The organism is Roseovarius indicus (genome assembly GCF_008728195.1).
GTDB classification, from domain to species: Bacteria; Pseudomonadota; Alphaproteobacteria; order Rhodobacterales; family Rhodobacteraceae; genus Roseovarius; species Roseovarius indicus.
Genome location: NZ_CP031598.1, coordinates 720,502 through 775,831 on the forward strand (window position 1 = coordinate 720,502; position 55,330 = coordinate 775,831).

Sequence of the window (55,330 nt, forward strand, 5' to 3'; positions counted from 1 at the left end):
CGGACCTGATGAAGCTGGGGCCGATGCTTGAGCGCAAGCCGCTGGAGTTGTCGGGCGGGCAGCAGCAGCGCTGTGCGCTGGCGCGGGCGCTGGTGAAAAACGCGGGGCTGGTGTTGCTGGACGAGCCGTTGGCGAACCTCGACTACAAGCTGCGCGAGGAGTTGCGGCAGGAGATCCCGAAGATCTTCGAGGAGTCGGGGTCGATTTTCGTCTACGCGACGACCGAACCCGAGGAAGCGTTGCTTCTTGGTGGCAACACCGCGACGCTGTGGGAAGGCCGCGTCACGCAATTTGGCCCGACGCCGGATGTATATCGTCAACCCGTCGACAGGGAAACGGCGCGGGTCTTCTCGGATCCGCCGATGAACTTTTTGCAGATATCCAAGACTGGTGGGCGGATCATGTTCGGCGAAGGGCAATCGGCCAGTGCGACCGGAAAGCTGGCTCAACTCGAGGATGGCCGTTACGTGGCCGGGTTCCGCCCGAACCACCTTGAAATCAAGAAACACGCTGCAGAAGCGCTGGAGTTTTCGACGCGGCTTGAGGTGACCGAGATCACCGGGTCGGAGACGTTCATCCATCTCGACCATCATGGCGAGCGGTGGGTCGGGCTGATCCACGGGGTGCATGACATCGCGCCGGGCGAGGGGCTGGCCGTCTATCTCGACCCGCGGCATGTGTACGTGTTCAGCGAGGGCGGCAAGCTTGTCGCGCCCGCGGCCTATGCGCAGGCCGCGTGAGAGGAGAGAGACATGGCAAAGATCACGCTCGACAACCTCGCCCATTCCTACCTGCCCCAGCCGGGCGGGCCGGATGACTATGCGCTGAAGGAGTTGAACCACGACTGGAACGACGGGGAGGCCTATGCGCTTCTTGGCGCGTCGGGGTGCGGGAAGTCGACCCTGCTCAACATCATCTCCGGCCTGCTGGAGCCGAGCCAGGGGCGCATCCTGTTCGACGACAAGGACGTGACCCATGCGCCGACGGCCGAGCGTAACATCGCGCAGGTGTTCCAGTTTCCGGTGGTCTACGACACGATGACGGTGCGCGAGAACCTTGCCTTTCCGCTGAAAAACCGTGGCGCCGAGGCAAGTTACGTGGCCGCCCGCGTGCAGGAAATCGCCGGGATGATCGGCATGGAGGACACGCTTGACCGCAAGGCGCAGGGGCTGACGGCGGATGCCAAGCAGAAGATCAGCCTTGGCCGCGGGATGGTGCGGGAAGACGTAAACGCGCTTCTTTTCGACGAGCCGCTGACCGTGATCGACCCGCATATGAAATGGGAGCTGCGCACGCAGCTCAAGCAGCTTCACCAGCAGTTCGGGCACACGATGATCTACGTGACGCACGACCAGACCGAGGCGCTGACCTTCGCCGACAAGGTGGTGGTGATGCATGACGGAAGGGTGATCCAGATCGGAACGCCCGAGGAATTGTTCGAAACGCCCGAGCACACCTTCGTGGGCTATTTCATCGGCTCGCCGGGGATGAACGTGCTGCCCGCCAAGGTCGAGGGCAACCGGGCCTATATCAACGGCACCGAGATCGAGCTGGCGCGGGCCTATGGCACGCCCGAGGGCGAGGTGGCGCTGGGCGTGCGGCCGGAATACGTGCGCCTGTCCGACAGTGGCGGGCTGCCCGTGAAAATTCGCCGGGTCGAGGATGTGGGCCGGCACAAGATCGTGCGGGCCGAGTGTTTCGGCACGGAGATCAACGTCATCGCCGGGGAAAGCACCGAGATCGGGCCGGACATGACCCGGATCGAGTTCGAGCCGCAGGGCGTGAACGTCTATGCCGACGACTGGCGCGTGAAGCCGCAGGACAGCCAGGGAAGGGCCGCGTGATGCAGGAAAAGACCGTCAACCAGAAGGGGTGGCTGTTCGTTCTGCCGGTGCTGGTGCTGGTTGCGTTTTCGGCCGTCATCCCGCTGATGACCGTGGTGAATTACGCCGTGCAGGACACGTTCGCCGGCGAGTTTTTCCCGCTGGACGACAAGCTGCTGTGGTTCCGCGAGTTGCTCGAAAGCGACCGGATGTGGGATGCGCTTCAACGGCAGCTTGCGTTTTCGGCGATCATCCTTGCCATCGAGGTGCCGCTGGGCATTTTCGTGGCGCTGAACATGCCCAAGAAGGGTGTCTGGGTGTCTGTCTGCCTTGTACTGATGTCGCTGCCGTTGCTCATCCCGTGGAACGTGGTTGGCACGATCTGGCAGATCTTCGGCCGGGTCGATATCGGCCTGCTGGGCCACACGCTCGACCAGCTTGGCATCAACTACAACTATACGCAGGACATTTTCGCGGCCTGGGCCACGGTAATCGTGATGGATGTCTGGCACTGGACGTCGCTGGTGGCGCTTCTGGCCTATGCCGGGTTGGTGTCGATCCCCGATGCCTATTACCAGGCTGCCAAGATCGACCAGGCAAGCCGGTGGAAGGTGTTCCGCTATATCGAGTTGCCGAAGATGCGCGGGGTTCTGACTATCGCGATTCTGTTGCGCTTCATGGACAGCTTCAAGATCTACACCGAGCCTTTCGTGGTCACTGGCGGGGGGCCGGGCAATGCCACCACGTTCCTGTCCATCGACCTCGTGAAGATGGCTCTGGGGCAGTTCGACCTTGGGCCCGCGGCGGCGTTTTCGATCATGTATTTCCTCGTGATCCTGCTGATCAGCTGGGTGTTCTACACGGTCATGACCAATCTCGACAAGGAAGGGCGCTAAGCCATGGCCGATGCAACCGCCAACGCCCCGCAGGCCACAGGCAAAGCCCGCAGCGGCGCCCGCGTGAACGGGTCAGCCGTGGTGATGACGCTTTACCTCGTCTTCCTGCTGCTGCCGATCTACTGGCTCGTTAACATGAGCCTGAAGACCAATACCGAGATCCTCGGGACCTTTTCGCTCTGGCCGCAGAACATCACGTTGGAAAATTACGTGACCATCCTGACCGATGCGTCGTGGTATATGGGCTATGTCAACTCGATGATCTACGTGGTGATGAACACGGTGATCTCGGTCACCGTGGCGCTGCCCGCCGCCTATGCCTTTTCCCGGTACCAGTTCATCGGCGACAAGCACCTGTTCTTCTGGCTTCTGACCAACCGGATGGCGCCGCCGGCGGTCTTTGCGCTGCCGTTCTTCCAGCTTTATTCGAGTGTCGGCCTCTTCGATACGCACATCGCCGTGGCGCTGGCGCATTGCTTGTTCAACGTGCCGCTGGCGGTGTGGATCCTGGAAGGGTTCATGCGCGGGGTGCCGAAGGAGATCGACGAGACGGCCTATATCGACGGCTATTCCTTCCCGCGGTTCTTCGTGAAGATATTCATGCCGCTCATCGCCTCGGGCATCGGGGTGGCGGCGTTCTTCTGCTTCATGTTCTCGTGGGTGGAGCTGCTGTTGTCGCGCACGCTGACCAGCGTCGCGGCCAAGCCCATCGCCGCCACCATGACCCGCACGGTCAGCGCCAGCGGGCTTGACTGGGGCGTGCTGGCCGCCGCGGGGGTGCTGACCATCCTGCCGGGGGCCTTGGTGATCTATTTCGTCCGCAACTACATCGCCAAGGGCTTTGCCCTGGGGAGGGTCTGATGACGCGGAAGACCAATGCCAGTGACGCCGAGAACTTGACCTACCTGTTTTGCGCCCACTGGGGCTTTTGTGACGCAAGGTACGGTGACGTGTCCAGGTTCGAGGGTATCGATCCTCCAACATTCGCCACTCGGCTGTTGGAAGATGAAGGCATGGAAAGCAATCCACTCATCAGTGAATGGCACAAGAAGATCACTGAACGTGTCACCCAATATCTCCAAGACAAGAACGAGGGGGTTTCAGAATGAGCTGGATGGCATGGACATGGCCGACCGCCGCCTTCTTCGGGATCATCGGGCTGCTGCTGGTGGTCTTCACGATCCTCGCGGCGCGCTACCCCGAAACCCCGCGGCGCGGGGTGCTCCGAATCGAGACGACCCGTGGCGACCGGCTTTTCATCACGTTGCTCGGGTCGGCCTTCATCAACATCGCGTGGCTGGGCCTCATCGGCACCAACCAGCCTTACGCGCTCATCATTTGCCTTGCCTATGCCGCGGCGGTCTTCCGCTGGGTGTAGCTATGCGAAACCGGCGGCCCCGCGAGGAGGATGCGGGCCCGCTTCAAGACGACCAAGTTCGACAACATGGGAGGAACACATGAACTTGACCTTACGAACCACAACCGCGCTGGCGACGGCGCTCTGCCTGACGGGCGGGGCGGCCTTGGCCGGCATGGACGAGGCGAAGGAGTTTCTCGATTCCGAGATCGATGGCCTCTCTTCGCTCGATCGCGCGGCGCAGGAGGAGGAGATGCAATGGTTCATCGACGCCGCCGAGCCGTTTCAGGGCATGGACATCAAGGTCGTGTCGGAAACGATCGCCACGCATGAGTATGAATCTAAGGTGCTGGCCCCGGCGTTTACCGCGATCACCGGGATCAATATCACCCACGACCTGATCGGCGAGGGCGACGTGGTCGAGAAGCTGCAGACGCAGATGCAGTCGGGCCAGAACATCTACGACGCCTACATCAACGACAGCGACCTAATCGGCACCCACTGGAGGTATCAGCAGGCGCGCAACCTGACCGACTGGATGGAAGGCGAAGGGGCGGACGTGACCAACCCCGGTCTCGATATCGACGACTTCATCGGTACGTCCTTCACCACCGGCCCGGACGGCAAGCTTTACCAGCTTCCCGACCAGCAGTTCGCCAACCTCTACTGGTTCCGCTACGACTGGTTCCAGGACGAGAAGAACCGCGCCGACTTCAAGGAAGAGTACGGCTACGACCTTGGCGTTCCGGTCAACTGGACGGCCTACGAGGACATCGCCGAGTTCTTCACCGGACGCGACCTCAGCCATATGGGGGTCGACGAGGAAGTCTATGGCAACATGGACTACGGCAAGAAAGACCCCTCGCTTGGCTGGCGCTACACAGATGCGTGGATGTCGATGGCCGGCATGGGCGACAAGGGTGAACCCAACGGCCTTCCGGTCGACGAATGGGGCATCCGGGTGAACGAGAACAGCCAGCCCGTCGGCTCCTGTGTTGCGCGTGGCGGGGCCACCAACAGCCCGGCCGCCGTCTATGCCGTGACCAAGGCCATCGAATGGCTGGAGAAATACTCGCCGCCGGCGGCTGCGGGCATGACCTTCTCCGAAGCCGGGCCTGTGCCGGCGCAGGGGGCAGTGGCTCAGCAGATGTTCTGGTACACCGCCTTCACCGCCGCCATGGTGGGTGACGGGGCCGAGGCCGTGCTGAATGACGACGGCACGCCGAAATGGCGCATGGCCCCCTCGCCGCATGGCGCCTACTGGGAAGACGGCATGAAGGTCGGCTACCAGGATGCGGGGTCGTGGACGCTGATGGAATCCACACCTGTCGACCGCGCCAAGGCGGCGTGGCTCTATGCCCAGTTCGTCACCTCCAAGACGGTGGACGTGAAGAAAAGCCATGTCGGCCTGACCTTCATCCGCGAGTCGACCATCAACGACCAGAGCTTCACCGACCGCGCGCCCAAGCTGGGTGGCCTGGTGGAATTCTACCGGTCGCCGGCCCGCGTGCGCTGGTCGCCCACGGGCACCAACGTGCCTGACTATCCGAAGCTGGCACAGCTCTGGTGGCAGAACATCGGCGACGCCATGTCGGGCGCGAAAACGCCCAAGGAAGCTCTGGATAGCCTCTGCGCCGACCAGGAGCGTGTGCTCGAACGTCTGGAGCGTGCGGGTGTGCAGGGCGACCTCGGTCCGAAGATGAACGAGAAGATGGACCCCGAGCACTGGCTGAGCCAGCCGGGCGCCCCGAAAGCGGCCCTCGAAAACGAGGAAGAAGAACCGCAGACGGTCTCTTATGACGAACTGATCAAGTCCTGGCAGGAATAAGCCGGGCAGCCGGGGCCTTCGGGCCCCGGCGCTTTCCCCAAGGCGGATATTCCGTCACTTGACGACTTTGACAGGCAAAGAGACGCGATGACCCATATCCTCGCCATCGACCAGGGTACCACCTCCAGCCGCGCGATCCTTTTCGACCACGAGATGCGCATTCGCGCCACCGCGCAGGAAGAGTTCAAGCAGCATTTCCCCGCCTCCGGGTGGGTAGAGCATGATCCGGCCGATCTCTGGGCGACGACCGCCGGCACCTGCCGTGAAGTGATCGAGCGGGCTGGTATTCGTACCGCCGATATCGCGGCCATAGGCATCACCAATCAACGCGAGACGACTTTGGTCTGGGACCGGAAGACCGGCGAGCCGGTGCACCGCGCCATCGTCTGGCAGGACCGCCGTACCGCCGAGACGTGTGATCGGCTGCGCGCGGCGGGGCATGAGCCGATGATCACCGAGCGGACAGGACTTTTGCTCGACCCGTATTTTTCGGGCACGAAGCTGGCCTGGATCCTCGACAACGTCGATGGTGCGCGCGCCCGCGCTGAAAAAGGCGAACTGCTTTTCGGCACGGTCGACTCTTACCTGATCTGGAAGCTCACCGGTGGCGCAGTGCACGCGACCGACGCGACCAATGCCGCGCGCACCTTGCTTTATGATATTCGCAAGGGGAGCTGGAGCCAGTCCATCTGCGACCTGCTCGGCGTCCCGGTATCCATGCTGCCCGAGGTGCGCGACTGCGCCGCCGATTTTGGCACGACACGGCCTGACCTGTTCGGTCGCGAAATCCCGATCCTCGGCGTCGCGGGCGACCAGCAGGCTGCGACGGTCGGGCAGGCCTGTTTCTCACCAGGCATGCTGAAATCCACATATGGCACCGGCTGCTTTGCGCTGATGAACACGGGCGACGAGCCGGTAGCCTCGCAGAACCGTCTGCTGACCACGATTGCTTACCAACTGAATGGCAAGCCGACCTATGCCCTGGAGGGGTCGATCTTCATCGCGGGGGCCGTGGTCCAGTGGTTGCGCGACGGGTTGAAGATCATCCGTGAAGCATCCGAGACGCAGCCGCTGGCCGAGCGGTCGGACGAAGGCCAGAATGTCATCCTCGTGCCGGCATTTACGGGTCTTGGCGCGCCATACTGGAAGGCCGATTGCCGCGGCGCGATCTATGGCCTTACCCGCAATTCCGGCCCGGCGGAATTCGCCCGTGCGGCATTGGAAAGCGTGGGCTACCAGACGCGCGACTTGCTCGAAGCGATGGCCGCGGACTGGACGGAAGACCGCGCCGGGGAGGTGCTGCGCGTCGATGGCGGCATGAGCGCGTCTGACTGGGCGATGCAGTTCTTGGCCGACATTCTCGACGCCCCGGTCGATCGCCCGAATGTCCTCGAGACGACGGCCTTGGGCGCGGCCTGGCTGGCGGGCATGCAGGCGGGGCTCTACCCCGATCAGGAAGGCTTCGCTCGAGAATGGGCGCTTGATCGGCGCTTCGAGCCTGACATGCAGCCAGAGACGCGTGCCGCCAAGTACGACAGCTGGAAACGCGCCGTCGCGGCGACGATGACGGTCTGATGCAGCCCTTCGGGTTTGCAACGGCCGGACGCATTGTTTTCGGCCGGGGACAGTTCGTCGAAGCAGCTGAAATGGCGGCGTCTCTGGGGCGCAGGGTGTTCCTCGTGCACGGCGCTTCGGGAAGGCATATCGCGCCATTTCTTGAGGCTGGCAAAGCGCGCGAGCTTGAAGTGACCTGCCATGCCTGTCCAGCCGAACCTGACCTGTCATTGCTGGCGGTGGCGCTGACAGTTGCACGGAATCACGGCACGGAATGTGTCGTGGCCATCGGGGGCGGCGCGGCCCTCGATCTCGGCAAGGCGGTGGCGGCCCTTCTGCCGGCGCCTGGCGATCCGATCGATCACCTCGAGGTGGTCGGAAAAGGGCTGCCGCTGGAGAGACAGCCGCTGCCCTGCCTGGCGGTTCCGACAACAGCCGGAACGGGCGCAGAGGTTACAAGAAACGCGGTGATCGGTGTGCCCGAGCACGGCCGCAAGGTATCGCTGCGTGATGCCCGTCTGATCCCGGACATCGCGCTGGTTGATCCGGCGCTGACCGACGGGGCCTCGCGAGCAGTGACCCTCGGGTCCGGTCTCGACGCAGTCACACAGGTGATCGAGCCTTACCTGTCCACCAGGGCAACGCCGCTCACCGATGCCATCTGCCGGTCCGCGATACCCAAAGGCCTGAAGGCATTGGCACGCCTCATGGCCACAGAAGATCCGGACGCAAGAGATGACCTCGCCTACACAAGCCTTTGCGGCGGGTTGGCTTTGGCAAATGCCGGTCTCGGGGCCGTACACGGCCTGGCCGGGGTGATCGGCGGCGCGGTGCCCACTGCGCCCCACGGGGCGGTTTGCGGTGTGTTGCTGCCACATGTCCTCGCCGCCAATCGGATAGCTTGCAACGATAAGACGCGTTTTGACGAGGTCGATGTGGCGATACGGGCGGCCCTGGGCACGTCCGACCTGGCACGATGGGCAAGCGACCAGGGGTTGCCATCCCTTTCGGCAATGGGTGTTACACCCAAGATGCATGCCGATATCGCCGAGGCCGCGCTGGCGTCGAGTTCGATGAGAGCGAATCCGGCGGAACTGCCTGTGGGACGGTTGCAGGAGATCTTGGCGGCTGCGGGTTGAACGGCGTTCGCGGGCAGCGTGCCGCCGCGCACGAATTGCCCGATGGTCTTGGTCGCCCAGCCTGGAACGCTCGGCACCCGCCCCATCATTGGGCCGAAGCATCTGTTTCAGGTGATGCCAAAAAGACCGGAAGTGATTGCCATGACTGGATTATTTTCAGATCTGCGGCGCCGGCCTATTCCGAGATGAAGCGGTTGCGCATCTCGACTTCCTGGCCGCGCATCAGGGTCCAGGCGGTTTGCATGTGGTCGGTCATGATGGCGCGGGCGCGGTCGGCGTCGCCGTCACGCAGGGCTTTTACGAGATCGATCTGGTGCGCGCGGCCCTGTTTCCAGAGCTCGAGATTGGGCGGCGAATAGAGGCGGCGATAGACGGTCAGGTCGGTCAGCAGGTTGACCATGAAGTCGATCACGAAGCCAAGAAGCGGGTTGCCGGCGTGCTCGGCGAGGATGGCGTGGAATCGGAGAGAAGCAACGTGCTGCTGGCGTTCCTCTTCGAGCGTCGCGGCGGGTTCGGAATACTCGGCGAGGTGGGATTCGAGCTGCTGGAGGACATCCTCGTCGAGCTTTCCGGCGAGCGAGGCCGACAATTCCGGCTCGAGCGCGAGGCGAAGCTGGTAGATGTCGCCGATGGTCAGATCTTTGAAATAAAAGTAATTTCCGAGAAGGGCCTTGGCCCGCTGGCGGCTGACCTCGTGCACGAAGCTGCCGCCGCCGGGGCCGGTGCGGGTCTTGATGAGGCCCTGAGCCTCGAGGATCCGCATGGCTTCGCGGATGGTGCCTTTTGCCATGCAAAAGCGTTCGATCAGCTCGGCCTCGCCCGGCAGGCGGTCGCCGGCCTGCAGCCCCTGGTCGACCACCCAGTCCTTGATCGCCTCGGCAACCTGAACGGGCCGGCTGAGCTTTGGCTCAGCCTTCGCCCGGTTCGATGGGGTGGTGGCAGGCGGCAAGTTGGTCCTCTCCCATGGGTCTCAATTCCGGCTCCTCGGACCGGCACCGGTCGGTTGCGCGGGGGCAGCGGCCGGCGAAGGCGCAGCCCGGTGGCGGGTCGAGCGGGTCGGGCAGTTCGGTGCCTTTCTGCTCGGGCGCGGTGAGGGCGCGGCCGACGACGGGGGCGCTGTCGGCCAGCAATTTTGTATAGGGATGTCGGGGGTTTGCAAAGATTTTTTCGGCCTTGCCCACTTCGACCACCGCGCCGAAGTAGAGCACGATGATGCGGTCGCTGACAGCCTCGACCACGGCGAGGTCGTGGGTGATGAAGAGGTAGGTGAGGCCGAACTCTTCCTTGAGGCGGGCGAGGAGGTTGAGCACCTGCGCCTGTACCGACACGTCGAGGGCCGAGACCGGTTCGTCGAGGATGATGATGCGCGGATTGGCGGCGAGGGCGCGGGCGATGCCGATACGCTGGGCCTGGCCGCCCGAGAACTCGTGCGGGTAGCGTTCGAGGAACTCCTCGCGCAGGTTGACGGAGGCGAAGATCTCGCGGATGCGGCTTTCGCGCTCGGATTTCGGCATATTATACAGGCGCTTGAGCGGCGCCTCCATCACCTGCTTGATGGACTTGCGGGGGTTCAGGCTGCTGTTGGGGTCCTGGAAAACATACTGGATCAGCTTGCCGAATTCGGCGGGATCGGCGTTGTCGAGTGCCTTGCCCTCGATCTCGATCGTGCCTTCCGTGGGCTCCAGAAGCCCCACCAGCATCCGCGCCAGGGTGGACTTTCCGCAGCCGGATTCGCCCACCACGCCAAGGGTTTCGCCGGGTTCGACCGAGAAGCTCATCGGGCGGACAGCGCGGACGCCATCCTTGGCGGAGGAGAAGAGCGAGCCCTTCAGCGGGAAGGTCTTGGTGAGGTTTTCGACTTTCAGGGCGGTCATGCGAAACCCTCCGGAAGGCAGTGAAACCCAACGTCGGTATCACGTCGGTATTTTGTCGGTATTACGTCGGTGCGGTTTCCCGTCATAGCGTTTCCTCGGGGTAGAGGCAGCGCACCGCGCGGGCGCCCGAGCGGTCGAGGGTGATGTCGCCCTGCCGGCACTCCTCGCGGGCCTTTTCGCAGCGCGGCGCGAAGGCGCAGCCGGGCGGCAGGTCGTCGACCACCGGCGGCAGGCCGGGGATGGCGGCCATCTCGCGGCGGCCTTCGCCGAGTTCCGGCACGCAGGCGATCAGGCGCTTGGTGTAGGGGTGGAGCGGGTGCGACAGTACGCTGCCGGTCGGCCCCTCTTCGACGATACGGCCGGCATACATCACCGCCATCCGGTCGCAGAGCTGGGCCACGACGCCGAAATCGTGGGTGATGAAGATGATGGCGAGGCCGCGCTCGCGGCGCAGGTCGTCGAGGAGCGACAGGATCTGGGCCTGCACGGTGACGTCGAGGGCGGTTGTGGGCTCGTCGGCGATGATCACGTCCGGCTCGTTGGCCAGCGACATGGCGATGCCGACGCGCTGGCGCATCCCGCCCGACATTTCGTGCGGGTAGTTGTCGACGCGGCTTTCGGCGTTGGGGATGCGCACGTCTTTCAGAAGCTGGATGGCGCGGGAGCGGGCCTCGGCGTTCGAGACGCGGTGGTGCGACTGGATCGCCTCGGCCAACTGCTGGCCCACCTTGTAGAGCGGGTGCAGGGTCGAGAGCGGGTCCTGGAAGATGTAGGCGACGCGGTCACCGCGTTTCTGCCGCAGCGTCTCGTAGGGCGCACCAACAAGATCTTCGCCCTGGAAGCGCACCGCGCCGCCCGTGATCACCCCGGGAGGAGAGGCGACCAGACCCATGACCGACAGCGCCGTGACCGACTTGCCCGAGCCGGATTCGCCGATGACGCCGAGACATTCGCCCGGTTTCACGGCGAGGGAAACGCCGCCGACGGCCTTGTAGATGCGCTTGCCCACGTGGAACTGGGTTTCGAGCTCCTGGATGGCGAGGAGGTCGTCGGTGGCCGCCGGGATGTTGCCCTTGCGGTTCACGAGCGTCGTGGGCAGCGGGCGCGACAGGGCGCCCGAGCGCAGGCGCGGGTCGAGCGCGTCGCGCACCCCGTCGCCGAGGAGGTTGATGGACATGACGATCAGGAAGATCATGATCCCCGGCACGACCGAGGTGTGCGGGTGGGAGATGAGGGCCGAGCGCGCCTCGCCCAGCATGGAGCCGAGATCGGCCTGCGGCGGCTGCGAGCCGAGGCCAAGGAAGGAGAGGCCGGCGGTTTCAAGGATCATCCAGCCGACGGTGGTGGACATGGCGATGATGATGACCGGCAGGACGTTGGGCAGAAGCTCGGTCAGGATGATGCGGGCGTGACCCATGCCGGCGAGGCGGGCGGCGTCGATGAATTCGCGCCCCGCGAGGCCCACTGTGATGCCGCGGATGTTCCGGGCGAAGAAGGGGACGTTGACGGCGGCCACGGCGATGAGCGCGTTCATCAGGCCGGGGCCGAGGGCCGCGACGATGGCCAGCGCCAGCAGGATGTAGGGAAAGGCCATCAGCATGTCGACGCCGCGCATGAAGATGTTGTCGACCTTGCCGCCGAAATAGCCGGCGGTGATGCCGATGGCCGAGCCGAAGAAGGCCGCCAGCACGGCGGCCGCCACGCCCACGGCGAGGGAAAGCCGGGTGCCCCAGAGCAGGCGGCTGAGGAGGTCGCGGCCGAGGTGATCGGTGCCCAGCAGGTGCCCATCGGTGAAGGGCCGCTTGAAGCGGTCGGCGGTGGCGGTGATGTCGGGGTTCTGCAGCGGCAGGATGGGGGTGAGGATCACCAGCACCACGATGAATGCCAGCACGACCGCCCCCATTGCCGCCAGCTTGTTGCGGAAGAGCAGCTTGAGGAAGGCCATCATGTCTTGATCCTCGGGTCGAGAAGGCTTTGCGCGACATCGACCGCGATGTTGAAGAGCACGTAGCAGGCGGCGACGAAGACGACGCCGCCCTGCACCAGCAGCAGGTCACGGGTGAGGATCGCGTCGACCAGCATCCGGCCGACGCCGGGCCATTGGAAGACGATCTCGATATAGACCGCGCCGGAGAGGACGAAACCGGCCTGGATGCCGAGCACGGGGATGATCGAGACCATGGCTGCGCGCAGGGCGTGGCCCATGATGACCTTGCGCTCGCGCACGCCCTTGGCGCGGGCGGTGCGGATGAAATCCTGCCGCAGCACTTCCAGCATGGCCGAGCGGGAGAGGCGGGCGATGACGCCGGTCGCCACGGCCGAGAGGGCGAGGGCGGGCATGATGAGGTGGCGGATCAGGTCGGGCAGGTCGCCGCCGCCATAGATGGCGTACATGCCCGAAACGGGAAGCCATTTGAGGTTCACCGCGAAGAGGAGGATCATCATCATGCCGAGGAAAAAGGAGGGCACGGAGATGCCGATCAGCACGGTGAAGGTGATGGCCTTGTCGGCGAAGCCATATTGCCGGGCGGCCGAGACGACGCCGGCGAGGATGCCGAGGATCGAGCAGAGCACGAAGCTTGTGCCGGCAAGGACGAGCGTGGCGTTGAAGCGTTCGAGCACCTCGTCGAGCACGGGGCGGTTCAATGAGAAGGAGCGGCCGAAATCGCCCTGCAGCATGTTGCCGAGCCAGATGAAGTATCGCTGCACCATCGGCTTGTCGAGGCCGAGGTCGCGGTTGATCTTTTCCACGTTCTCGGGGGTCGCGTAGGAGCCGAGGATGGCCGTGGCCGGGTCGCCGGGGATCATCGACATGATCAGGAAGACGATGACCGTGATGCCCAGAAGCACCGGGATGGCCGAGACCAGTCGCTTGAGGATGTAGCTCAACATCTTGCGCCTCCGGTTGGGGACGTTTTCTTGAAAAGAAAACGGGCCGGAATTTTTTGAAAATTCCGGCGGGTCCCGGGCGCGGACCGCGCCCGGGAGGCTGGCGTTATTCCTTCGTCACGCTTTGCAAGTGCAGAAGGAAGGAGGGCTGAAGCTGGAAGTCGGCCACGCGGTCGCTGGTCACCGCGTTCTGTTTCCAGTTGGCGATGAAGACCCAGGGCGCCTCGTCCTGCACGATCGACTGCATCTCGCGGTAGAGTTTCGCGCGCTCGTCCTGATCGGTTGCCGTGCGGGCGTTTTCGAGCAGTTCGTCGACCTTCTCGTTGGCGTAGTAGCCCGAGTTGAAGCCGCCTTGGTCGGGCCAGGCCTCTGACCGCAGGGCGAGATAGGGCAGGGTGTCGGGGTCGTTGGTCATCCATGCCATCTCGGCCATGTCGGCCTTGCCCTCGAGGCCCGGGTTCACTTCGCCGAGGAAGGTGTTCCACTCGTAAGTCTCGATGGTGACGTCGAAGCCGACGGCCTCGAGATCGGCCTGGATGGCGGTGCCCATCGGCACCGGGTCGAGCATGCCGGAGCCGCCTTCGGTGACGTAGAAGGTGAGCTCGGCGCCCTCGGCCCCGGCCTCGGCGATGAGCGCCTTGGCGGTTTCGGGGTCGTAGGGGTAGGGGTCGAGTTCGTCGTTATAGGCCCAGGCGAAGGCGGGCGGGGTGGGCCCGGCCGCCACGGTGGCGGTGCCTTCGAGCACGTCGTTGACGATGGCTTCCTTGTTGATCGCGTAGTTGGCGGCCTGGCGGACTTTCTTGTCGGCGAAGGGGCCTTCCTTGGCGTTGAGGATCAGGAACCAGACGTGGGGGCCCGCCTGTTCGTGGACGGTGTAGTCCTCGCCCTCGAACTGGCCCATGGAAGTGGGCGGCACCTCGACCATCATGTCGATGCCGCCGGCGAGCATTTCGGCGACGCGGGTGTTGGCGTCGGTGATCGGGCGGAAGACCACGGCCTGAAGGCCGGCGGTGTCGCCCCAGTAATCCTCGAACCGATCGACCACGACGCGTTCGTTGGAATTCCACTCGACGAACTTGAAGGGGCCGGTGCCCACTGGGTTGCGGCCGAAATCGGCGCCGTCGGCCTTGACCGCCTCGGGCGAGACGATGAGGCCGGTGGGGTAGGCGAGGTTCGACAGGAAGGGCGCGTAGGGCGCGTTGAGGGTGAATCTCACCGTCATGTCGTCGACCACCTCGGTCGTCTCGACCGCGCTGAAGAAGAACGCGAGCGGGAAGGGGCCGGTGTCGTGGTAGGGGTGATTCTCGTCGAGCATCCGGTCGAAGTTGAACTTGACCGCCTCGGCGTTGAAGGGCGTGCCGTCATGGAAGGTGACGCCCTCGCGCAGGGTGAAGGTGTAGACGGTGCCGTCTTCCGAGATTTCCCAGTCGGTCGCGAGCGCCGGTTCGGGCTGCAGCGTGCCGTCCTTGTAGCGGGTCAAACCCTCGTAAAGGTTCACAAGAATGCGGAAGTCGTTGACCGCCGTCACCGCCGCCGGGTCGAGCGATTTGGGCTCGGCAATCTGGCCGACGATGAGCACGTCGGCGGGCGTTTGCGCGGTGGCGGTAAGGGGGGCGGACCCGAGCGCGAGGGTGGCGCCGGCAGCCGCCGCCATGAGGCCCCGCCGGGTCCAGGTTAAGAATGTCATGGTGGTCTCCCTGTTTGGTTTTATAAAGGTAAAATTATCATGATAAATTGCATTGGTCAATTTTTCATGATAAATACAGAAATAATATGACTGGCACTGAACAATGACCTTTTCGATACTTGCGCATGACCCTGACACCGGAACCATCGGCGGGGCGGCCGCGACGGGCAGCCTTTGCGTGGGGGGCTGGGTGCTGCGCGGCAATCTTGCCGCCGGCATGAGCGCGAGCCAAGGCGCATCACCGTCGACCTTGTGGGGCGAGGAGGTGCTGGCCGCGATGCAGGGCGGCGCCGATGCCGCCATGGCCGTGAAGGAGGTGACCGGCGCCGATGCGGGCCAAGGCTATCGGCAGCTTGCGGCGCTTGACCTGCAGGGCCACACGGGCGCCTTTACAGGTGATCTGAACACGCCCGAGATGGGCAGCGCGACGTTTGGCACGGGGGTCGTGTCGGGCAACATGCTGGCCGGGCTCGATGTGCTCGACGGTATGGTGCAGGCTTTCGAGTGCGCCAACGGCGGACTTGATCAGCGGTTGCTGGCGGCCCTGCGCGCGGCCGAAAAGGCCGGGGGCGACAGCCGGGGCCTGTTGTCGGCCGCGCTTCTGGTGCTGCACCCGGATCATGCGCCGCTGACCTTGCGGGTGGATCATCATCCCGACGATCCGATCGGCGCGCTGAGCGACCTGCACAAACGGGCCACGACCGGGGAGTATGCCTATTGGGCCGAGAAGGTGCCCGTGGCGAATGACCGGGAGCGGGGCCTTGACTGACTGGGGCGCCTGCGCGGCGGACCTGCTGGACGATCTGGCGAGCCTGTCGGAGCCCGGTTCGGGCGTGACGCGGCTGCCGTTCACGGCAGAGCATCGGGCGGCGCTGGAATTGCTGGCGGCCCGGATGCGGCAGGCGGGGCTTCGGGTGACGCTGGACGATGCGGGCACGCTGGTCGGGCGGCTGGACGGGCCGAGAGGGCGCGGCGCGCTGCTGATGGGCTCGCACCAGGATTCGGTGCGTCAGGGGGGCGCCTATGACGGGATCATGGGCGTGGTTCTGCCGCTGATCGCGCTGGAGAAATTGCAGGCGGAGGGGCGGGAGCCGCCCTGTGCCGTCGAGGTGCTGGCCTTTGCCGACGAGGAGGGCGTGCGGTTTCCCACGGCGCTGGTTGGCTCGCGCGCGCTGGCCGGAACGGTGGACCCTGCGGTGTTCGATATGGAGGATGCCGATGGCACCTCTCTGCGCGCCGCGATGACGGGGTTCGGCCTGTCGCCCGGTGGGATCGGAGAGCTGAAGCGCGACCCGGGCGACGTGATCGGGTTTGTCGAGACGCATATCGAGCAGGGCCCGGTGCTGGAACGGGCCGGCGAGGCTTTGGGCGTGGTCTCGGCCATTTGCGGGATCGAGCGGCACAGTCTCGGGATCGTGGGCGAGACCGGCCATGCCGGGACCTTGCCGATGGAGGGCCGCAAGGATGCGCTGGTGGCCGGGTCGGCGATCGTGACGGAGGTGAACCGGCTGGCCCGGGAGACGCCGGAGCTGCGCGGCACGGTCGGGTCGTTCGCGATCGGTCCGAACGTGGTGAACGCGGTGCCGCGGGTGGTGCGGATGACGGCGGAGTTCCGGTCGCCGGAGGATGCGGTTCGGCGGGCGGCGGGGGATGCGCTGCATGACTTCGCCGAGCGGGTCTGTGGCGAGATGGGGCTGAGCCTGTCCTGCGAGATGACCTATCAGCAGCCGGCGCAGCCCTGTGCCGCCGGTTTGTCGGACCGGTTGGCAAGGGCCATCAGGGCAGTGGGGGGCAAGGGGCTGGTGCTGCCGTCGGGGGCGACGCATGACGCCTCGGCCATGGCGGATCTGTGCCCGGTGGCCATGCTGTTCGTGCGGTGCCGGGGCGGGGTGAGCCACAGGCCGGAGGAATATGCCGCGCCCGGGGATATGGGGCAGGCGGTGGATGTGCTGGCCGATCTGGTGATGTCGCTGGAGTAGCGGCCTATTCGGCCACTTCCTTGAGGCCGGCGACGAGGTGGTGAAACTTCTCGCCCTGCACGGCCACGTGCTTGCGGATGGCGGCGGCGGCGCGGTCTGCATTGCCGTCGGCCAGGGCGTCGACGACCTCTTCATGTTCCTGCATCGACTGGGCCATGCGCCCGCGCACGCGAAGCTGCGAGCGGCGGAAGGGCTTGAGCCGGCGGTGCAGGCGGAGGCATTCCTGTTCGAGAAATCCGTTGCCGGCCTGCCGGTAGAGGATGTGGTGGAAGGTTTCGTTTTCCTTGTAGTAGGCGACCGGGTCCTTGGCGATGACGGCGGCCTTGCAGCGGGCGTTGGCGGCGCGCATGTCGTCGAGCGCGGCGTCGGACATGCGCATGGCGGCGAGGCGCGCGCAGGAGGCTTCCAGTTCGGCCATCACCTCGAACATCTCGATGAGTTCCACGGGCCCCGGCTGGCGGACGAAGGCGCCGCGGCGGGGGAGCTGTTCGACGAGGCCGGAAAGGGCCAGTTTCTGGCAAGCCTCGCGGATGGGGGTGCGGGAGACGCCGAAGCGGGCGGCAAGCTGGACCTCGTCGAGCCGTTCGCCATTGCCGATGGTGCCGTCGAAGATCATTCCTTCGATTTCCTCGGCAATGATATCGGCGCGTTTTCGTTGCATGGCATATTCTTAGCAGCGTTTGCAAAATGCAGAAAGGGAATTTTTGTATACAAGAATGTTGACTGAATATACAGGGCGATGGCACAAACGCGGGGATCCGGTTTGGAATCGGACACGTTATGGGAGGAAATCATGAACAAGATTCTAGCAACGACAGTTGCTGCCGCAGCCCTCGTGGCCAGCGTGGCAGCCGCCGGGGCGACCGAGCTTCGGTTGTCGCACCAGTGGTCGAACAAGGATGTGCGGCACAAGGTGGCGCAGATCGTGGCCGACGAGGTGAAGGCGGCGGGTGTCGACCTTGATATCAAGATCTTCGGGTCGAAATCGCTGTTCAAGCCGCGCGAGCAGTACAAGCCGCTGAGCCGCGGACAGCTGGACATGTCGGTTCTGCCGCTGAGCTATGCGGGCGGGCAGCAGCCGGCCTATAACCTGACGCTGATGCCGGGGCTGGTGAAGAACCACGACCACGCCGCGCGCCTGTCGGACAGTGACTTCATGGCGGCGCTGGAGGAGAAGATGGCCGCCGATGACGTGATGGTGCTGGTGCATGGCTACCTGGCGGGCGGGTTCGTCGGCAAGGACAAGTGCATCACCGGGCCGGATGATGTCGAGGGCCTGCAGATGCGGGCGGCGGGCAAGTCGTTCGAGCAGATGCTGGCGGGTGCCGGGGCGTCGATCGCCTCGATGGCGTCGTCGGAGATCTACAACGCGATGCAGACCGGCGTTCTGGATGCGGCGAACACCTCGTCGTCGTCCTTCGTGTCGTACCGGATCTACGAGCAGGCGGCGTGCTATACGCCCGCGGGCGACGTGGCTCTGTGGTTCATGTACCAGCCGCTGCTGATGAACAAGACGACCTTCGAGGGTCTGACCGAGGAGCAGCAGCAGGCGTTGCTGGATGCCTCCGAGAAGGCCGAGGCGTTCTATCTCGAAGAGGCCAAGAAGCAGGATGCGGCCTCGGTCGAGGTGTACAAGGAAGCCGGGGTCGAGATTGCCGAGATGACCCAGGAGGAATTCGACGCGTGGCGCGAGCTGGCGAAGGAAACCTCGTACAAGGCGTTCGTCGAAGAAGTGCCGGACGGGCAGGAGCTGCTCGACATGGCGCTGGCCGTCGAGTGACGTGACGGGCGGGGGCGGCCGCGTTGGCGCCGCCCCTTTCCACATCGCCGATTTTACACCCAATGACAGGAGCAGGACATGTCGGGCCAAAGCTCGGCTGCCCCCGCGCATGCCGGTAACAACCCCTTCCTTCGCGCCGTCGCCGCGATTTCGACGCTGGCCGGATGGTGCGCGGCGGCGATGATCGTGGCCGCGGTGGGGATCACCTGCCAGATGATCTTTATCCGGGCCGTTCTGAACGGCTCGACCATCTGGCAGACGGAGGCGGTGATCTATCTCGTGATCGCCGCGACGCTGATCGGGCTGCCATACGTGCAGCGGCTCAGGGGGCATGTGAACGTGGACCTGATCCCCATATCGCTGCCCAAGGGGGCAAGGTTCGCGCTGTGCATGGTGACGCTGGGCCTGTCGATCGTGATTGTCGCGATCATGCTGTGGTATGGCTACGATTACTGGCATTTCGCCTATGAGCGGAACTGGAAGTCGGACACCGTTTGGGGTGTGCGGCTGTGGATACCGTACCTGTCCATTCCCATCGGTTTCGCGCTGCTCTTGTTGCAGCTGATCGCCGATCTCGTCGCCGTGCTTCTGGGCATAGACAAACCTTTCGGGCTGGAGGATCACTGATGGATCCGCTGCTTCTTGGCGCGCTGGTCGCGCTTGCCACCATCCTTGTTCTTTTCTCCGGCGTGTCGGTGGCCATTGGCCTGCTGATCGTGTCGGCGGGGTTCCTGATCGTCTTCGACGGGGTGCGCTCGCTTGAGCTGATGCCGGAGATCTTGTTCGGGAAGCTCAACAACTTCGCGCTTCTGTCGATTCCGATGTTCATCATCATGGGGGCGTCGATTGCCTCGACGAGGGCGGGGGCGGATTTGTACGAGGCGCTGGAGCGCTGGTTGACCCGGGTGCCCGGCGGGCTTGTCGTGTCGAACCTTGGGGCCTGTGCGCTGTTCGCGGCGATGTCGGGGTCGTCGCCCGCGACCTGTGCGGCGATCGGCAAGATGGGCATTCCGGAGATGCGCAAGCGGGGCTACCCGGATGGCGTGGCCGCGGGCTCTATTGCTGCCGGTGGCACGCTGGGCATTCTCATTCCGCCGTCGGTGACGATGATCGTCTACGGCATCGCGACCGAGACCTCGATCGGGCGGCTGTTCCTGGCGGGGGTCTTTCCGGGGCTGCTGTTGGTGGGCCTCTTCATGGCGTGGTCGCTTTACTCGACATGGCGGTCGGGGCAGGCGGGCGTGCTGGGGGCGGGCAGCTATACCTGGCGCGAGAAGTTCGAGATTCTGCCGCGGGTCGTGCCGTTCCTGCTGATCATCCTTGGCGTGCTTTATGCCATGTACGGCGGTATCGCCACGCCGTCGGAGACGGCGGCGGTGGGCGCGCTTCTGTGCCTTGTGATCGCGATGGTGATCTACCGGCTGTGGGACCCGCGCGCGTTGTGGGTGGTGCTGCGGGATTCGACGCGGGAAAGCGTGATGATCCTGTTCATCATCGCCGCGGCGGGGGTGTTCAGCTACATGCTGTCGTCGCTTTTCATCACCCAGTCGATTGCCGAGTGGATCGGCACGCTTGAGGTGAACCGCTGGATCCTGATGGGGGCGATCAACATCTTCCTGCTGATCGCGGGCTTCTTCCTGCCGCCGGTGGCGGTGATCCTGATGGCGGCGCCCATCCTGTTGCCGATCATCGAGACCGCCGGGTTTGACCCGATCTGGTTTGCCGTGGTGCTGACGATCAACATGGAGATCGGGTTGATTTCTCCGCCTGTGGGCCTCAACCTTTATGTGATCAACGGGATCGCGCCGGATATCTCATTGAAGACGATCCTGACCGGCTCGCTGCCTTTCGTGGCGTGCATGGTCATCGCGATCATTCTGCTTTGCCTCTTTCCGGGTCTGGCCACGTGGCTTCCGGATGCTGTCATGGGAACGGGTTTTTGACTTTGCTTGCAGATTTGCTGTCGACCGTCTTTGAAAGGCGGTTCCGGAATGCGCCCGCCGGGGATGACGAGCGCTCTATCGAGGAAATGTCGGCCGCGCTTGTGGGCGCGACCGGCGAGATTTCGGGGCTGACGCTGGCGCGGAACATTCTCGAGCGCTTCCGCCAGTCGGACGAGGAGGCGCGGCTTGAGTTCTTCCGGTTCCTGGCCTCGGGGATGAATATCGACCCCGGCAAGGTGCGCGATGCGCTGGCGGCCTACGAGGCGGAGCCCAGCAAGGCGACCTACAGTGCCTTTCTGGAGGCCGCCGAGCCGCCGCGGCAGGAGCTGATCCGGCGGCTGAACCAGGTGCCGGGGGCGACCGGGCAGCTGGTATCGATGCGGACCGACCTCATTCGGATGGGGAAGGATGACCCGGAGCTCAGGGCGCTGGACCTGGATTTCCGGCACCTGTTTTCGAGCTGGTTCAACCGGGGGTTCCTGGTGCTGAGGCCGATCAACTGGGAGAGCCCGGCGCATATTCTTGAAAAGATCATCGCCTACGAGGCGGTGCATGCCATCGACAGCTGGAGCGATCTGCGGCGGCGGCTGGAGCCGTCGGACCGGCGGTGTTTCGCGTTCTTCCACCCGGCGATGCCGGACGAGCCGCTGATCTTCGTCGAGGTGGCGCTGACGAAGGGTGTGGCAAGCTCGGTACAGGATCTGTTGGCCGAGGAGCGGGAGGTTCTGCCCTCGGAGGAGGCGGATACGGCGGTGTTCTATTCGATTTCGAACTGCCAGGCGGGGCTGGCGAGCATTTCCTTCGGCAATTCGCTGATCAAGCAGGTGGCGGCCGATCTGTCGGCCGAACTGCCGGGGCTGAAGACTTTCGTGACTCTCTCGCCCATTCCGGGGCTGGTGCAATGGCTGGGCGCCAACGACATGCAGCCGCCGCTGGAGGATGACGAGGCGCTGCGGCAACTGGCGGCGTCCTACCTGCTGACCGCCAAGCGGCCCGATGGCTTGCCGCTGGATCCGGTGGCGCGGTTTCACCTTGGCAACGGGGCGGAGGTGCATGCCCTTCACGCCGGGGCCGATACGTCGGAGAAGGGGCTGCGGCAATCTGCCGGGGCGATGGTGAATTACCTTTACGACCTCGAAAAAGTCACCCAGAACCACGAACGGTTCGCCGCCTCGCATGATATCGCAGCCTCGTCCGAGGTCAGCAGCCTGGCGGCCGCCGCCGAGAAATCCGCCGCGTAAGGAGTCACGTGTCATGGCCAACCCATTGTATGATGCGCTTTTCGGGAAGTATGCCGGGGAGGCGTCGCCGTTCCTGTATTTGCCCGATGGCACGGTGATTAGTCATGCCGGGTTCCTCGAGATGGCGGCGCGGATCGCGGGGGTGATTACCGGGGCCGGGCTGAAGCCCGGTGACCGGCTGGCGGCGCAGGTGGAGAAATCGGCGGAGGCGCTGGCGCTTTATGCGGCCTGCGTGCAGGCCGGGGTGATCTTCCTGCCGCTGAACACGGCCTATACGGCGGATGAGCTGACCTATTTCATCGATAACAGCGGTGCGGCGATGATCGTCTGCGATCCGGGGAAGTTGGAGATGCTGGCGCCGATTGCCGAGCGGCTGGGATGCCAGGTGGAGACACTGGGCGCCGATGGTGGCGGGAGCTTGATGGAGAAGGCCGCGGAGATGCCGGGGGAGTTTGCCACGGTGGACCGGGAGGGCGGCGATCTGGCGGCGTTCCTGTATACGTCGGGGACGACGGGGCGGTCGAAGGGGGCGATGCTGACGCAGGACAACCTGTTGTCGAATGCCAGGACCCTGACGGAGTGCTGGCGGTTCTCGGACAAGGACGTGCTGCTTCATGCACTGCCGATCTTTCACACGCACGGGCTATTCGTGGCGACGAACATCGTTCTGTTGTCGGGCGGGGCGATGATCTTCCTGCCGAAGCTGGATATCGACCGGATGGTCGAGTGGATGCCGAAGGCGACGGCGATGATGGGGGTGCCGACCTTCTATACGCGGCTGCTGGATGACGAGCGGTTCACCAGGGAACTGGCCGAGCATATGCGGCTGTTCGTGTCGGGGAGCGCGCCCTTGCTGGCCGAGACGCATGAGCGGTTCGAAAAGCGCACCGGGCACCGGATTCTCGAACGCTACGGGATGACCGAGACGAACATGAACACCTCGAACCCCTATGACGGGGAACGGCGGGCGGGGACGGTGGGGTTCCCGCTGCCGGGGGTGGAGCTGAAGGTGTGCGACCCCGAGAGCGGCGAAGAGGTGCCGCAGGGCGAGGTCGGCATGGTCGAGGTGCGGGGGCCCAATGTCTTCAAGGGTTACTGGCAGATGCCGGAGAAGACGGCGGCGGAATTGCGCGAGGACGGGTTCTTTATCACCGGCGACCTGGGTAAGATCGACGAGGATGGCTATGTGCATATCGTCGGGCGGGACAAGGACCTGATCATCTCGGGCGGGTACAACATTTACCCCAAGGAGATCGAATTGCTGCTGGATGAGCAGCCCGGCGTGCTGGAAAGCGCGGTGATCGGCGTGCCGCATCCGGATTTCGGCGAGACGGTCGTGGGCGTGCTGGTGGCCGAGGCGGGGGAGAGACCGGACCTTGGGGCCATCGAGGCGGCGGCGCAGCAGTCGCTGGCAAGGTTCAAGCATCCGCGCAAGCTGGTGGTGGTGGACAGCCTGCCGCGCAACACCATGGGCAAGGTGCAGAAGAACGTGCTTCGGGAGGAGTACAAGCACCTTTTCGCGTAAGGCGCGGCGGTTGCCCTTGGCGGGCGGTTCGGCGTATCTTTCGGGCGGCGCCCGGATCGGGCGCAGGAGGCCGGAGGGGCTGCGTTGAACAAGGAATTGCAGAATTTCCCGCTGGCCCGGTTCGACCTTGTCACGCTGCGGATCTTCCTGACCGTGATCGATACGGGCAGTATCCGGTCGGCCTCGGAAAGCCTGAACCTGTCGCCCTCGGCGATCAGCCGGCGGCTGGCGGAGCTGGAGGAGAATTTCGGGCAGCCGTTTTTCGCAAGGCATTCGCGGGGCGTGGAGATTTCCGATGCCGGGCACGTGATGGCCGCCAAGGCGCGGGAGATTTTCGCCGCGATCGACAGCGCGCATTCGGAGCTCAGGCGGTTGAGCAGCGGCGAGGCGGGGAGCCTTCTGCTGAGCGCGAACGGCTCGGCCTTCGTCAATGGGCTGGCCGAGGACATGAAGCATTTCGCGGATGCCTTCCCCTATATCGGGATCGAGCTTTTCGAGCAGATCAGCCCGAATGTCGTGGCCTCGGTGGTGAGCGGAAAGACCGAGCTTGGGCTGATTTCGCGCACCTTCCGCCTGCCGCCCGAGATCGTGTGCACGCGGTATTGCACCGACCGCCTGGTGCTGGCCGTGCCGGAAGGGCACGACCTGGCCCAGCTGCCGGCGGTGCGGCTGTCGGATATGTCCTCCTATCACAGCATCGGGGTGATGGAGGGCAGTTCGATGACCCGGCTGATCCGGCGGGTATCTGTTCTGGGCAACAGCGAGTTCAAGTATCGCTATATGGCGAACACCAACGAGGTGGCGCGGACGCTGGTGGCGCAGGGGCATGGCATCGCGATCCTGCCGGAACAATTCGTGCGGCCGCATGAGCAGATCATGCCGATCAAGGCGGTGCCGATCCATGAAAGCTGGGCCGAGCGGGAGATCAGCCTTGTGCAGCACGCCGAGGCCACGCTGTCGAACACGGCGACGATCTTTCGCGATTTCCTTCTGGAACGGGCGCGCTGCCGGGACGTGGCCCGCTAGAACACCGTGTTGCGTTTTGCGTGACGCTGGTGTCCGGATTCAGCACTTGCTGAGGAAATGGGGGGCTTCTACCCTGCCGGTCACGACCGTGACCGTTTCGGCGGCGCGGCCGATGGGAGGAGATTTGCAGGGCGTTCCCGGAACGTCGGCGGCGCGGCGGGAGGCCGGCCGTCGATCTGGCGTTTCGAAAGCCCGATGACCTTCTTCCGCAGAGATGCCGGGCGACGCCTTTCAACGGGGCGGCCCTCCGGCCGACGTTAACGAATGGGAGGAGCCAGATGGCAATTTCGCAAATGGTCCGCAAGGCAACGCTTGCGGTGGCGGCTTCGGTCGGGATCGGGGTTCTGCCCGTGGCGGCCGATACGATCGAGATTCACAACACGATGAGCACCGGCGGCTCGGAAGAAGCCGCCCTGCAGAAGTTCCAGGAGCTGATCGAAGAGAAGCTGGGCGACGATTTCGAGGTGAACATCTACCTCAACAGCCAGCTTGGCAGCGAGGCCGAGGTGCTGGAACTGCTGAACATCGGCCAGACGCAGATGGCGCTGACCGGCGGGGCGTTCATGGGCCAGTACGCGCCCGAGTATAACGCCGTTTCGGTGCCCTTCGTGTTGCCCAGCTGGGGCGCGGTCGAGCATTACATCATGGAAACGGAATCCGGCAAGAAGATGCAGGAGATTGCCCGCGAGAAGGGCAACCTTGTCTATCTCGGGCCGCAGAAGCGGGCCTTCCGGCACATGACGGCGAACAAGCCGATCAACACGCCGGACGACCTCGAGGGGCTGCCGATGCGGATGCCGCAGATCCCGCTGTGGATCGACGTGTGGGAAGAGCTGGGCATCCAGGCGGTGGTGATCCCGTCGTCGGATATCTACCTTGCAATGCGCACCGGCCAGGTCGAGGCGCATGAGAACAGCCTTGCCTCGCCCTATACCCGCCAGATGTGGGAGGTGCAGGATTACATCATCGAGACGTCGCACCTGTCGTTCCCGTGGCACTGGGTGGCCTCGGCCCCGTGGTGGGACGGCCTGACCGACGAGCAGCGCACCGCGATCTCGGAAGCGGCCGAGGAAGCGCGCCAGCACGGCACGCAGGTCGAGAACGAGAAGGACGAGTTCTATCGTGAGGCGCTGATCGAGAAGGGCATGGAGTTCATCCAGGTCGACCAGGCGCCGTTCCGCGAGAAGGCCGCCCCGGCCATCGAGCGCGCGATGGCGGACATGGCCGACACCGTGCAGGCCGATATCGAGGCCAGCATCGAGGCCGCGTCGGAATGACCGACGCCAAACGGCATGAGCGCCCGCCCCTTGTGAAGCTTGGGGCGGGTCTTCTCGAGAGCGTCGCCATGGGTCTCATGGTGGCGCTCGTGCTGTCGATCTTCTATGCGGTCGTGGCGCGGGAGGTGTTCAAGCTTTCGGTGCCGTGGGCCGAGGAAGTGGCCGCCGGGCTGCTGGCGTGGAGTGTCATGCTGGGCGCGGCGAGTGCCTGGGGCCAGCGGCGGCATATCGTGATCGACGTGCTGCTGCGGCGGATCGCGCTGGGCGCGCGGGTCTGGATCTCGGTGCTGATCGAGTGCGGCGCGCTGGTGCTGTTCTACGTGATCGCGCGGGGCGCCTACCTGATGATGTATGCCAGCGCCAACAACACCACGACCGCACTGGGCATCAGCTACTCCTGGCTTTACCTGGCGCTGCTGATCGGGACGGTTGCGATGATCCTGTTCAGCCTCGCCTATCTCGTCAGCCTCATCCGCAACGGAAAGGCCGTGATCGGCCAAACGGAAACGAAGAGCGAATGGACTACCTCCTGATATTTCTCGGTGTGATGATCTTCCTGTTCGCCGTGGGCGTTCCGGTTGCGATCTCCATCGGCCTGACCTGTCTTGTCGTCCTGGTCGTGCAGGGCGGGATCGAGAAGATCCCCGAAGAGCTGTTCGCGATGCAGATGCTGAGCGGGCTGAACAACTTTCCGATCATCGCGGTGCCGTTCTTCATCCTGGCGGCGTCGTTGATGAACACGGGGTCGAGCAACGAACGGATATTCAATTTCGCGACGGCGCTGGTGGGGCCGATCCGCGGCGGGCTGGGGCATGTGAACGTGCTGGCCAGCGTGATCTTTGCCGGCATGTCGGCGACGGCGGTCGCGGACGTGGCCGGGATCGGCCAGCTTGAGCTGAAGGCGATGAAGGAGCGGGGCTATCCGCAAAGGTTCTCGGTGGGGATCACCGGGGCCGCTTCGATCATCAGCCCGGTCATTCCGCCCTCGGTGGCGCTGGTGGTCTATGGCTGGCTGTCGGGCACGTCGATCGCGGCGCTGTTCATGGCGGGGGTGATCCCCGGGATCATCCTTGCGATCGGGCTGTCGACGACGGTTCTGTTGTCGTCCTACTGGCTTGACCTGCCGGGGACGAAGCGGGTGCCGGGGGGCGAGGTGTTCCGGCTGTTCCTGCATGCCATTCCGCCGCTGACCACGCCGATCATCATCATCGGCGGCATCTGGACCGGGATCTTCACGCCGACCGAGGCGGGCGCGGTGGCCTGCATGTACGCGTTCTTCCTTGGCGCGGTGGTCTATCGCGACGTGACCCTGTCGGAATTTCTGGAGGCGTTGAGGCGGACGGTCAGGTTCACCTCGGTGATCATGTTCATCATCGCCATCGCGACCTTCTATGGCTGGCTGCTGGTGCGGGTGCGCATTCCGCAGGAGCTGGCGATGGCGCTGCTGGATCTCAACCTTGCCGAGACGCAGGCGATCCTGCTGATCCTGCTGTTCTTCCTGGTGATCGGGTGCTTCATGAGCGTGGTCGAGGCGGTGCTGATCTTCACGCCGATCTTCATGCTGACGGTGCAGTCGCTGGGGATCGACCCGGTGTGGTTCGGGGTGCTGATGGTGATGACGCTGTCGGTCGGGGTGATCACGCCGCCCTTTGGCAACGTGCTGTTCGTGCTGACCGAGCTGACGGGGATGCCGTTCGAGAAGGTGGTAGTGGCGATCCTGCCCTTCCTGGTGCCGATCGTTCTGACGGTTCTGCTGTTGGTGTTCTTCCCGTCGCTGGTGACGTTCCTGCCCGAGGTCATGCATTGAGCGTGGCGTTGCGGGTAGCGGAACGCATGGTTCGGGAATTGGCACTTCTGGGGCGCGGAGCGGCGCTGTAACCTGCGCCGGAGGACCGGAGGAGGCGCAGGCGCGACAAGGAGGAGAGCGTGGTTGTTTTCGACATGTATCCCCTTTTTCGCATGTGTTTCCCGCAGGGTTCGACCGGGTTCGGGGCGCGGGTTCGCGCGCCGGAAAGGCCCCGTGGCGCCGCTGTGCACGCAGCGGCACACAAGCGGGAACGCCGGGGCCGGGCATGACGTTTTTTAGGGACACGGGCGCCCGGGGCGCGCCGCGATCCGATATCGGGAAAGGCACATCATGAGCGTACATTCTGGAACCAAGAAGCTGACGGCGATGTCGCTGGCGGGACGCCGGGGCGAGACACCCATCGTCGGGCTGACCGCCTATACCGCGCCGATTGCGGCGGCGATGGACGACAAGGTGGATTTCATCCTCGTGGGCGACTCGCTGGCGATGACGATCTACGGCGAAAGCTCGACCGTGGGGGTCGATCTGGACACAATGATCCGGCATGGGCGGGCCGTGGTGAAGGCGTGCAAGCATGCCTGCGTGGTGGTCGACCTGCCCTTCGGATCGTACGAGGCGTCGCCCGAGCAGGCGTTTGCCTCGGCGAGCCGGGTGCTGATGGAAACCGGCTGTGACGCGGTGAAGCTGGAAGGCGGGACCGAGATGGCGCCGACGGTGGCGTTCCTTGTGAAGCGGGGCGTGCCGGTGATGGCGCATATCGGGCTGACGCCGCAGGCGATCAACACGCTGGGCGGGTTCAAGACGCAAGGCAAGGACGAGGCTGCCGTCGAGATGCTGGTGGCCGATGGCAAGGCGATGGAGGAGGCGGGTGCGTTCTCGATCGTAATCGAGGGTGTGATGGAAAGCGCCGCGAAGAAGGTGATCGCGGCGACGAACGTGACCACCATCGGCATCGGTGCGTCGGCGGAGTGCGACGGGCAGATCCTTGTCGTCGATGACGTGATCGGGCTGTTCGCGGCGTTCAAGCCGAAATTCGTGAAGCGCTATGCGTCGATCCTGGGCGATGTCGAGGGGGCGATCTCGGACTTTGCCGAGGAGGTTCGGACACGTAAGTTTCCGAGCGAGGAGTTTCTTTTCGGAGCGGGGAAATGACCATGGATATCACGATTACCGAAGTCGCCTCTCGCGACGGGTTGCAGAACGAGAAGCACCCGGTCAGCACCGAGCAGAAGATCGAGCTGATCGGGCGGATCTCGAAGGCGGGGATGAAGCGGTTCGAGGTGACGTCTTTCGTGTCGCCGCGCGCCGTGCCGGCGCTGGCGGATGCCGAGGACGTGGTGAAGGGGGTGCCGGATCGCGAGAGCCTGATCATCGAGGCGCTGGTGCCGAACCTGCGCGGGGCCGAGCGGGCGGCCGCGTTGAAGCTGGATGAGTGGGTGTGTTTTGCCTCGGCCAGCGAGAGCCATTCGCAGGCCAATTCCAACACCTCGACCGAGGAGGCGCTGGCTAGGTTGCAGCCGGTGATCGATTTGGCGAAGCAGGAGGGCGTGGTGCCGGTGGGCGCGATTGCCACCAGTTTCGGCTGTCCGTTCGAGGGCGACGTGCCGATCGAGCGCGTGGTCGAGGTGGCGAAGCGCATGACGGATATGGGCGTCGAGACGATCAAGCTGGGCGACACGATCGGGACGGCGTGGCCGAGCCGGGTGCGCGAGCTGGTGCGGGCGATGCGCGAGGCGCTGCCTGAGACGGTGCTGGTGCTGCATCTGCACAACACGCGGGACATGTCGCTGGCCAACGTGCTGACCGGGATTTCCGAGGGCGTGGACCGGTATGAGAGTGCCCTGGCCGGGGTTGGCGGTTGCCCCTTCGCGCCGGGCGCGACGGGCAATATCTCGACCGAGGATCTTGTGCATTTCCTGCATCTGGAAGGGCACAAGACGGGGCTGGACCTGGGCAAGCTGATCGAGGCGGGGCACTGGTTCGAGACGGTTCTGGAGCGCAAGCTTCCCGCGCATCTTTTAAGGGCGAAGCCGGTGGGCGAGACGGTCGAGCTGGCCAGCACACGGCGCGCGGCGGGCTGAGCCCGGGAAAGACTGGAAGGAAAAGGCATGAGCCTTCAAGGCACCCAAGTGATCGACCTGACCCGGATTATCTCGGGCCCGTTCTGTACGCAGTTGCTGGCGGATTTCGGGGCGGACGTGATCAAGATCGAAACACCGTCGGGCGACCCGCTGCGCGGGCAGGGCAAGGGTAAGAACGGGCTGAGCTGGTATTTCGCCAGCTACAACCGGAACAAGCGGTCGGTCGCGCTGGATTTGCGGAGCGAGGCCGGGCTGGAAGTTCTGCGCGAGATGATCAAGGGCGCGGATGTTCTGGTGGAGAATTACCGCGCGGGCGTGCTGGCCAAGATGGGGCTGAGCGACGACGAATTGAAGGAACTGAACCCGAAGCTGGTGGTGTGCCATATCAGCGGGTTCGGGGCGGACGGGCCTTATGCGCAGCGGCCGTCCTTCGACTTCATCGCGCAGGCGATGAGCGGGTTCATGAGCGTCAACGGCAATCGGGACGACGACCCGCAGCGCAGTGGCCTGCCGATTTCGGACCTCGTGGCGGGGCTTTACGCCGCGCTGGGTGTGTCGGCGACGCTGGCCGGAACGCGGCGCGAGGACCGGACGTTTCAGAGTGTCGACGTGGGGCTGACCGACAGCCTGATCAGCCTGTTGAGTTACATGGCGAGTGATACGCTGGTGGCGGGCAAGCCGCCGGAGCGGAGCGGGAACGATCATCCGTTGGTGGCGCCCTATGGGTTGTTCCAGACGGCGGATACGCCGATTGCGATTGCGCCGAGCAACGACATGATCTTTGCCCGCCTGCTGAAGGTGCTGGGGCGGGAGGAATTGCTGAACGACCCGCGTTTCGACACGAATGACAAGCGGATGGCGGACAGGTCTGCGATCCGGGCCGAGATAGAGCCGATCTTCCTGACGGATAGCTGTGCCAACTGGATCGACCGGCTGAACGAGGGCGGGGTGCCCGCCGGGCCGGTGATGTCGGTGCCGGACGTGTTCGAGGACCCGCAGGTGAAGCACCGCGAGATGGTGGTCGAGGTGCCCCATGGCGAGCATGGCAACGTGCGGATGCTGGGCTTTCCGGTGAAGGTGAAGCCTGATGGCTGCGAGATGCGGCACCCGGCGCCGGAGCTGGGCGAGCATGGCAATGCGGTGCTGCGGGCGTTGGGCTATTCGGCGGAGCGGATTGCCGAGCTGCGGGCGAGCGGTGTGCTGGCCGGCGGGACGGAGACGGTGCGCGGGGCCTGAGCCCCGCCGCCTAGACCGGTCCGGGCAGCCAGAGGCTGAGGCCCGGGATCAGCACCACGAGGGCCAGCACCACCAGCGACCACAGCAGGAACGGCCAGACGCGGCGGATAATCGCCGCGACCGGTACCTTTCCGGCGGAGCCTGCCACGAAGAGCAGCAGGCCCACGGGCGGCGTGAGCATCCCGATCATCAGGTTGAGGATGACGATCATCCCGAAATGCACCGGGTCGACGCCCAGCGACATGCCGATGGGCGTGAGCGTGGGCAGGAAGACGATCATCGCCGGCAGCGGTTCGAGGAAGCAGCCGACGAGCAGCAGCAGGATGTTGATGGCCAAGAGCACGATCAGGGGGTTCTCGCTGATCCCGGCGATGGCGGCGGCAATCTCGAGGTTGATGCGGCTTTCGGCGATGATCCAGCCTAGGGGGCCGGCGGCGGCGAGCAGGAAGAGGATGGCCGCGGCGCTGCGGGCGGCGGTGACGGTGGCGTGGTAGACGCCGCCGAGTTTCAGTTCGCGCGACAGGAAGAGGGACACGATGAGGGCCCAGACGGCGGCGACGGCGGCGGCCTCGGTATCGGTCACGATGCCGAAGCGCATGCCGCCCAGCACGACGACCGGCAGGGTGAGCACCGGCAGGGCGGTGAGCGTGGCGCGGCCCTTGACCGAGAGGGGCTGGCGGGGGCGACGGTGCTCGGCCAGCTGGCCGGTGGGGTAGAGGTAGCCGATGAGGGCGAAGCCCGCGAAGAGCAGGAGGCCCGGCAGGAGACCGGCGAGGAAGAGGCGGATGACCGAGACGTTGGCCATGGCGGCGTATACGATCATCGGCACTGAAGGTGGTATGATCGGCCCCAGCATGGCGCCGGCGGCGATGATGGCGCCGGCGTAGCCTTCGTTATAGCCCTCGCGGCGCATGGCGGGGACGAGGATGCGGCCGGTGGCGGCGGCGTCGGCGGCGCCGGAGCCCGAGACGCCGGCCATCATGAGGTTGGTGAGAAGAGAGACCTGCGCCAGCGCGCCGCGCACATGGCCGACGAGGGAGAGGGCCCAGTCGACCAGCCTCTGGGTCAGGCCGCCGCGGTTCATGATCTCGCCCGTGAGGATGAAGAGGGGGATGGCGACGAGCACGTATTTGTCGATGCCGCCGACGATTTGCAGGGGCAGGATGGTGCCGTTGACCATGCGGTCGCCCGTGAGGATCGACATGTAAGTGGTGGCGATCATGCCGAAGCCCACGTCGAAGCCGACGACGAGCAGCACGAGGAAGAGGGCGATGACGGCGCCGCTCATGTCTCGGCCCCCTTTGCGGGGGGCAGGACCGTGGCGACGATGCGGGCCACGAGGACCACGACCGTGAGCGCCATGCCGATATTGAGGCCGAGATAGACGGACCAGTAGGTGAAGGGTGTGCCGATGATGTCCTGGAAGGCGCCGACGCGCATGACGGGGCGGCCGTGCCAGAGGATGACGGCGGCCAGCGCCGCCATGACGATGTCGAAGATCAGGTTGCGGAGTTTCCGGGTGCGGTCGCCGAGATGGTCGGAAAGGAGGTCGGCGGCGATGTTCTCGCGGTGCATCAGGACGAGGGGCAGGCCGAGGAAGGCCAGCCAGATCATCGCGATCTTGGCAAGCTGGTCATAGGCCGAGAAGCCGGAGCCGATGAGGTAACGGTCCATCGCCTGGGCGAACATGGTCACCGCGATGGTGACCATGAGGGCGAAGACAACGAAACAGAGCACCTGCCGAAGCAGGCGCTCTGCCACGGCCGCGGTGCGGCCGTAAACCGATCTTTCGTGGCTCATGGGCTTACTGGATCGCCTTGATCTCGTCGATGAAACCTTCGGGCCAGTCGGTGCCTTCGTATTGCTCGGCGATGCCGGCAAGGGCCTTGCGGAAGGCGTCCTGGTCGGGCTCGGTATAGGTGACGCCCTGTTCCTTGAACATCTCGATGGCTTCGGCTTCGAGCTTGGCTTCCTCGGCGGAGGTGATCTCTCCGCCCGCTTCGGCGGCGGTGCGGATGGCCTCTTGCTGGTCTTCGCTGAGCGACTGCCAGAGCTGTTCGGAGATGAACCAGCCGGTGGCCTCGTACGCGTGGTCGGTGGCCGACCAGTACTTGGCGACCTCGTGGAACTTGAGCGGGACGGCAAGGTCGAAGCCGTTGTCCTGCCCTTCGACGAGGCCCTTGGACATGCCGGTGTAAATCTCCGTCATCGACATCGGCACGGTCTGGACGCCCATCGTCTTGAACATGTCCTGGAAGATGGCGAGGCCGGGGACGCGGAGCTTCATGCCTTCGAGGTCGGCGGGTGTTTCGATCGGGCCCTCGGTGGTCTGGATCGCGCGGGGCGAGCGGTTGCCCCAGGCGCCGATGATGCGCACGCCGGTCTCGGCGGCGATGTCGTCGTAGATCTGCTGGAAGACCTCGCTGTTGAGCGCCTTCTGGGCGTGTTCGCGGTCGCGGAACAGGTAGGGGGCGTAGATGACCTTGAGCGGGCCGGCACCCTTGAGGAAGAGGCCGGAGCCCAGGCCGAAATAGCCCATCTCGACATTGCCGAGCTGCATGCCGGTGAGCATTTGCTGGATGTCGCCAAGCTGGCCGTCGGTGTAGACGGCGGCGGTCATGTCGCCATCGGTTTCCTCGGCCAGCACTTCGGCGAAGCGGTTCATCGCCTTGTCCCACGGGCTTCCTGCAGCGGAAATCGTGCCGATCCGCAGTTCGCGTGCGTCGGAGATGTCGGCAAATGCAACGGTGGCGATGGCCGTGAGGGCGACGAGGCCCCCGCGTATGAAAGTCTTCATGGTATCCTCCCTTGCGCCCGGTGGGCGCAGTCACTCTGCCCGCAGCATAGACGCCGAGGCGGGGGAGGATGTAGTCGTGATTTTGGAAGGGAGTGTTGCGGAAAACGTAACGCGGGCTGCGTTGGAGGGTTTCCCGGGGGGGTGAGACCGGCGGGGTCGGCTGATGTCGATCCCGTCGGTGTCAGAGGGCCGTGGCCGGATCGGGCACGGCGGTCTTGCGTCTTAGCCTGCGTGGGCGTGTTTGCCGAGCGCAGGTGCCGGACGGCGGAAGAACGCGCGGAAGGCGTCGCGGATATAGGCGGCGCGGTATTCGCGGGCGGCTTCGAGAACGGCGCGGGTTTCGTGGTCGTACATTTTAGTGCCTCTTGGGGTTGTCTTGATACCCAAGGCATATAGAAATTCTGCGCTGCAGCAAAACCCGTAATCCGGCAATGCCGCATTGCAGAAATTGCAAGTCATGAGGCCGGGCGGTGGCCGGTATCAGATGGCCGCGTCGATGGCGGTGGCCAGCTTGTCGGTCAGTTCGTCAAGCTGGGCGTCCTCGATGATGAACGGCGGCGCCAGCATCACGTGATCGCCGTGCTTGCCGTCGATGGTGCCGGACATCGGGTAGCAGATAAGCCCTTGTTCAAAAGCGGCTTTCTTGATCTTGCCCGAAACACCTTTGGCTGGGTCGAACGCTTCCTTCGTGTCGCGGTCGGCGACGATCTCGATGCCGTAGAAGAGGCCGCGGCCGCGCAGGTCGCCGATATGGGGGTGTTGGCCGAAGCGGTCGGCGAGGCGGTCGGCGAGCTTGTCGCCCTGGGTTTGCACGCGCTGCAAGAGGCCGCGGTCGAGAATGGCGGACACCACGGCGAGGCCGGCGGCGGCGGCGGTGGGGTGGCCGTTATAGGTGTGGCCGTGCTGGAAGAAGCCGGTGCCCTCTTCGATGGTCTTGTAGATGTGGCTGGAGCAGAGCATGGCGCCGATGGGCTGGTAGCCCGCGCCGAGGCCCTTGGCGATGCAGGCGATATCGGGGGCGATGCCATCCTGTTCGCAGGCGAAGAGGGTGCCGGTGCGGCCCATGCCGCACATCACCTCGTCGAGGATCAGCAGGATATCGTACTTGTCGCAGATCTCGCGGATGCGTTTGAAATAGCCGGGGGCGGGGACGAGCGTGCCGGCGGTGGCGCCGACGACGGGCTCGGCCATGAAGGCCATGACGGTATCGGGCCCGACGCGGAGGAGCTCGTCTTCGAGCGCCTGGGCGGCGCGCTGGCCGTAATCCTCGAGGCTCTCGCCGTCGTGGCGGAGGCGGTATTCGTAGCAGGGGTCGATATGGGTGACGTCGAGCAGGAGCGGGCCGAATTGCGCCCGGCGCCATTCGTTGCCGCCGGCGGAAAGGGCGCCGATGGTGTTGCCGTGGTAGCTTTGCTTGCGCGAGATCAGGCGGGCGCGCTGGGGTTCACCCTTTTCGACCCAGTATTGCCGGGCAAGCTTGATCGCCGCCTCGGTGGCCTCGGAGCCGCCGGAGACATAGTAGACGCGGTCGAGGTCGCCGGGGGCGTTGGCGATGAGGAGGTCGGCCAGCTGCTCGGCCGGTTCGGAGGTAAAGAAACCGGTATGGGCAAAGGCGATCTTGTCGAGCTGGGCCTTCACGGCGTCGGTGATCTCGGGGTCGTTGTGCCCGAGGCAGGAGACCGCCGCGCCGCCCGAAGCGTCAAGATATCGTTTACCGGATGCGTCGATGAGGTAGCAGCCCTCGCCGCCCACGGCGACCGGGGGATTGAGGCGGGTGTGGCGCGGGAAGACGTGAGACATCGGTGGCTCCTGCAGGAAGTTCGGCGTTTTGCGATGACAGTATCGCGCGGTGCGGGGCAAAGTCCAAGGGGGCGGCGGTGGATGGCGCGGGGCGCGCCGTAGCGGCCGGAGGCGCGGGGACTTCGGGTGAGTCCGTTGCTGCGCCGAAGCATGCCTGCATAATCATGCAAAATTTACTTACGGTGCGAACGGTCTAGTCAAATTGGCCAGCCCGGCGGCGCGGTTTATCCCCCCTTCCATACAAAGCTTCCCTTGTGAGACCCGGTGTCGCGAGGCTAAAATCGGGGCAACGAGGCAGGGAGGGTTTCGGAAATTATGCAAGATTTCGGGGAGGCTTTCGCGCTGGCTTTCGGTCTTGTGCTGTCGCCCACCGGCGATCTGCTGGAGATCGTCGGCCTCTCCCTGCGTGTGAGCCTGACGGCGACGGCGCTGGCCTGCCTGATCGGCCTTCCGCTTGGTGCGTTGCTGGCGGTGACGCGATTCCCCGGGCGGGGGGCGGTGCTGGTGATGATCAACGCGCTGATGGGGCTGCCGCCGGTGGTGGTGGGGCTTCTGGTCTATCTCAACCTGTCGCGGGCCGGGCCGCTGGGCTTTCTCGGCCTGCTTTACACGCCCACGGCGATGATCATCGCGCAGACGATCCTGATCACGCCCATCGTGGCGGCGCTGTCGCGGCAGATCCTCGAAGATCTCAATGCCGAGTATTCCGAGCATTTCCGCTCGCTTTGCCTGAGCCGGTGGCAGACCGTGCAGGCGCTGTTGTGGGACGGGCGTTATGCGCTTCTGACGGTCGGGCTGGCCGGGTTCGGGCGGGCCGTGGCCGAGGTGGGCGCGGTGATGATCGTGGGCGGCAATATCGACCACCTGACGCGGGTGATGACCACGGCGATCGCGCTGGAGACCTCGAAGGGGGAGCTGGCGCTGGCCCTGGCGCTGGGGATCATCCTGATGGCGATCGCGCTGGGGGTGAATGCGCTGGTGCAGTCGTTGCGGATGTCGGCGGAGAGGCGGAATGTATATGCGTGACCTGACCTTTCCCGACGTGGCGCAGCGTATCGAGACCGACCTCATGCCCTTGCAGGTCGAGGGGCTGCGGCTGACCTTTGACGGCAAGACGGTGCTGGACGGGCTGGACCTGACCGTCAGCGACATGGGCTGCACCGTGATCATGGGGCCGAACGGATCGGGCAAGAGCCAGCTTCTGAAGCTCATTCACGGGCTAAAACGGCCGGATGCGGGGCGGATCGCGTGGAACGGGCGGGCCGCGACGGCGGTGACCGCGCGGCAGGCACTGGTGTTCCAGAAACCGGTGCTTCTGCGGCGGTCGGTGGCGGCGAATATCGATTTCGTGCTGAAGGCGCGACGGCGGGACCGGTCGTTGCGGGACAGCGTGCTGGAGCATGTGGGCCTTGCGGACAAGGCCCGCCAGCCGGCGCGGCAGCTGTCGGGCGGCGAGGCGCAGCGGCTGATGCTGGGCCGGGCGCTGGCGACGGAGCCGGAGGTGCTGCTGCTGGACGAGCCGACCGCGAGCCTTGACCCGGCCTCGGTTCTGGCGATCGAGCGGATCATTCTGCGGGCGCGAGAGCGGGGGGTGAAGGTCTTCCTCGTGACGCATGACATGGGGCAGGCGAGGCGGCTGGCCGACGAGGTGGTGTTCCTGCATCGCGGCCGCATCCTCGAGCATGCCCCGGCAGACGAGTTTTTCCCGGAGCCGGAGACACAGCCGGCGCGGGATTATCTGAACGGCAGGATTGTCGTCTAACACCGACCACCAAAGGAGCTCTCATGAAACTCAGAACGCTGATGGCCGCCGCCCTCGTGGCGCTGGCCCCTGTCACCGCGACGGCCGACGACTCGATCATCGTGCAGTCGACCACCTCGACCGCCAATTCGGGGCTGTATGATTACCTGCTGCCGATCTTCACCGACAAGACCGGGATCACGGTCAACGTGGTGGCCGTGGGCACGGGCCAGGCGATCAAGAACGCGGCGAATTGCGATGGTGACGTGCTGCTGGTGCATGCCAAGCCCGCGGAGGAGAAATTCGTGGCCGAGGGCGGCGGGACCAAGCGCACCGACCTGATGTACAACGATTTTGTCATCGTGGGCCCGGCAGATGACCCGGCCGGTGTGGCCGGCATGGAGGATGTCGAGGCGGCGCTGACCAAGATCGCCGAGAGCGAGGCGCTGTTTGCCTCGCGCGGCGACGATTCCGGCACGCACAAGAAGGAAAAGGCGCTGTGGAAGGCCGCCGGTGTCGACCCCGCAGAGGGCTCGGGCGCGTGGTATCGCGAGACGGGTTCGGGCATGGGCGCGACGCTCAATGCCGGGATCGGGATGGGCGCCTACGTGATGACCGACCGGGCGACCTGGATCAGCTTTGCCAACAAGCAGGAATACGGGATCGTGGTCGAGGGCGATGACGACCTGTTCAACCAGTACGGGGTCATTCCGCTGAACCCCGAGAAGTGTCCTTCGGTAAATGTCGAGGCAGCTCAGACGTTTAACGACTGGCTGGTGTCGAGCGAAGGCCAGGAGGCGATTGGCGCCTACATGGTGGACGGGCAGCAACTGTTCTTCCCCAACGCGCCTGAACAGGGTAGCTAAGCAGGGCCGGGGCGCTTGTTGGAGTGGGCCTCGGAAGACCTGAGGCGGCGAGATGAGCGACCCGGAATTCATGACTGTGCCCGAGCTGGCCGCGTTGCTGCGGATCAAGGAGCGCAAGGTCTATGACCTTGCCGCTTCGGGCGAGGTGCCCTGTACGCGGGCGACGGGGAAGCTGTTGTTTCCCGAGCGTGGCATCCGGGCATGGCTGGACGATCATTCGGACGGGGGGCTGGCGAAACCGCCGCGCCCCGCCGTGCTTTTGGGCAGTCATGATCCGTTGCTGGACTGGGCCGTGCGCGAGTCGCGGTGCGGCCTGGCGAGTTATTTCGACGGGTCGAGCGATGGTTTGACCCGGTTTTTGGCAAGGGAAGGCGTGGCCGCGGGGCTGCATCTGCTGGACGCCGAGGGCCGGGAGTGGAATATCCCGACGGTGGCGCGGACCTGTGGCGGGCGGAACGCCGTGTTGGTGAGATTTGCCAAGCGGGCCAGGGGGTTGGTGCTTGGCCGCGAGGTGTCGGGCGTGGCGGAGATGGCCGACCTGAAGGGGCGCCGGGTGGTGCCGCGGCAGCCGGATTCGGGGAGTGACGTGCTGTTTGTGCAGCTGGCGGCGAAGGCGGGGTTGCGGTCCGGGGATATGGACCTGGCCGAGATCGCGCGGACGGAGACCGAGGCGGTGCAGGCGGTGGCGCGGGGTGATGCGGAGGCGACGCTGGGGCTGGAGACGCTGGCCAAGGATTTCGGGCTGCCTTTCGTGCCGCTGATCGAGGAAAGGTTTGATTTGCTGGTGCATCGGCGGGCGTGGTTCGACACGCCGTTGCAGCGGCTGATGACGTTCTGCCAGTCGGAGGCGATGATGGCGCGGGCCGAGCATATGGGGGGCTATGACCTGACCGGGCTGGGCACGGTGCGGTGGAACGCGTGATTCGAAGGTTAACGGCTTTGTTTTGCTGGGGTTGGGACGTCGGTATCACGTCGGTATTTTGTCGGTATTGCGTCGGTGTTCGGGTCTGTGGGGCGCTTGGTTAATGCGGCGCACCGGGCGCAACGGGCGAGATGTTGTGTGGGGCGCAACGGCGGGCTTCGCCCTCGATTCCGCGCTGGTATCCGCTCAAACGGTTCTGGGTACCGCGGCCCGCCGATGCGCGGCGCACTAGCCTTCCCAGACAGCCACTTTTCGGTCGATCGTCTTGCGGGACACGCCCAGCCTTCGGGCGGCCTCGGCGCGATTGCCGCCGCAGAGGTCGAGGATGCGCAGGATGTGGCGTTGCACCACGTCGTCGAGGTTTTCCATCGCGCGGGCGCCGGTGACGCGGCTGTCGCCGTCGAATTCGGGGGGGAATTCGCCGAGGATGACGGAGCGTTCGATCAGGTTCTTCAGTTCGCGCACGTTGCCGGGCCAGTCGTAGCGGCGCATCTTCAGGAGCGTTTCGGCCGAGAGTTCCAGCGCGGGCAGGCCGAGGGTGGTAGAGAATTGGCCGATGAAGAGGGCGGCGAGTTCGGTGATATCCTCGGAGCGGTCCTTGAGGGGCGGCATGTGGATGCGGACCACGTTCATGCGGTGGTAGAGGTCGGCGCGGAAGCGGCCCTGTTCGACGGCTTCCTCGAGATTGGCGTTAGTGGCGAAGAGCAGGCGGAGGTTGAGGGGGAATTCGCGTTCTGCCCCGATGGGGCGGACGCGCTGATCGTCGAGGGCGCGGAGGAGGGCGGCCTGGGCCTGTTCCGGCATCTGGGCGATCTCGTCGAGGAAGAGCGTGCCGCCATCGGCCAGCAGGAAAAGCCCCGGCTTGAGGTCGTCGCCCGGGCCGTTGATGCCGAAAAGCTCTTCGGCGATGTGGTCGGGGGCGATGGCGGCGCAGTTGATGGTGACGAAGGGGCGCGCCGCGCGGTCGGAGAGTTGATGCAGGTGGCGGGCGGCCAGTTCCTTGCCGGTGCCGCTGGCGCCGGTGAAAAGCACGGGCGTGGGCAGGGGGGCGAGTTTCTTGAGCATGGCGCGCACTTCCGACATCACGTCGGAGGTGCCGAGGAGGCGGCCGGATTGCGGATCGCTGTTCAACTCGTGCCGCAGGAGCGTGTTGTCGCGGCGCAGGTACTTGCGGTCGAGGGTGCGGGCGACGGCGCTGACGATCTGGTTGGCGCGGAAGGGTTTGAGGACGAAATCGCTGACGCCGGCGCGGAGCGCGGCGATGGCGGTTTCGAGATCGGCATAGGCGGTGATCAGGATCGTGTCGGCGAGGAAGCCGAGGCGGCGCTGTTCGAGCACCCATTCCAGCCCCGTCTTGTTGGGCATGACGTTGTCGAGGATCACGAGGTCGAAATGATGCTCGTCGAGCTTGGCGGAGGCCTCGTCGGCGGAGGCGGCCATCTCGATGCGCTTGACGCGAGGTTCGAGGGTTTTCAGGAGGAAGTTGCGCATGCCCGGCTCGTCGTCGATCACCAGGATCGAGGCGCCGGCAAGGTCGCTGCCGTAGTCTTCGGGGGTGATGCGGTGGCGGGCCTCAGTCAAGGCGGACACTGTCGCCCGAGGTGCGTTGCCAGACGGTGTAGCCGCTTTCCTCGAGGGCGAAATGCGCGCCAACCCCGATGACGGCAATCGCCGCGAACCCTATGAACATCGCTTTCATTCCTCGCCCTCCTTGCTGGCGGTCTTGAGCCACGCGATCAGGTCGTCGCGGTCGGTCTGGCCGGCGATCACCTGCATCGGCATCTTCGAGCCGGGGATATAGTGATCGGGGCCCTCGTCGAACAGGGCGTCGATGGTGGTCTCGTTCCAGATGATATCAGAACCCGACAGGGTTTCGGAATAGGGATAGCCCGGCACGGTGCCGGCGCGGCGGCCGAAGACATTGTGGAGCGTCGGGCCGGCCTTGCGTGAGGGGCCCGGTGTGACGGCGTGGCAGATCGAGCATTTGCGCATGAACTGGCGTTCGCCGTTGGGCATGGTGTCGGCGTCGCGCAGGAAGCTGCGTTCGCCGGTGATGCCGGGGTCGAATTCGTCGAGCAGGGCGGTGGGCCAGCCATAGGCGACATCGTCGAGCCCGCCGGCCCAGATTGTGGTGCCGTCGGGGGAGAAGGCGAGCGCCCAGACCGGCCCTTGGCGGGTGGCGCGGAAGTCGCGGGCGATTTGCCACTCGGCGGTGTCGACGACCATGATGTAGCCGTGGCCGTCACCGACGGCGAGCTGGTGGGTTTCCGGATGGTAGGCCATCGACAGGATCGGGCGGCGGTCGAGGGTGAAATCGGCGATCTCGGCGCCTTGGGCGTCGAGCACGCGGGTGCCGCCGTCGACGGCGCCGTAGGCGACCCAGTCGGGGGTGGCGATGATCTCGTTCACGCCGAAGCCGTGGCGGGCGACCTGGATGGGGGCGCTGTCGGTTGTGAGGTCGTAATGCAGCAGCAGGCCGTCGGTGGTGCCGGCGTAGAGGCTGTCGGGGGTGTCGAAGGCCACGGCGTTGACGCCGGCGGGGGCGTCGAGGTGGCGCGGTTCGCCGCCGTCGAGGGGCCAGAGGCCGATGGTGCCGTCCCAGGAGGCGGAGGCGACGGTGCCGCCGGAGATGTCGAGGCCGGTGACCTTGCCCTTGTGGGTGCCGAGCGTGCGGGGGGTGTCGGACCAGAGGCGGACGGCGAAGTCGTCGCCGCCGGAGACGAGAACGCCCTCGCCGAACGCGACCGTGTTGACGGCGGCGTCGTGGCCTTCGAGCCATCGGGGCGTGCGCCCTTCCCAGAGCCCGACGGAATTGTCGAAGCTGGCGGTGGCGACGTGGCCGTCGGGGGTGGTGGCGATCCCCATGATGGGGCCGCCATGGCCCTTGAGCGTGGTGAAGTCCTGCGCCCAGGCTGGCGAGAGCGTCGCCAGCAGGGCCGCAACGGCAAGGAGGCGCATCACTCGGCCGGGGCTGTCTTGGATGCGGTCTTGGGCGCTGTGGCTTCGTTCTTCTCCTTCAGCTCCTCGTACCAGATGGAGTGGTGCTGTTCGGCCCAGTTCTCATCCACTTCGCCGGAGCCCATGGCCTCGAACGCGCCCTCCATACCGACGGAGCCGATGTAGATATGGGCGAGGATGATGGCCATCAGCACGAAGGAGACGATGGCGTGCCAGAGTTGGGCGAGCTGCATCTCCTCCTGCGGGGCGAGCGCGGTGGGCAGCGGGTCGTAGCCCACGAGGCCGGGCAGGCCGAGGTCGTTGATGACGGAGAAGGTCTTGGCGAAGAGCTGCAGTTCGAAGGGGAAGAGCAGCGAGAGGCCGGAGACGGCGATGGAGGTGCCGAGCAGGATGACGGACCAGAAGATGATCTTCTGCCCGGCGTTGAATTTCTTCGCGGGCGGGTGGGACTTGCCGATGATGCCGCCGGCCTGCTTGAACCAGATCAGGTCGAGCCGGTTGGGGATGTTGTGCCAGACCCAGAGGACGAAGACGAGGACGAGGCCGACCATGAAGGCCCAGGACACGTTGTTGTGGATGTACTTGGAGTAGGTGAGCAGGGTCGCGTTGAACTCCTTGCCGATATAGGGCGCGATGAACATGCGGCCGAAGAGCGTGCAGAGGCCGGTGAGGGCCAGCAGGATGAAGGACCCGGCGAGAAGCCAGTGCGAGAAGCGTTCGAAACCGGCGAAGCGGGTGACGGTGTGGCCGGTCTTGCCGGCGTCGATGCGGATGCGGCCGCGCAGGAGCAGGAAGAGCGCGAGGAAGGCGATGGTGCCGAGGAGGAGCCAGCCGCCATAGGTGGCGAGCGGGCCTTCGCGGAACTCGTACCAGCGCATGCCGCCATCCTGCACGAGCACCTTGGCCACGTCGCCGCCGGCGGAGACCTTCACGTCGGCCTCGTTGTAGCGCAGGGCGCGCCAGAGTTCGGGGTCGGAGGCGCCGCCGAGGGTGCCGAGCTGCTGGGCGATGCCCGCCGCGCTGTCGGGGTCGCCGATATTGTCGGAGCGGTAGCTGTCATCGACCTTTTCGCCGCGCTGGCGGGCGAGGATGTCTTCGAGCGTCGTGGCGCCGCCGGTGGCGGAGCGGTCGGGTTCGGCGGTTTCGGCGTCCTGTGCCGTGGCGGTGGTGCCGAGCGGCAGGGCCAGCATGAGGATCAGCAGGACATGGACAAGGTATCGCATCCGTCTCTCCAACTCGTGAGGTACGTCTTCAGGGTTCTGCGCCGGGTGACGCATCACCGATCCGCCGGGGCAACCTGCGGGGCGGATGGGTCATACGTCGGCATGGGCCGGTCGGGGTGGTGTCTGTCGCGCGTTTGGTGGGCCAAGAGCCCGCCCGGCCCGCATGCGTGCGGGCCGGGCAGTTGTTCAGCGGTCAGCCGCCCTTCTGGTCGTAGGCGGTGCCCCAGCCCCAGGCGCCAGTGCCGAAGCCGCGCGCCACGACGCGTTCGCGGTAGATCGCCGAGACGACATCGCCGTCACCGGCAAGCAGCGCCTTGGTCGAACACATCTCGGCGCAGATGGGCAGTTTGCCCTCGGCGATCCGGTTGCGGCCGTACTTGGAGAACTCGGCGGTGGAGTTGTTCTCCTCGGGGCCGCCGGCGCAGAAGGTGCATTTGTCCATCTTCCCGCGGGACCCGAAATTGCCCGCCTGCGGATATTGCGGCGCGCCGAAGGGGCACGCGTAGAAGCAATAGCCGCAGCCGATGCAGAGGTCCTTGGAGTGGAGCACCACGCCTTCCTCGTTCTGGTAGAAGCAATCCACCGGGCAGACGGCCATGCAGGGCGCGTCCGAACAGTGCATGCAGGCCACCGAGATCGAGCGTTCACCCGGTTTGCCGTCCTGGATCGTGACCACCCTGCGGCGGTTGATCCCCCACGGCACCTCGTGCTCGTTCTTGCAGGCCGTGACGCAGGCGTTGCATTCGATGCAGCGCTCGGCGTCGCAGAGAAATTTCGCTCTAGCCATTCTCTATTTCCTCCTTACGCAGGCATGATCTTGCAGAGAGTCGCCTTGGTCTCCTGCATCTGGGTGACACTGTCATACCCGTAGGTCTGGGCAGTGTTGGTGGATTCCCCGAGCACATAGGGGTCGGCGCCGTCGGGGTATTTCGACCGCAGGTCGTTGCCCTGGAAGTGGCCGCCGAAGTGGAAGGGCATGAAGGCCACGCCTTCGCCCACCCGTTCGGTCACCATCGCCATGACTTTGACCTTGCCGCCCTCGGGGCCTTCGACCCAGACCTGTGCACCGTCCCGCACGCCGATATTGTTGGCGTCACGCGGGTGGATTTCGATGAACATGTCCTGCTGAAGCTCGGCGAGCCAGGGGTTGGAGCGCGTTTCGTCGCCCCCGCCCTCGTACTCGACCAGCCGGCCCGAGGTCAGGATGATGGGATAATCCTTGGAAAAGTCCTGCTTCTGGATCGAGGCGTACATCGTCGGCAGACGATAGAACTTGCGATCCTCGTAGGTCGGATAATCCTCCACCAGATCCCGGCGGTTGGTGTAGAGCGGCTCGCGGTGGACAGGGACCGGGTCGGGGAAGGTCCAGACCACGGTACGGGCCTTGGCGTTGCCGAAGGGGGCGCAGCCATGCTTGATGGCCACCCGCTGGATGCCGCCGGACAGGTCGGTCTTCCAGTTGAGCGAGGCCGTCTTGTCGTTGAAGTCCGACGGGAACGGGGACATCGACTGTTCGCCGACTTCCTCGTCACTGCCCTGCGTGCCGTCACCGGAGGTGATGCCCTGGGCCGAGTCGCTGTCGCCGTCGTCGCTTTGACCGACGGAGCCATCGAGCTCGAGACCGACGATGCCTGCCATGATGCGGCGCTCGTCATCGGTCAGGTCACTGTCCCATCCGAGGTCGATCAGCATCTGCATCGTGAATTCAGGGTAGCCGTCCTGAATTTCCGATCCGGGCGTCGCGACCCCTTCAGCCAGCAGGTTGTCGCCTTCGTGTTCCACCCCGAAACGGGCGCGGAACGTCAGGCCGCCTTCGGCCACCGGTTTCGACATGTCGTAGAGGTTGGGGGTGCCGGGGTGTTTCATCTCGGCGGTGCCCCAGGACGGCCAGGGAAGGCCGTAATAGTCGCCATCGGCGGGGCCGCCGATCGCCTTGAGGGTGGTCTTGTCGAAGGTGTGCTGATTCTCCATGTGGAGTTTCAGCCGTTCCGGGCTTTGGCCGGTATAGCCGATCGTCCACATGCCGCGGTTGATTTCGCGGAGCGTGTCCTCGACATTGGGCGTCACGCCGTCGTCTTCGAGCGCGATGTTGCGGAACATGCGGTCATGGAAGCCGAACTTCTTGGCGAAGAGGCCGATGATCTCGTGATCCGGTTTCGACTCGAAGAGCGGGTCGACGACCTTTTCGCGCCACTGGAACGAGCGGTTCGATGCGGTGACCGAGCCGTAGGTCTCGAACTGGGTGGCCGCCGGCAGCAGGTAGACGCCATCGGTGCGGTCGTGCAGCACGGCGGAGACGGTGGGATACGGGTCGACCACGACCAGCATGTCCAGCTTCTCCATCGCCTTCTTCATCTCGACCATGCGGGTCTGAGAGTTGGGCGCGTGGCCCCAGAGCACCATCGCCCGGACGTTGTTGGGCTGGTCGATGTTCTCGGCGTCTTCAAGGATGCCGTCGATCCAGCGAGACACGGGGATGCCGGTCTCGTTCATCAGGCTCTTGTCCTTGCCGTCGGCGCCTTTCACCGTGGCGAACTGGCCGCTGAGCCAGTCGAAGTCTTCCTCCCAGACGCGGGCCCAGTGCTGCCACGAGCCCTTGGAGAGGCCGTAATAGCCCGGCAGGGTGTGCGAGAGCACGCCCAGGTCGGTGGCGCCCTGCACGTTGTCGTGGCCGCGGAAGATGTTGGTGCCGCCACCCGAGGTGCCCATGTTCCCCAGCGCAAGCTGGAGGATGCAGTAGGCGCGGGTGTTGTTGTTGCCGTTGGTGTGCTGCGTGCCGCCCATGCACCAGATCACGGTGCCGGGGCGATTGTTGGCCATGGTCCGGGCCACGCGGCGGAGCTGTTCGCCGGGCGTGCCGGTGACGCGTTCGACCTCTTCCGGGGTCCACTTGGCAACCTCTTCGCGGATCTGGTCCATGCCCCAGACACGGGTGCGGATGAACTCCTTGTCCTCCCAGCCGTTCTCGAAGATGTGCCAGAGGATGCCCCAGATCAGCGCCACGTCGGAGCCGGGCCGGAAGCGGACATATTCATCGGCATGGGCCGCGGTGCGCGTGAAGCGCGGGTCGCAGACGATGAGCGGCGCGTTGTTCTGCTCTTTCGCGCGCAGAACGTGGAGGAGGGACACGGGGTGTGCCTCTGCCGGGTTGCCGCCGATGATGAAGATGGCCTTGGAGTTGTGGATGTCGTTGTAGGAGTTGGTCATGGCGCCGTAGCCCCATGTGTTCGCAACCCCCGCCACCGTGGTGGAGTGACAGATCCGGGCCTGGTGGTCGACGTTGTTGGTGCCCCAGTAGCCCGCGAACTTGCGGAAGAGATAGGCCTGTTCGTTGCTGTGCTTGGCGGAGCCGAGCCAGTAGACGCTGTCGGGGCCGCTTTCCTCGCGGATCGACATCATGCCATCGCCGATCTCGTTGATCGCCTCTTCCCACGAGATGCGCTTCCACTCGCCGCCCTCTTTCTTCATCGGGTACTTGAGGCGGCGTTCGCCGTGGGCGTGTTCCCGCACCGAGGCACCCTTGGCGCAGTGGGCGCCGAGGTTGAACGGGCTGTCCCAGCCGGGTTCCTGGCCCGTCCAGACGCCATCCTGCACTTCGGCGATGACGGTGCAGCCCACGGAACAGTGGGTGCAGACGGATTTCTTGAGATCGACCGCGCCGGTGGCGGTGGATGCGGCGTTGGCCTTCTGCACGGTTCCACCCGTGGCAGCGACGGCGGCGAGGCCGCCGATGGCCAGACCCGAGCCGCGCAGGAACGCGCGGCGGTCAACCGAGGTTTGCGCCACCTCGGACAGGATCGAAGTCCGCTGGGGGCGTCGCGCAACCCCGTTGGTCTTTTTCCTAAGCATGTTTCTCTCTCCCTTGCTCGCCCGGGCATCCCCGCCCTGACTTGCTTGGCACTTACGGTGACTTCGGGCAGTCGGGCGTCACGCAACCAGTCGCCTTCGGTCGGTTAAGCAGGTCCGCGGAATGCGGGCCGGCGGTTGGCTTAGAACTTCGCCGAGGCGAAGTAGGCGCGGGTATGCGCGGTGTCCTGCATCTTGTCGGATGACAGGTCGGGCTCGGCCGCTTCCGCGTCCGATGCGCCGGTGGCAACAGCGACCGCCGCGATGGGCGCCGTGGTGCCGGCCAGCTTGAGGAAATCTCGGCGCGATGCGCCGTCTTCCTTCTTCATGAGAGCCTCCTCTCTTTGGTGGGTGGGCGGCGGGGCCGCCCGTGTCTGCCCGGGCCAGAGCCCGGACGGTGGATCGTTCAGGTGCCGCTCATCCGGAAGCCTTCGGACTCGATCTCCATGAAGAGACGGCCGACGGTGCCGACGGGGGCGTAGAAGACGGAGTTCTTCGCCGCCTCGAGGTCGGAGAAGAAATGCCCGGCCCAGGGGGCGATCTGGCGGTTGAAGAAGTCGCGCTGGGCCGGAAGGGGGGCGGGGGCGCCGAAGCGGCCGACGATCAGGGCGGCCATCATCTCCATCAGGCTGGCAATGTTGTCTTCGGGCTCGAACACGTTGTCGGCGCGGGCGAGGCCGAGGCGGGACATGTCCTGCCGCAGGGTGGCCAGCGGTTTCTCGTTCAGGAAGCCGGTGAGGTAGTAGGACGCGTAGGGCAGAAGCTCGCCCCGGCCGAGGCCGATGAAGAGCTTGTTGAACTCGCTTTCCAGGGTTTTCGGCTTGGTGACCTTGGCCATGCGCGCCAGCGTGGTGATGGCCTGGCCGAGCTCGCCCTCGTCGCCGGAGAGGCCGGCGGTCTGCGACAGCAGCATCTCGTCGGGCGGGCCCGAGAGGAGGACGCCGAGAAAGTTGTAGAGGTCGGCGCGGAGGCGGTCTTCCTCGGCGATCTGGGGCGTGGCGGGGGTGGCTGTCATACGGTTCCTTCCTCGGTCTCGAACCGGAAGCGCATGCGCCGCGTGTTGGCGGGGGCGGTTTCGGGTTCGGCGTCGTCGGTGTCGGCGAAGGTGTAGCTGTAGGGGGCGTCGGGCTCTTGCTCGGGCTCGACGGTGTCTTGCGGGGCGTCTTCGGGGCTGTCCTCGGAGGCCTCGGCCACGAGGGGCTCTTCTTCCGGTTCCGGTTCAGGGTCGGCGAACTTGTCGAACATGCCTTTGCCGACCTGGTAGACCGTCTGCATGTTCTCGATGACGCGGGTGGCGTCGGTGTAATCCTCGCCGTAATCGACCAGCCCGTCGAGATTGGCCAGAACCGGGTTGAGCCGCCAGAGGCGGCGCAGGGCGCGGGTTTTCAGGCGCTGGGGCAGGGCGGTTTTCAGGAAGGCCTGCACCTCTTCGGCGGTGGTCAGGCTTTCGGGTTCGGGCATGCCGGCCTCGGCCAGAAGCTCTTCATCCGGGCGCTCGGCCAGGGCCTGTTCGTGGGCTTGGCGTTCGGCGTCTTCGCGGGCGGCGGCCTCGGCGCGTTCCTCGGCGGCGACGGCGGCTTTGCGGCGGGTCCAGAAACCTGTGCTCATTGCATGCGCCTCCGCTTGAGGGCGGGGGAGGCGTAGACGTCGCCCGGCTTGCCGATGCGCGGGTCGCCGATGCCGTCCTGCACCTCGTCGATGCGTTTGCGGTCGCGTTTGCGTTTCACGAAGACCTCTTCCTGGTGATGTTCCTCGACGAAATCGCGGACCCAGGCGACGAGGCCGTGAGGCATGGGGATCTTGCCGACCAACTCGTCGCCGCTGTCGGTGTAATCCTGCGCCTCGTAGGGGGAGGCGGTGATGAGGAGGACTTCGTAGGGCACCGGGCCGTCGGTTTCGGCATCGCGCATGACGACGTAGACGCTGGGCACCTCGGCGGAGAGGCCGTGGAGATAGGCCTCGGTCTCGGCGCCGTGGAGTTCGAGGGTCGGGGTGGCGGCGTGATATTCGACGGCCTCGCCCTCGCGCCGGAGCTCGCGCCAGTCGGCGGGGCCTGCGCCGGGCAGGACGGCAACGGCCGACCAGTGCCACTTGGCCCAACGGGTGACACCGGGCGTGCGGCGCATGACCACCCCCACCGGCATCTTTCGATAGGCGTTCGGATTGTAGATCACGTCGTCCTCCCTGTGCTCAGGATGGCCGAGGGGGGCTTTGTGGCGAAAGGGCTTTTTGGGTGCGACAGCGTGCAAACCGCCCGATCAAGTCATTTTGACCAGCTTGGCGGGGGCGGGTGTGGCCAAGTCGTCTTTTTGTCCAAACTGAGTTTTTTGGTCGGGAAATGAGGATTGTGCCGAAAGCCGCCGGAGGGGTGCGAATCACCCGGTATGCGGCGCGGGATGTGGTGATTCGCGATGCCTGAAACCGGTTGTGAGACCCCTCGAATCATGTGTAGCTAGCCGGTGCGACCACGCTTGGGCGGCTGCGGGAGACGCCGGTGAACGCAGGGAGGACACGATGGCCAAGTCATTGATAACATGTGATTGTGAAGGCAGTCAGAGCATCGACGCCGAGGCCCTTTCGGAGGCCACGGGCCTGACGGTCAAGACCCCCTGCACGGCGCTCTGCACCCGGCAGCTGGACCGCGCGGCGGAGGCGCTGGCGGAGGGGGACACGATTTTCTGCTGCACCCAGGAGGCGCGGGTTTTCGAGGCGCTGGCCGAGGAGGTGGGGGTGGAGGCGCCCCCGGTTCTGGACCTGCGCGACCGGGCCGGATGGAGCGATGATGCCGGGTCGAATGTGCCCAAAATGTCCGCCCTGATCGCCGAGGCGCAATTGCCCGCGGCGGGCGAGAAGACGATGGACGTGATCTCGGAAGGGCTGTGCCTGATCGTGGGGGCGCCGGAGGTGGCGTTGCCGGCGGCGGAGCAGTTGCAGGAGCATCTGGGGGTGACGGTTCTGTTGCCGGATGGGGCGGAGGTGCCGGATACGCGGGCTTTTGATGTCGTGACCGGGCGGCTGCGGCAGGCCAAGGGCGCGCTGGGGCAGTTCGAGGTGGTGATCGACGCGCTGCGGATGGTCGAGCCGGGCGGGCGCGGGGGCTTTGAGTTGAGCGCGCCGAAGGATGGCGGGCGGTCGGAGTGTGATATCCTGCTCGATCTGCGGGGCGATGTGCCGCTGTTCCCGGCGCATGAGAAGCGCGAGGGGTACTTGCGGGCCGATCCGGGGCATGGGCCGTCGGTGGCGGCGGCGGTGATGGCGGCCTCGCATATGGTGGGCACGTTCGAGAAGGTGCTGCATGTGAAGATGGAGCCGCTCTTGTGCGCCCATTCGCGGGCGGAGCAGACGGGGTGCACGCGGTGCCTGGACCTGTGCCCGACGGGGGCGATTTTGCCCGCCGGTGAGCATGTGACGGTGGACCCGATGGTGTGCGCCGGGTGCGGGGCGTGTTCGGCGGTCTGCCCGTCGGGGGCGATCTCCTATGATGCGCCGCCGGTGGATATGGTGATGCGGCGGGTGCAGGTGTTGGCGAAGGCTTACCTGGAGGCCGGTGGCAAGGCGCCTAGATTGCTGGTGCATGACGAGCATGGGGCGGAGATGATCCGGTTGTGTGCAAGGCATGGACGGGGGCTGCCGGTGGATGTTGTGCCGCTGGAACTGCCGAAGGTGGGGGCGTTCGGCCATGCCGAGATGGTGGCGGCTTTGGCCGCCGGGTTTGCGTCGGTTCGGCTGTTGGTTGGACAGGGCGCGGATATGGATGCGATCGGGGCGCAGGTGGAGCTGGCAAGGGCGATTGGCGGGGATTCCGTTTCGGTGATCGAGACGCCGGACCCCGAGATTATGGCCGAACAGCTGTATGATGAGGAGAAACCCGGCACGGTGGCGACGCCGGTGCGGCCCATGGGCACGCGGCGGCAGATCACGCGGCAGGCGGCGAAGGCGTTGCATCCCGAGACGGAGGTTCTGGCGCTGCCGGAGGGGGCGCCGTATGGGGCCGTGGTGGTGGATGACGACAGTTGCACGCTGTGCCTGTCCTGTGTGTCGCTCTGCCCGTCGGGGGCGCTGGGGGACAATCCGGACCGGCCGGAGTTGCGGTTCCAGGAGGATGCGTGTCTGCAATGCGGGCTGTGTGCGAATGTCTGTCCGGAGGATGCGATTACCTATGAGCCGCGGCTCGATCTGACCGATGCGGCGCTGGGGCAGCGGGTGCTGAAGGAAGAGGAGCCGTTTGCGTGCATCGAGTGCGGGGCGCTGTTTGGCGTGAAGAGCACGGTGGAGCGGATCACGGCGAAGCTGGAAGGGCATTCGATGTTCGGCGGCGACAAGCTGCGGATGATCCAGATGTGCGACGATTGCCGGGTGAACGCGCAGTTTCATAGCGAGGACAACCCCTTTGCCGCGGGCGAGCGCCCGAAGGTGCGCACGACGGAGGATTACCTGTCAAAGCGGCGGGATCACTGATGCTGCAGGGGGGCGCCCAGGTCTGCGGCGGCCATGCCGGCGACGTAGGAGAGCACCGCTTCGACCTCGTCGAGGGTCATGTGGACCGGCACGATGGGGCTGGGGCGGGTTTCGTCGAAGGGCGGTGTGACCTCGGCGATCTGGGTGAAGCTGGGGTGCGGGTTGAGGACGTAGAAGGCGGCGAAGCGCTGTTCCCAGTCGGGCAGGCTGCGCAGGACGGAGAAGCTGGGCGTGGAGCCGATGCCGCTCATCCTGTTGCTGTCTTCGACGACGTGGCAGCGGGTGCACTTGGCCTGCGAGACGCGGAGGCCGAGCTGCGGGTCGCCGGAAAGCTCGACGGCGGCGGTTTCGCGTTTGGCGGGTTCGGCCTTGGAGAAGAGCGGATCGCCCTCGGGCGCGTAGGCCAGCACGGTGTTGCGCCCGATGTCGCCCGTCAGCCAGTCGGCCAGCGTTGCGGTGCCGTCGTGGTCGGGGGATTTGACCTGCATGGCCCAGGTTTGGCCGGGACCGTCGAAGAGCGGCTGGCCGTCTGTGCCGAGGGTCATGTCGGCCTCGTCGGGCGTGCCGACCAGTTCCACGCGGACCCGGTGCTTGAGGGTGAAGCGGGGCAGGATGTAGTCGAAAAGACCTGTCTCGATCAGGGCCTCGGGGGCGTGGAGGCGGACCAGCCTGTCCTCCGCCGCTGCCTTGAAGGGAGCCAGCGAAAGAGCCAGTATCACCAGAAGCCATCGCATGACCACAAGCCTACGGGGCGGGGCGTGCGGGCGTCAACGTTCAATGGAGAAAAGCGATGAGCGACGATTTCAACATGTCGATGCGGAAGTTCCTGAAGCAGGTCGGCGTGACCTCGCAGCAGGCGATCGAGGAGGCGATGCGGGATGCCGATACCGCCGGGAAGACCTATGCGATCAAGGCGGTCGTGACGATCGAGGAGCTGGACCTGACGCATGAGGTCACCGGCGAAATCAAGGGTCAGGAGTAACCCCTTGGCAACACGGGAAGAGGTTCTGGAGCTTCTGAAGGGCGTCGAGGCGCCGCGCGGCGGCGATATCGTGTCGGCGGGCGTGGTGCGCGCGCTGACGGTGGGCGACGAGGGCGCGGTGCGCTTCGTGATGGAGGTGCCGCCGAAGGAGGCGGAGGCCTGGGAGGCCGTGCGGCAGAAGGCCGAGGCGGCGCTTAAGGGCGCGGGCGTGGCGGAGGTGGCGATTGCGCTGACCGGCCATGTGGAGAAGGCGCCGCCGGATTTGAAGCCGTCGAAGCCCGCGCAGACGGGGCCGGAGCGGATACCGGGGGTCGAGCACATCATCGCCATCGCCTCGGGTAAGGGCGGGGTCGGCAAGTCGACCGTTTCGGCGAATATCGCCTGTGCGCTGGCGCAGCAGGGCAAGCGGGTTGGTTTGCTCGATGCGGATGTCTATGGCCCGTCGCAGCCGCGGATGATGGGGGTTTCGGGGCGGCCGGCGTCGCCTGACGGGAAGACCATCCTGCCGCTGAGGAACCACGGCGTGACGCTGATGTCGATTGGCCTGATGACCAACGAGGATCAGGCGGTTGTGTGGCGGGGGCCGATGCTGATGGGCGCGTTGCAGCAGATGATGATGCAGGTGCAGTGGGGAGCGTTGGACGTGCTGATCGTCGATCTGCCGCCGGGCACGGGCGACGTGCAGATGACCCTGTCGCAGAAGGCGGTGGTGGATGGCGCGGTGATCGTCTCGACCCCGCAGGACGTGGCGCTGCTGGATGCGCGGAAGGGGATCGACATGTTCAAGCAGCTGAAGGTGCCGATTTTGGGCATGGTCGAGAACATGTCGACGCATATCTGTTCGGAATGCGGGCATGAGGAGCATGTGTTCGGGCATGGCGGCGTGGCGAAGGAAGCGTCGGCGCTGGGTGTGCCTTTGCTCGCCGAGGTGCCGCTCGATCTGCAGATCCGGCTGGCCTCGGACGGGGGCGCGCCGATCGTGGTGACGCAGCCCGACAGCGCGCAGGCGCAGGCGTTTCATGCGGTGGCCAAGGCGCTGGTGGAGGCGGGCGCGGCATGAGCGCGGCGCTCGATACGCTGGTCTTTCCGCCGGCGATGGCGGGCGAGGCCGTGTCGGGCGACCCGGCGGAGGCGGCGGTGCTGCGGGCCATTCAGGGCGTCGATGCGGGGCTGGTCGTCTACCGCGTGGCGGCCGACCGTGTGGGGGCCGCGCTGGTGTTTGCGCCGGAGGTGCCCTTGGCCAAGGCGATGGTGATGCTGCCGCTGTGCCAGGTGGGGTTTCAGAACGCGCTGGGCGCGCTGGCGCCGCCGGAGGTGGCGGTGCACCTGGAATGGTCCGGGGGCGTGCGGGTGAACGGCGCGGGTTGCGGGCGGTTTCGGGCGTTTGCCTCGGGTGACGATGCGGAGGCGGTTCCCGACTGGCTGGTGATCGGGTGGGAGATGCCGCTTTGGCCGCCGAACGAGGAGACCGGGGAGACGCCGGATCAGACCGCGCTTTATGTCGAGGGCTGTGCCGATGTGGACCCGGGGCAATTGGTCGAGGCGTGGGCAAGGCATACGCTCAACTGGATTGCCCGGTGGGAAGACGAGGGCGCCGGGCCGTTACATGGCGAATGGCGGGGTCTGGCGCATGGTGTGGGCGAGGATGTGGATGTTGACGGGGTCAGCGGCACGTTCCTTGGCCTCGACGAGAGCTTCGGCATGCTGGTGAGGCATGGCGAGGAGACGACGCTTATCCCGCTCACCCGGAATTTGGAGGAGAGCCCATGAAACTGGCCCGTGCGATACATTTCGACGAGAGCGACATGAACGTCTTTGCCAAGCCCGCGCGGACCGGGGAATGGTGCGTGCCGGGCGGCTTCGAGTTTTCCGACTGGAGCGAGGGCGATCTGGTGGGCAAGCCGCGGCAGGCCTTTGCCAATGGCTGGCTGGGGCTGGAGACCTTCGGGCGGGTCACGTTCGTGGCCGTGACGCAGGTGGAGGACGCCGAGCTGGATGCGCTGGAGCGGGCGCTGGCGGATCATTTCGTGGTTTACTATGGCGCGCCGTCGGCCGAGGCCGCGCTTCCGGTGGCAAGGGAGGAGATCCGGCACATGGCGGAGCTGTGCGACGAGCATGACCCGAACACGTTGCTGACCGTGGCACGGGAGCTGACCGATGCCGGGGTCAGGGAGGTGTTCCGGGTGATCGAGCCGCAGGATGCGGGGCTGGAGCAGTTTGCGATTCACGGATCGCTGGACGAGTGAAGGCGCTGGGCGTCTTCCGTTCGATCCGGGTACGCCTGCTTTTCCTTGCGCTGGCGCCGCTGGTGGTGCTGATGCCGATGCTGCTGTTCCTGGGGATGACCCGGTGGACGGCGGATTACGACAAGGTTTTGATTGCGAACGTGGAATCCGATTTGCGGATTGCCGAGCAATACCTTGCGCGGATCATGGAGACGACGGGCGACGAGCTGACGGGCGTGGCGGAATCGGTGCAGTTTGCCGAGATACTGGCGGTGGATGGGGCGGCGCAGGACAGGTTCCTGGCCGAGAAGCGGGCCGAGCTGGGGCTGGATTTTCTTTACATTCTGCCGGAGGGGGAGGCCGGGCCCACTGCCGAGCGCTGGCCCGTGGTGCGGGCGGCGATGGCGGGGGAGCCTGCGACGGAGATCGATATCTTCAACGCCGCGGAGCTGGCGGCGTTTGACGGGGATCTGGCCGAGCAGGCGCGGATCGACCTTATTCCGACGCGGGCCGCCGTGCCGACCGACCGGGTGGTCGAAGAGCGGGGGATGGTGGTGCATTCGGCCGCGC

The 55,330-nt window shown here is 65.4% G+C and carries 55 protein-coding genes (2 of these 55 running past the window's edge); 33 read left to right on the forward strand and 22 right to left on the reverse strand.

Features of this window, described 5'->3' with window-relative positions; translation table 11 throughout:
* The 9 genes from RIdsm_RS03485 to RIdsm_RS03525 all read left to right on the forward strand — a co-directional run.
* On the forward strand, positions 1-740 hold the 3' portion of the coding sequence (locus tag RIdsm_RS03485; RefSeq protein WP_057818823.1) for an ABC transporter ATP-binding protein. It extends 349 nt beyond the left edge of the window; the window shows 740 of its 1,089 coding nt (coding positions 350-1,089); its start codon lies beyond the left edge, outside the window; the stop codon is at positions 738-740.
* Between the two features lie 12 nt (positions 741-752).
* Positions 753-1,844 (forward strand): ABC transporter ATP-binding protein, encoded by a 1,092-nt coding sequence (locus tag RIdsm_RS03490; RefSeq protein WP_057818825.1) that lies wholly within the window; start codon positions 753-755, stop codon positions 1,842-1,844.
* A complete protein-coding gene (locus RIdsm_RS03495) occupies positions 1,844-2,719 on the forward strand; it encodes a carbohydrate ABC transporter permease (protein WP_057818827.1) in 876 nt (291 codons plus the stop codon). The genes RIdsm_RS03490 and RIdsm_RS03495 overlap by 1 nt, the downstream gene beginning before the upstream one ends.
* A 3-nt stretch (positions 2,720-2,722) precedes the next feature.
* Positions 2,723-3,580: a carbohydrate ABC transporter permease gene (locus RIdsm_RS03500; protein ID WP_057818829.1), complete on the forward strand. Its 858-nt coding sequence runs from the start codon at positions 2,723-2,725 to the stop codon at positions 3,578-3,580.
* Positions 3,580-3,828 carry a hypothetical protein gene (locus tag RIdsm_RS03505; protein WP_057818831.1) on the forward strand — a complete coding sequence of 83 codons (249 nt, stop codon included), beginning with the start codon at positions 3,580-3,582 and terminating at the stop codon, positions 3,826-3,828. Before RIdsm_RS03500 ends, RIdsm_RS03505 begins: the two co-directional genes overlap by 1 nt.
* On the forward strand, positions 3,825-4,097 hold the full coding sequence (locus RIdsm_RS03510; RefSeq protein ID WP_057818833.1) for a DUF2160 domain-containing protein: 273 nt from the start codon (positions 3,825-3,827) through the stop codon (positions 4,095-4,097). Before RIdsm_RS03505 ends, RIdsm_RS03510 begins: the two co-directional genes overlap by 4 nt.
* Positions 4,098-4,176: 79 nt before the next feature.
* Positions 4,177-5,904 (forward strand): ABC transporter substrate-binding protein, encoded by a 1,728-nt coding sequence (locus RIdsm_RS03515; RefSeq protein ID WP_057818835.1) that lies wholly within the window; start codon positions 4,177-4,179, stop codon positions 5,902-5,904.
* A gap of 87 nt (positions 5,905-5,991) precedes the next feature.
* Positions 5,992-7,479, forward strand: coding sequence for a glycerol kinase GlpK (gene glpK / locus RIdsm_RS03520; RefSeq protein ID WP_057818837.1), 1,488 nt, complete (start codon positions 5,992-5,994; stop codon positions 7,477-7,479).
* A complete protein-coding gene (locus tag RIdsm_RS03525) occupies positions 7,479-8,597 on the forward strand; it encodes an iron-containing alcohol dehydrogenase (RefSeq protein ID WP_057818839.1) in 1,119 nt (372 codons plus the stop codon). Before glpK ends, RIdsm_RS03525 begins: the two co-directional genes overlap by 1 nt.
* 175 nt (positions 8,598-8,772) lie before the next feature.
* Here the strand turns inward: RIdsm_RS03525 and RIdsm_RS03530 are convergent, their stop codons facing one another.
* From RIdsm_RS03530 to RIdsm_RS03550, 5 genes are all read right to left on the reverse strand, one after another.
* The gene (locus tag RIdsm_RS03530; RefSeq protein ID WP_057818841.1) at positions 8,773-9,546 is read right to left on the reverse strand and encodes a FadR/GntR family transcriptional regulator; all 774 of its coding nucleotides are present in this window, start codon (positions 9,544-9,546) and stop codon (positions 8,773-8,775) included.
* A complete protein-coding gene (locus RIdsm_RS03535) occupies positions 9,506-10,471 on the reverse strand; it encodes an ABC transporter ATP-binding protein (protein WP_057818843.1) in 966 nt (321 codons plus the stop codon). The genes RIdsm_RS03530 and RIdsm_RS03535 overlap by 41 nt, the downstream gene beginning before the upstream one ends.
* Before the next feature lie 82 nt (positions 10,472-10,553).
* Positions 10,554-12,416, reverse strand: a complete 1,863-nt coding sequence (locus tag RIdsm_RS03540; protein WP_057818987.1) for a dipeptide/oligopeptide/nickel ABC transporter permease/ATP-binding protein — start codon at positions 12,414-12,416, stop codon at positions 10,554-10,556.
* Complete coding sequence (locus RIdsm_RS03545; protein WP_057818845.1) at positions 12,416-13,363, reverse strand: ABC transporter permease; 948 nt, start codon at positions 13,361-13,363, stop codon at positions 12,416-12,418. The genes RIdsm_RS03540 and RIdsm_RS03545 overlap by 1 nt, the downstream gene beginning before the upstream one ends.
* Positions 13,364-13,466: 103 nt before the next feature.
* Positions 13,467-15,047, reverse strand: a complete 1,581-nt coding sequence (locus RIdsm_RS03550) for an ABC transporter substrate-binding protein (protein WP_057818847.1) — start codon at positions 15,045-15,047, stop codon at positions 13,467-13,469.
* A gap of 103 nt (positions 15,048-15,150) precedes the next feature.
* Between RIdsm_RS03550 and RIdsm_RS03555 the strand changes: the two genes are divergently transcribed.
* Positions 15,151-15,816, forward strand: coding sequence for a DUF1028 domain-containing protein (locus tag RIdsm_RS03555; RefSeq protein ID WP_057818849.1), 666 nt, complete (start codon positions 15,151-15,153; stop codon positions 15,814-15,816).
* Positions 15,809-17,026, forward strand: a complete 1,218-nt coding sequence (locus tag RIdsm_RS03560) for a M20 family metallo-hydrolase (RefSeq protein ID WP_057818989.1) — start codon at positions 15,809-15,811, stop codon at positions 17,024-17,026. The genes RIdsm_RS03555 and RIdsm_RS03560 overlap by 8 nt, the downstream gene beginning before the upstream one ends.
* A 4-nt stretch (positions 17,027-17,030) precedes the next feature.
* Here the strand turns inward: RIdsm_RS03560 and RIdsm_RS03565 are convergent, their stop codons facing one another.
* The gene (locus tag RIdsm_RS03565) at positions 17,031-17,687 is read right to left on the reverse strand and encodes a GntR family transcriptional regulator (RefSeq protein WP_057818851.1); all 657 of its coding nucleotides are present in this window, start codon (positions 17,685-17,687) and stop codon (positions 17,031-17,033) included.
* Between the two features lie 132 nt (positions 17,688-17,819).
* Between RIdsm_RS03565 and dctP the strand changes: the two genes are divergently transcribed.
* The 12 genes from dctP to RIdsm_RS03625 all read left to right on the forward strand — a co-directional run bounded on the left by dctP (position 17,820) and on the right by RIdsm_RS03625 (position 30,942).
* Entirely contained in the window at positions 17,820-18,806 is a 987-nt protein-coding gene (gene dctP / locus RIdsm_RS03570) for a TRAP transporter substrate-binding protein DctP (protein ID WP_057818853.1), read from the forward strand.
* Between the two features lie 78 nt (positions 18,807-18,884).
* Positions 18,885-19,433, forward strand: a complete 549-nt coding sequence (locus RIdsm_RS03575) for a TRAP transporter small permease (RefSeq protein WP_057818855.1) — start codon at positions 18,885-18,887, stop codon at positions 19,431-19,433.
* The gene (locus RIdsm_RS03580; protein WP_057818857.1) at positions 19,433-20,749 is read left to right on the forward strand and encodes a TRAP transporter large permease; all 1,317 of its coding nucleotides are present in this window, start codon (positions 19,433-19,435) and stop codon (positions 20,747-20,749) included. The genes RIdsm_RS03575 and RIdsm_RS03580 overlap by 1 nt, the downstream gene beginning before the upstream one ends.
* Positions 20,746-21,990, forward strand: a complete 1,245-nt coding sequence (locus RIdsm_RS03585; RefSeq protein ID WP_057818859.1) for a malonyl-CoA decarboxylase — start codon at positions 20,746-20,748, stop codon at positions 21,988-21,990. Before RIdsm_RS03580 ends, RIdsm_RS03585 begins: the two co-directional genes overlap by 4 nt.
* Before the next feature lie 13 nt (positions 21,991-22,003).
* Positions 22,004-23,515, forward strand: coding sequence for a malonate--CoA ligase (locus tag RIdsm_RS03590; RefSeq protein WP_057818862.1), 1,512 nt, complete (start codon positions 22,004-22,006; stop codon positions 23,513-23,515).
* Positions 23,516-23,599: 84 nt separating this feature from the next.
* A complete protein-coding gene (locus RIdsm_RS03595; RefSeq protein WP_057818863.1) occupies positions 23,600-24,541 on the forward strand; it encodes a LysR family transcriptional regulator in 942 nt (313 codons plus the stop codon).
* A 278-nt stretch (positions 24,542-24,819) separates the two neighbouring features.
* The gene (locus RIdsm_RS03600) at positions 24,820-25,818 is read left to right on the forward strand and encodes a TRAP transporter substrate-binding protein (RefSeq protein ID WP_201455585.1); all 999 of its coding nucleotides are present in this window, start codon (positions 24,820-24,822) and stop codon (positions 25,816-25,818) included.
* Positions 25,815-26,351 carry a TRAP transporter small permease gene (locus tag RIdsm_RS03605; protein ID WP_057818865.1) on the forward strand — a complete coding sequence of 179 codons (537 nt, stop codon included), beginning with the start codon at positions 25,815-25,817 and terminating at the stop codon, positions 26,349-26,351. The genes RIdsm_RS03600 and RIdsm_RS03605 overlap by 4 nt, the downstream gene beginning before the upstream one ends.
* The gene (locus RIdsm_RS03610; RefSeq protein WP_057818868.1) at positions 26,336-27,625 is read left to right on the forward strand and encodes a TRAP transporter large permease; all 1,290 of its coding nucleotides are present in this window, start codon (positions 26,336-26,338) and stop codon (positions 27,623-27,625) included. Before RIdsm_RS03605 ends, RIdsm_RS03610 begins: the two co-directional genes overlap by 16 nt.
* Before the next feature lie 330 nt (positions 27,626-27,955).
* Positions 27,956-28,777 (forward strand): 3-methyl-2-oxobutanoate hydroxymethyltransferase, encoded by an 822-nt coding sequence (panB, locus tag RIdsm_RS03615; protein ID WP_057818870.1) that lies wholly within the window; start codon positions 27,956-27,958, stop codon positions 28,775-28,777.
* Positions 28,778-28,779: 2 nt separating this feature from the next.
* Positions 28,780-29,706, forward strand: a complete 927-nt coding sequence (locus tag RIdsm_RS03620; protein ID WP_074940483.1) for a hydroxymethylglutaryl-CoA lyase — start codon at positions 28,780-28,782, stop codon at positions 29,704-29,706.
* A gap of 27 nt (positions 29,707-29,733) precedes the next feature.
* Positions 29,734-30,942 (forward strand): CaiB/BaiF CoA transferase family protein, encoded by a 1,209-nt coding sequence (locus RIdsm_RS03625; RefSeq protein WP_057818873.1) that lies wholly within the window; start codon positions 29,734-29,736, stop codon positions 30,940-30,942.
* A 10-nt stretch (positions 30,943-30,952) separates the two neighbouring features.
* Here the strand turns inward: RIdsm_RS03625 and RIdsm_RS03630 are convergent, their stop codons facing one another.
* From RIdsm_RS03630 to RIdsm_RS03645, 5 genes are all read right to left on the reverse strand, one after another.
* Positions 30,953-32,230, reverse strand: coding sequence for a TRAP transporter large permease (locus tag RIdsm_RS03630; protein WP_057818875.1), 1,278 nt, complete (start codon positions 32,228-32,230; stop codon positions 30,953-30,955).
* On the reverse strand, positions 32,227-32,742 hold the full coding sequence (locus RIdsm_RS03635) for a TRAP transporter small permease (RefSeq protein ID WP_057818877.1): 516 nt from the start codon (positions 32,740-32,742) through the stop codon (positions 32,227-32,229). The genes RIdsm_RS03630 and RIdsm_RS03635 overlap by 4 nt, the downstream gene beginning before the upstream one ends.
* Positions 32,743-32,746: 4 nt before the next feature.
* Entirely contained in the window at positions 32,747-33,739 is a 993-nt protein-coding gene (locus RIdsm_RS03640) for a TRAP transporter substrate-binding protein (RefSeq protein ID WP_057818879.1), read from the reverse strand.
* Positions 33,740-33,961: 222 nt separating this feature from the next.
* Positions 33,962-34,093, reverse strand: a complete 132-nt coding sequence (locus tag RIdsm_RS30700; protein WP_268793828.1) for a hypothetical protein — start codon at positions 34,091-34,093, stop codon at positions 33,962-33,964.
* A gap of 126 nt (positions 34,094-34,219) precedes the next feature.
* Positions 34,220-35,539 (reverse strand): aspartate aminotransferase family protein, encoded by a 1,320-nt coding sequence (locus tag RIdsm_RS03645; RefSeq protein ID WP_057818881.1) that lies wholly within the window; start codon positions 35,537-35,539, stop codon positions 34,220-34,222.
* 315 nt (positions 35,540-35,854) lie between these two features.
* Between RIdsm_RS03645 and RIdsm_RS03650 the strand changes: the two genes are divergently transcribed.
* The 4 genes from RIdsm_RS03650 to RIdsm_RS03665 are packed head-to-tail and all read left to right on the forward strand — an operon-like array spanning position 35,855 to position 39,068.
* Entirely contained in the window at positions 35,855-36,565 is a 711-nt protein-coding gene (locus RIdsm_RS03650; protein ID WP_057818883.1) for an ABC transporter permease, read from the forward strand.
* Entirely contained in the window at positions 36,558-37,301 is a 744-nt protein-coding gene (locus tag RIdsm_RS03655) for an ATP-binding cassette domain-containing protein (RefSeq protein ID WP_057818992.1), read from the forward strand. The genes RIdsm_RS03650 and RIdsm_RS03655 overlap by 8 nt, the downstream gene beginning before the upstream one ends.
* A gap of 23 nt (positions 37,302-37,324) precedes the next feature.
* On the forward strand, positions 37,325-38,146 hold the full coding sequence (locus RIdsm_RS03660) for an ABC transporter substrate-binding protein (protein WP_057818885.1): 822 nt from the start codon (positions 37,325-37,327) through the stop codon (positions 38,144-38,146).
* 52 nt (positions 38,147-38,198) lie between these two features.
* Positions 38,199-39,068 (forward strand): helix-turn-helix transcriptional regulator, encoded by an 870-nt coding sequence (locus RIdsm_RS03665; protein ID WP_057818886.1) that lies wholly within the window; start codon positions 38,199-38,201, stop codon positions 39,066-39,068.
* Positions 39,069-39,296: 228 nt separating this feature from the next.
* Here the strand turns inward: RIdsm_RS03665 and RIdsm_RS03670 are convergent, their stop codons facing one another.
* The 10 genes from RIdsm_RS03670 to RIdsm_RS03710 form a co-directional block, all read right to left on the reverse strand.
* Complete coding sequence (locus RIdsm_RS03670; RefSeq protein WP_057818888.1) at positions 39,297-40,658, reverse strand: sigma-54-dependent transcriptional regulator; 1,362 nt, start codon at positions 40,656-40,658, stop codon at positions 39,297-39,299.
* Positions 40,642-40,767, reverse strand: a complete 126-nt coding sequence (locus RIdsm_RS30705) for a hypothetical protein (RefSeq protein WP_268874608.1) — start codon at positions 40,765-40,767, stop codon at positions 40,642-40,644. Before RIdsm_RS30705 ends, RIdsm_RS03670 begins: the two co-directional genes overlap by 17 nt.
* Entirely contained in the window at positions 40,764-42,026 is a 1,263-nt protein-coding gene (locus tag RIdsm_RS03675) for a c-type cytochrome (protein WP_057818890.1), read from the reverse strand. The genes RIdsm_RS30705 and RIdsm_RS03675 overlap by 4 nt, the downstream gene beginning before the upstream one ends.
* Positions 42,026-43,249: a formate dehydrogenase subunit gamma gene (locus RIdsm_RS03680; protein WP_057818892.1), complete on the reverse strand. Its 1,224-nt coding sequence runs from the start codon at positions 43,247-43,249 to the stop codon at positions 42,026-42,028. Before RIdsm_RS03680 ends, RIdsm_RS03675 begins: the two co-directional genes overlap by 1 nt.
* Positions 43,250-43,442: 193 nt before the next feature.
* The gene (fdh3B, locus tag RIdsm_RS03685; protein ID WP_057818894.1) at positions 43,443-44,036 is read right to left on the reverse strand and encodes a formate dehydrogenase FDH3 subunit beta; all 594 of its coding nucleotides are present in this window, start codon (positions 44,034-44,036) and stop codon (positions 43,443-43,445) included.
* A gap of 14 nt (positions 44,037-44,050) precedes the next feature.
* Positions 44,051-47,098 (reverse strand): formate dehydrogenase subunit alpha, encoded by a 3,048-nt coding sequence (locus RIdsm_RS03690; RefSeq protein ID WP_057818896.1) that lies wholly within the window; start codon positions 47,096-47,098, stop codon positions 44,051-44,053.
* 140 nt (positions 47,099-47,238) lie between these two features.
* Positions 47,239-47,424 (reverse strand): hypothetical protein, encoded by a 186-nt coding sequence (locus RIdsm_RS03695; protein ID WP_057818898.1) that lies wholly within the window; start codon positions 47,422-47,424, stop codon positions 47,239-47,241.
* Between the two features lie 77 nt (positions 47,425-47,501).
* Complete coding sequence (locus RIdsm_RS03700; protein ID WP_057818900.1) at positions 47,502-48,110, reverse strand: TorD/DmsD family molecular chaperone; 609 nt, start codon at positions 48,108-48,110, stop codon at positions 47,502-47,504.
* On the reverse strand, positions 48,107-48,703 hold the full coding sequence (locus RIdsm_RS03705; protein ID WP_074940480.1) for a DUF3306 domain-containing protein: 597 nt from the start codon (positions 48,701-48,703) through the stop codon (positions 48,107-48,109). The genes RIdsm_RS03700 and RIdsm_RS03705 overlap by 4 nt, the downstream gene beginning before the upstream one ends.
* Complete coding sequence (locus RIdsm_RS03710) at positions 48,700-49,239, reverse strand: DUF3305 domain-containing protein (protein WP_057818995.1); 540 nt, start codon at positions 49,237-49,239, stop codon at positions 48,700-48,702. The genes RIdsm_RS03705 and RIdsm_RS03710 overlap by 4 nt, the downstream gene beginning before the upstream one ends.
* Positions 49,240-49,609: 370 nt before the next feature.
* Here RIdsm_RS03710 and RIdsm_RS03715 point away from each other — a divergent pair, with 370 nt between their 5' ends.
* Positions 49,610-51,553 carry a 4Fe-4S binding protein gene (locus RIdsm_RS03715; protein ID WP_057818902.1) on the forward strand — a complete coding sequence of 648 codons (1,944 nt, stop codon included), beginning with the start codon at positions 49,610-49,612 and terminating at the stop codon, positions 51,551-51,553.
* Here the strand turns inward: RIdsm_RS03715 and RIdsm_RS03720 are convergent.
* Positions 51,547-52,287 carry a hypothetical protein gene (locus RIdsm_RS03720; RefSeq protein WP_057818904.1) on the reverse strand — a complete coding sequence of 247 codons (741 nt, stop codon included), beginning with the start codon at positions 52,285-52,287 and terminating at the stop codon, positions 51,547-51,549. The two genes, RIdsm_RS03715 and RIdsm_RS03720, sit on opposite strands and share 7 nt — an antisense overlap.
* A 56-nt stretch (positions 52,288-52,343) precedes the next feature.
* Here RIdsm_RS03720 and RIdsm_RS03725 point away from each other — a divergent pair, with 56 nt between their 5' ends.
* From RIdsm_RS03725 to RIdsm_RS03745, 5 genes are all read left to right on the forward strand, one after another.
* Positions 52,344-52,535: a DUF6494 family protein gene (locus RIdsm_RS03725; RefSeq protein WP_057818906.1), complete on the forward strand. Its 192-nt coding sequence runs from the start codon at positions 52,344-52,346 to the stop codon at positions 52,533-52,535.
* Entirely contained in the window at positions 52,501-53,595 is a 1,095-nt protein-coding gene (locus tag RIdsm_RS03730) for an Mrp/NBP35 family ATP-binding protein (protein ID WP_057818908.1), read from the forward strand. Before RIdsm_RS03725 ends, RIdsm_RS03730 begins: the two co-directional genes overlap by 35 nt.
* Positions 53,592-54,305: a biotin/lipoate--protein ligase family protein gene (locus RIdsm_RS03735; RefSeq protein ID WP_057818910.1), complete on the forward strand. Its 714-nt coding sequence runs from the start codon at positions 53,592-53,594 to the stop codon at positions 54,303-54,305. The genes RIdsm_RS03730 and RIdsm_RS03735 overlap by 4 nt, the downstream gene beginning before the upstream one ends.
* Positions 54,302-54,781 (forward strand): DUF6505 family protein, encoded by a 480-nt coding sequence (locus tag RIdsm_RS03740; RefSeq protein WP_057818912.1) that lies wholly within the window; start codon positions 54,302-54,304, stop codon positions 54,779-54,781. Before RIdsm_RS03735 ends, RIdsm_RS03740 begins: the two co-directional genes overlap by 4 nt.
* Positions 54,782-54,852: 71 nt before the next feature.
* Positions 54,853-55,330 carry the 5' portion of a sensor histidine kinase gene (locus RIdsm_RS03745; protein WP_057818997.1) on the forward strand. 1,427 nt of this gene lie beyond the right edge of the window, so the window shows 478 of its 1,905 coding nt (coding positions 1-478); its start codon is at positions 54,853-54,855; its stop codon lies off the right edge, out of view.

Coding starts and splice junctions, on each gene's coding strand:
- RIdsm_RS03490 (WP_057818825.1), top strand. CDS start 753: ATGGCAAAGATCACGCTCGACAACCTCGCCCATTCCTACCTGCCCCAG.
- RIdsm_RS03495 (WP_057818827.1), top strand. CDS start 1,844: ATGCAGGAAAAGACCGTCAACCAGAAGGGGTGGCTGTTCGTTCTGCCG.
- RIdsm_RS03500 (WP_057818829.1), top strand. CDS start 2,723: ATGGCCGATGCAACCGCCAACGCCCCGCAGGCCACAGGCAAAGCCCGC.
- RIdsm_RS03505 (WP_057818831.1), top strand. CDS start 3,580: ATGACGCGGAAGACCAATGCCAGTGACGCCGAGAACTTGACCTACCTG.
- RIdsm_RS03510 (WP_057818833.1), top strand. CDS start 3,825: ATGAGCTGGATGGCATGGACATGGCCGACCGCCGCCTTCTTCGGGATC.
- RIdsm_RS03515 (WP_057818835.1), top strand. CDS start 4,177: ATGAACTTGACCTTACGAACCACAACCGCGCTGGCGACGGCGCTCTGC.
- glpK (WP_057818837.1), top strand. CDS start 5,992: ATGACCCATATCCTCGCCATCGACCAGGGTACCACCTCCAGCCGCGCG.
- RIdsm_RS03525 (WP_057818839.1), top strand. CDS start 7,479: ATGCAGCCCTTCGGGTTTGCAACGGCCGGACGCATTGTTTTCGGCCGG.
- RIdsm_RS03535 (WP_057818843.1), bottom strand. CDS start 10,471: ATGACCGCCCTGAAAGTCGAAAACCTCACCAAGACCTTCCCGCTGAAG.
- RIdsm_RS03540 (WP_057818987.1), bottom strand. CDS start 12,416: ATGGCCTTCCTCAAGCTGCTCTTCCGCAACAAGCTGGCGGCAATGGGG.
- RIdsm_RS03545 (WP_057818845.1), bottom strand. CDS start 13,363: ATGTTGAGCTACATCCTCAAGCGACTGGTCTCGGCCATCCCGGTGCTT.
- RIdsm_RS03550 (WP_057818847.1), bottom strand. CDS start 15,047: ATGACATTCTTAACCTGGACCCGGCGGGGCCTCATGGCGGCGGCTGCC.
- RIdsm_RS03555 (WP_057818849.1), top strand. CDS start 15,151: ATGACCTTTTCGATACTTGCGCATGACCCTGACACCGGAACCATCGGC.
- RIdsm_RS03565 (WP_057818851.1), bottom strand. CDS start 17,687: ATGCAACGAAAACGCGCCGATATCATTGCCGAGGAAATCGAAGGAATG.
- dctP (WP_057818853.1), top strand. CDS start 17,820: ATGAACAAGATTCTAGCAACGACAGTTGCTGCCGCAGCCCTCGTGGCC.
- RIdsm_RS03575 (WP_057818855.1), top strand. CDS start 18,885: ATGTCGGGCCAAAGCTCGGCTGCCCCCGCGCATGCCGGTAACAACCCC.
- RIdsm_RS03580 (WP_057818857.1), top strand. CDS start 19,433: ATGGATCCGCTGCTTCTTGGCGCGCTGGTCGCGCTTGCCACCATCCTT.
- RIdsm_RS03590 (WP_057818862.1), top strand. CDS start 22,004: ATGGCCAACCCATTGTATGATGCGCTTTTCGGGAAGTATGCCGGGGAG.
- RIdsm_RS03600 (WP_201455585.1), top strand. CDS start 24,820: ATGGCAATTTCGCAAATGGTCCGCAAGGCAACGCTTGCGGTGGCGGCT.
- RIdsm_RS03605 (WP_057818865.1), top strand. CDS start 25,815: ATGACCGACGCCAAACGGCATGAGCGCCCGCCCCTTGTGAAGCTTGGG.
- RIdsm_RS03610 (WP_057818868.1), top strand. CDS start 26,336: ATGGACTACCTCCTGATATTTCTCGGTGTGATGATCTTCCTGTTCGCC.
- panB (WP_057818870.1), top strand. CDS start 27,956: ATGAGCGTACATTCTGGAACCAAGAAGCTGACGGCGATGTCGCTGGCG.
- RIdsm_RS03620 (WP_074940483.1), top strand. CDS start 28,780: ATGGATATCACGATTACCGAAGTCGCCTCTCGCGACGGGTTGCAGAAC.
- RIdsm_RS03625 (WP_057818873.1), top strand. CDS start 29,734: ATGAGCCTTCAAGGCACCCAAGTGATCGACCTGACCCGGATTATCTCG.
- RIdsm_RS03630 (WP_057818875.1), bottom strand. CDS start 32,230: ATGAGCGGCGCCGTCATCGCCCTCTTCCTCGTGCTGCTCGTCGTCGGC.
- RIdsm_RS03635 (WP_057818877.1), bottom strand. CDS start 32,742: ATGAGCCACGAAAGATCGGTTTACGGCCGCACCGCGGCCGTGGCAGAG.
- RIdsm_RS03640 (WP_057818879.1), bottom strand. CDS start 33,739: ATGAAGACTTTCATACGCGGGGGCCTCGTCGCCCTCACGGCCATCGCC.
- RIdsm_RS30700 (WP_268793828.1), bottom strand. CDS start 34,093: ATGTACGACCACGAAACCCGCGCCGTTCTCGAAGCCGCCCGCGAATAC.
- RIdsm_RS03645 (WP_057818881.1), bottom strand. CDS start 35,539: ATGTCTCACGTCTTCCCGCGCCACACCCGCCTCAATCCCCCGGTCGCC.
- RIdsm_RS03650 (WP_057818883.1), top strand. CDS start 35,855: ATGCAAGATTTCGGGGAGGCTTTCGCGCTGGCTTTCGGTCTTGTGCTG.
- RIdsm_RS03655 (WP_057818992.1), top strand. CDS start 36,558: ATGCGTGACCTGACCTTTCCCGACGTGGCGCAGCGTATCGAGACCGAC.
- RIdsm_RS03660 (WP_057818885.1), top strand. CDS start 37,325: ATGAAACTCAGAACGCTGATGGCCGCCGCCCTCGTGGCGCTGGCCCCT.
- RIdsm_RS03665 (WP_057818886.1), top strand. CDS start 38,199: ATGAGCGACCCGGAATTCATGACTGTGCCCGAGCTGGCCGCGTTGCTG.
- RIdsm_RS30705 (WP_268874608.1), bottom strand. CDS start 40,767: ATGAAAGCGATGTTCATAGGGTTCGCGGCGATTGCCGTCATCGGGGTT.
- RIdsm_RS03675 (WP_057818890.1), bottom strand. CDS start 42,026: ATGCGCCTCCTTGCCGTTGCGGCCCTGCTGGCGACGCTCTCGCCAGCC.
- RIdsm_RS03680 (WP_057818892.1), bottom strand. CDS start 43,249: ATGCGATACCTTGTCCATGTCCTGCTGATCCTCATGCTGGCCCTGCCG.
- fdh3B (WP_057818894.1), bottom strand. CDS start 44,036: ATGGCTAGAGCGAAATTTCTCTGCGACGCCGAGCGCTGCATCGAATGC.
- RIdsm_RS03690 (WP_057818896.1), bottom strand. CDS start 47,098: ATGCTTAGGAAAAAGACCAACGGGGTTGCGCGACGCCCCCAGCGGACT.
- RIdsm_RS03695 (WP_057818898.1), bottom strand. CDS start 47,424: ATGAAGAAGGAAGACGGCGCATCGCGCCGAGATTTCCTCAAGCTGGCC.
- RIdsm_RS03700 (WP_057818900.1), bottom strand. CDS start 48,110: ATGACAGCCACCCCCGCCACGCCCCAGATCGCCGAGGAAGACCGCCTC.
- RIdsm_RS03705 (WP_074940480.1), bottom strand. CDS start 48,703: ATGAGCACAGGTTTCTGGACCCGCCGCAAAGCCGCCGTCGCCGCCGAG.
- RIdsm_RS03710 (WP_057818995.1), bottom strand. CDS start 49,239: ATGCCGGTGGGGGTGGTCATGCGCCGCACGCCCGGTGTCACCCGTTGG.
- RIdsm_RS03715 (WP_057818902.1), top strand. CDS start 49,610: ATGGCCAAGTCATTGATAACATGTGATTGTGAAGGCAGTCAGAGCATC.
- RIdsm_RS03720 (WP_057818904.1), bottom strand. CDS start 52,287: ATGCGATGGCTTCTGGTGATACTGGCTCTTTCGCTGGCTCCCTTCAAG.
- RIdsm_RS03725 (WP_057818906.1), top strand. CDS start 52,344: ATGAGCGACGATTTCAACATGTCGATGCGGAAGTTCCTGAAGCAGGTC.
- RIdsm_RS03730 (WP_057818908.1), top strand. CDS start 52,501: ATGAGGTCACCGGCGAAATCAAGGGTCAGGAGTAACCCCTTGGCAACA.
- RIdsm_RS03735 (WP_057818910.1), top strand. CDS start 53,592: ATGAGCGCGGCGCTCGATACGCTGGTCTTTCCGCCGGCGATGGCGGGC.
- RIdsm_RS03740 (WP_057818912.1), top strand. CDS start 54,302: ATGAAACTGGCCCGTGCGATACATTTCGACGAGAGCGACATGAACGTC.